This window comes from Flavobacterium sp. CLA17 (assembly GCF_013112255.2).
Taxonomy (GTDB): domain Bacteria; phylum Bacteroidota; class Bacteroidia; order Flavobacteriales; family Flavobacteriaceae; genus Flavobacterium; species Flavobacterium circumlabens.
Genome location: NZ_CP068294.1, coordinates 2,018,499 through 2,076,169 on the forward strand (window position 1 = coordinate 2,018,499; position 57,671 = coordinate 2,076,169).

A 57,671-nucleotide genomic window follows, 5' to 3' on the forward strand; every position below is an offset into this window, starting at 1 on the left:
CGTTCTCAAAGATTAAAATCCGGCAATGTAAATATCTTAACAATGTAAATATCTTAACAATGTTGTCGCACAGGACCATCGTTTTATCAAGTGGCGTATAAAAAACGGATTAGGCTTTAAAAGTTTTGAATCTGCAAAGAGAACTCTAAGCGGAATTGAAGTTGTGCATATGCTTAGAAAGAATCAGATGATTAGACCAGGGATATCTATGTTTAAATCATTCTGTAAATTGGCGAGGTAATTTTTAAATTACTTAAATTCTTATATTTGACTCTGACAGATGCGACAGAACCAGTGGACTTAAGGTTGCTTTTAAAATAAAAAACTGGCTCAATTCTTAAATTGAAGCCAGTTTTTCATCTTGTAAAAGACTAATTACTAGTTACAGAATAACTATTACAAGTAAAGTTTACCCCATTTCCGTTTGTACCGTAACAGGATGAGATCTCAAATCCATATTGTATGTCTCCAACAGTAACATTACCAAACCATCCCTTGTTTTTTACCCAATTATAGATTGCTTTTGCATCTATTGTACCGCTATTGGTTTTTGTTGTGCGTAAAAACGAATAAACATTATTTGATCCTTTGTTTCCTCGGAATACATTCCACGTGTGACCACCAATACTTTGGTTTGTGTATACCGGAACAGAAGCACCGGTTGATGAATAATTATAAGAAATTGGTTTTACATTTCCCGAACCATCTGAATTTCCTGTATAATTCAACCACAGCATTATTTCATTAGCTTTATTGCTATCCCAAAGATCATAGGCTGATACCCAAGCACCTCCGCTAGGCGTAGTGGCGTTAAAACTAGTACTAAGCGTATTGATTGTATTCAATACTTTACCTACATATTTGGATGAATTTGGGTATGATTTGATACCCGCTGTATTAGGATGGTTTGCCCAAATACCCCAATTGCTATAATTATTTGCCCAAATGGATTGACTTCCTGCCCCAAAACCCCATATGTTGTTGTAAATGGTATAACCTCCATTTGACCAATTGGCATACTGATCAGATGATGACCATGCAGCTTTAACTTCTGATTCATTGTTTTGTTCACTTGTTTCGCAACTCATAAACACAAGACTTAATACTACAAATAAAATTGATTTTTTCATAAATTTTAATTTTAAAGGTTAATTAATTAGTTGTACTAATGTATTAATAATTGCATATTAATCTTGTTAATTATTAAAAAACCAATGTATTTTTCAATTATAATTATAAAAAATAGAATATAATTCGTTAAAATTCAAATATATTTTTTAGTTATGGTTTAATTGACCATATATAAAGTAAAAAACTGAGAATAATATAATTTGCAAAAGATAAAATAGAGTTATTCTCATAATAGTAAGAATAACTCTATTTTTTTTGCTTATTTGCAGCGAGGATAAATTGTTTGTCAATGTGTTGTTATACAGTTGTATAGCAACTTACAGAAGAAAATTGGTTTACTGTCCTAAATTTGCAACCCATATATTTCCTGACTTTGCTGCACCCATTTCTAAATAAGTATTACTCATTATAGCTTTGCAATGGTCTTCGCTATTTTTCCAGCCCATTACAACTTCAAAAGGAGTATTGTAATTGCGTGCAATAACTTCGCCTACATATTTACCGGTATAATAAAATGCAGCAGCTCTTTGTATAGGACTTGTACCTTCGGGGGATATATGTGAGAAAAAATTACGTACATTCATGTCATGAGCATAATTGATAGCTGTTTTAGTCAATATAGAGTTACTTACTAATGCAGGTACAGGGGGCATTTCATCGGCGCCACATTTACATCCCGTTGTTCTAAGTTTATTTATTTCAATCAAAACAGAATCGGTGACGTCTTTGTCATCAATTGGAGTATCGTTATCACTACTGCACGAGATGAATAATAATGCATTCAAAAGAATATAAGTAAAACACTTTGTAGACATAATAATCGATTATTTTTTTTAGCTATAAAGATATTTGATTTATAATTCATTCATATTAGATTTCAATGTATTCTAAAAATTTATTTATAGGAACTTTATATTGACTAATTGGATTATTGCTATTATAAAATATTTTTTATGATATTTAACACAAATAGCAGTTACTTTTTGATATCAAAATATTGGGTAATGTATCAGATGTGTTGGGGGGCAATTATTCTATTTAACATTTACAGTTAATCAACTATTTATAGTATTATAGCACTAAAAATTAAAACAACCTTCGAGGTTGTTTTTTTGTTTTATAACGTCTTAAATGGAAAAAAATGGGTTCAAACTAGACTTGGTGTTGCAGATGTGCTGGTGAAATTAGAAACATGATAAAATATGGAAAAACAAAGTCTGGAGCTCAGAGATATATTTGTAAGCTGTGCAGGAAAACAAGAGTTGAAAATAAAACCCATCTTAAATAAAAGGCCTTATGGTGATTTATAATTGAAAAAGTATATATTTGAAAATAAATAACGTGTAATACTTATCACATATATCTACCCAAATTTGGGTCGCTTTCTGTTGGTTTTGTGATACATATAAATAGATTGTGCCTTATTATAATACAACTTCGATAAATACAAAATGAAAAAAATAATATTCTTAGTTCTTACATTATTTATTACAAATTTTAACAATGCTCAAAACACAGTACTTGACAGTTTAGTTCAAAAAAATGGTTTTCCTTTCCAAATTGATAAAAATATTTCCTTTCAGGGAAAAGGATGGGATGTTTTGCTGGACGAAATAAAACAATCTAATTCTGTTTTGTTGGGAGAAATTCATTTTACAAACGAAATTCCTTATTTCACAAATGCTATTATCAATGAGGTTGATTTTGATAACTATTTTCTTGAGGTTGATCCTTATTCTGTAGATTTAATCGAAACAAAAATTAAATCGCTATCTACTGAACAGCTTAATTCTTTTGTTAAAGAATATTATACAAACTTTTCTTTTTTGCAGTATGAACCCGAATTTGCTTTGTTTAAGAATTTAGTTAAACGTAATACCAAAATATATGGTGTCGAACAAATGAGCGTTTCTGCAGATCAAATGATAATTTCAAATTTAAAAGAAACTTCGAAAAATAAAAAAGTGATTGAGATATATGACCAAATGCTTCATAATTCGAAACTAGTTACATCTAAAGAAGGTTTGGAAAAATACTACATGCTTTCTGAAGATTGTCTTCAAAAGTTAGATTTGTTGTTGAAGTTAAAACTTTCTGACAAAGAGCTAAAACAAATTGAAGCATTTAAGTTAAGTAGAGAGATTTATACTAAAAGAAGTCATCCCTTAAGGATTCAATTGATGAAAAACATCTTGCTAACCCAAATGCCCGATTGGAATAACAAAAAAAATCTTTTCAAATTTGGAGCGAACCATCTACCAAAAGGGGAAACCATATTAACAAAAACCGATTTATATGATATAGGCAGCTTAATTTCTAATATTGAAGAGGCAAATTTCAGGAAATCGTTACATATAATGATTATAGGAAAAGGAGAAGACGAAAATGACAACACTAGTTTTAAATCTTTTCTAAATATGGTAAATGATGAGCAATGGTACTGTTTTGACTTAAGACCTTTAAAGAAATCTATTTTACAAAATAAGCTAAAAGTAGATGATATATACTTATCGAGAGTTATAAAGGGTTATGATTATCTTATTTATATTCCTAAAGTAACTGAAAGTAAAGATATCTCGATAGAATAACAACGCACAACCGCCATTTGGCCCTTGCTGACGTGAGCTTTTCGGTCGTGAACGCAACAAGACGTTAACAAATTGGAGTAAAACAAAAAAAAGCCATATTTCTCTGAAGCTTTGTCTTAAAGCGGGAAGCATTCAAATATCTAACCATTTTTTTTGAAGATTATTATACGATTATTGCATTTGCATCCTAAAACTTAATATTGAAAAGTTCTACAATTTGTTTAAAAAATAGTATTATTCTTCAAATAGTTCTATGTCTTATTTCTTTATATTTTGAACGGCCAACTGGCAATAATTCACCATTTTTAAGCAGCATATTATATCTTCCACCAGCTTCTACAATTAATTTATCGGCTTCATGCCAGCAAAGAATATAGGATTTATGAATTCTTTGGAATGATGACGGAAGCAGTTTTTCTAATGATTCTAAGGATTTGTCATGAAGTTCAACGCGTCCGTCTGCTAAATGCAGTTCCGTATAAATTCCTGCTCCTTTAATAAATTTTATCTCTTTTATAGTAATGAGTTTAATCGTTTTTGCTTTTTTTACAGCTAAAAACTGAACATCGCCACTGGTTTGTTTTTCTGGTGACGTAAAACGTGTAAAAGCCTGCGAAAGCCTGTTTTCATCAAATGGTTTGGGTACAAAATCCAATACTCCGTAATGAAACGCCGTAATCGCTTTGTCCGTATAAGCGGAGATGATAATGGTTTGAAAAGATTTCGCGACCACACACTGCAGTATATAAAATCCGTCTTCGCCATTTAAATTCAAGTCGAGCAAAAGCAAATCAATAGAATTTGTTTGAATCACGCTTAATCCATTTTCTACCGAATCACAAAGCAAAATTTGGACTTCTTTATCAAAAAAATCCCGAGTCATTCGCTCGATTCGTTTGGCAATTCTGGCTTCGTCTTCAATAATTAGAATCTTCATTTTTTATCAAAAATTTCAATTGTTGTCAGCCAGCCCTCTTCTACAGCAACAGAATCAAATTGCCAGTTGTCTCCGTAACTTTCATTCAGTCTCGCTTTTATATATTTAAAACCAGTACCGCCATTTTTGTCTTTTTTTGTTTTTCTGTTTTTAGCGATCACTAAAAGCGAATATGATTTGATATTTTTTTCTTTGGTAAAACTCAGACAAAAACGGATACAGCCTTCTGTTGGAGGCAGACTGTGCGTTATTCCGTTTTCTACAATAGTGTGTAGAATTGCGGGCGGAATTTCTTCCTTTTCATCAATATCTTTTTCGTCCCAATCATAACAAATTTCTTTGCGAAAAGACATTACTTCCAAATGTTTTTGGCACAAACTGATTTCTTCTCTTATGGGAAAAAGTGTTTCCTCTGCGATAGAATTCATAATGTCAAATTCGTCTGCCAGCGCGCGAATAAAGACAACGCCTTGCTGTGGAGACTCTTCGACCCAATCAATTAAAGAAGTTAATGTATTGCGAAGAAAATGCGGCTGAATGTTTTTCTTAATCAGCTCTAACTGTAATCTTGACGAAAGCAACAACGATGTATTATGGGCTTCTTCAATAGCTTGAGCCCGAATAGTGTGCAGGTAAAGCATAGACAATACGATGATCGTAAAAGCGATAAACAATCCAAAATCAAAAAACAAAAAGTAATTGACTACTACACTTGCCATTAAGCCAGCCAGAACAATTAGACCGCCTTTTATTTTTCGAACTGCCGCATTGCCCGCAATAATTATGGAGAAAAGACACATCGCATAACTAAAATAAATTGCTGTCCTGTCATAATGCCCGTAATAAATAACGTAGATTACGATAAGGCACACAAACACAAGCAACAGAAACAAACGCTTTTTTTGGAAGTCAAACTGCAGCATAAAATATAAGGGAATCAGCATTGATACAAAAAAAGTAAGCCAGCCAACGATTTTCAATCGGGCATAATAATGGGTGTACGGAATGTCAATATAAAATTTGACATATTCTACAATCAGCAGAAAGAAAAAAAGCAGACAGATTATTCCGAAGAGCAAAACTGTAATTTCTTCGCGAGTACTGTTGATATAAAGAAAAAAATAGTAAATCGACGCAATAAGAAAAGCCCCAGCCATAAGGTTCATAAAAGACATTGTAATGAGCGGTGCACGATGCAAGCTCAAAAAACTTTCAAGTTTTATGTTAATGCCACGATGGGATTCCCGCCATTTCGATTGCGTTCCTATTACCGTGACAACGTGCTTGCCAATATAAGCAAGATTTTCAGGTATTTGATAGTAAGTCATTTCTGTTCCAGGTACTTCGACTTGACCGTTTTTTGCCATTTTTCCGTTGCTTCCTACTAAAATGCCATCCCAATACACATCAAAAGCACCGAAACCATTAACTTGCAAACCTAATGGCTCAGCAGTGTTTGCGCGTTTAAGCAGCATTGCGTCGATATGAACTTTAAATATCGAATTTTCAGACTTGCCGAGATAATTTTGTAGCTTATCATCATCGCTGTAATATGTTACATCCGATTTTACATAATCAGTATAATGCTCACATGATGTAAACAAAAGGAGTAAAAACGCGATAAAAAAGGTCAAACGGTGCATGAGATAAAGATAATATAATTATCGGATAGCCCAATGCATTTCAAAAGCTCTTAGAGCCGTTTGCATGTTTTAAAAGAAGGTGTTTTCTTTTATCACCTAATCTTGTACTGTAAAAAAAAACCTAACATGAAAACCCTTATAAATTGTATTTTAATTTTATTTTTTCATCTTTTTAGCCATGCACAGCAAACCAGCGTTGCCGGCAAAGTAAAGGATAAGGAAACCAAAGAAGTATTGCCGTATGTGACGGTTTCAGTACAAGACAGTAAAATGAAAACCGTAATAATTGGCGTTACCGACGATCAGGGCATTTTTAATTTAGAAGGACTGCCAATGGGTAAAATGACGATCTCTTTTAGCTTTATAGGATATCAAAATTATGCGCAGCCGTTAGAAATCATTTCGGTTAAACAGAAAATAGAATTGGGAATAATTGGTTTATCTACAGATGCTGTAGAATTAAACGCCGTAGAAATTAGCGGACAAAAACCAAACATCAGCTTAAAGCTGGATAAAAAAGTTTTTGAAGTTGGCAAAGATGTACTCTCGCAAAATGGTTCTGCAAATGATGTTTTAAATGGCGTTCCGTCTGTTGCGGTCAGCCCAACGGGATCGGTAAGTCTTCGTGGTAACAGCAGTGTATTGGTATTGATTAACGGTCGTCAATCAGGTTTAACCCAAAATAACGCGCTTGATCAAATCACAGCTGATCAAATTGAAAGAATAGAAGTAATTGCAAATCCTTCATCGAGATATGATGCTTCGGGTTCGGCAGGAATTATTAATATTATCTTGAAAAAAAACAAAAAAAGCGGTTTTAGCGGTCAGGTACGACTGGTTGCCGGTTCCCCAAATGACAGCCGTCTTAATCCGAGCATCAATTATAAATCCGATAAGATCAATATATTTTCTAATTTCAGCATCCGATCTTCTGATTATGTTGGACTTTATACTACCAATCAAGCTACTGCGAATAACGGTACAACAAGTTACTTAAACCATGTACAAAACGAAAATCGCCACGATGATGGTAAATTAATTTACATTGGCGCCGATTATTTTATTGATGAGCATCGCACCATTACAGCTGCTTTTCTGAAAAATGCCACAAAAGACAATGATAAAACGCAGTTGTTATACGATTACAGCAATGCTTCTCTTGCAAAAGACAGCATTTTGAACCGAGAAGGAAAATCATTAGAAAAAAGAGATTATAATCAATTTGAGTTTAATTATACGCAAACCTTTAAACAGCCGGTCAAAAAATGGACGATTGATGTTCAGTATGATTGGTGGAACAGCGATAAAGATTGGAATCTTGCCACACAACGTTTATATCCAACTGTTATAAACTATGCAGGAATTAGAACGAGCTCCATTGGCAACAGCAAAGATTTACTGGTTCAAAGTGATTTTACACAGCCCATTGACAGTGTTTCAGTTTTTGAATTTGGCGTAAAAACAGAAATCCGAAAAGTTTCCAGTATTTTTTTAGCCGAACAGCAGCAAGGTGATACTTTGAACATCTACCAAAATATTGATAACGACATGAATTATGATGAAACGATTGCCAGCGCTTATGCTCAATACAGTAATAAGAAGGGCCGATTTAATTATATGTTGGGACTCCGCAATGAGTTTACCAAAATCGAAATTACCGATATAAAAAACACCTATAATGATGATAAAAAATACAACAGAGTTTTTCCTACCGCAAATTTGAGTTATAAGTTTGAAGCTTCGACTTTACAATTCAATTACAGCAAACGCATCAATCGCCCGTCTTTGTATGCCTTATATCCTTTTAACGAACTGACCGATATAAATTCTCAATATATTGGCAATCCAGATCTTAATCCGTCGTTTACAGATGTTTTTGAATTGGCCTTTCTTAAAACATGGAAAACCTTTACGCTGAATCCCTCTGTTTATTACCAGTGGGAAAGCGGTTATATTCAGGATTTTACTTATCGTGAAAATGATATATTTTATACAACGCCTATTAATATTCAGCATGAAATACGAAGCGGGGCAGAGCTTTCAACATTATGCAATCCGATAAAATGGCTGCAGATCAATCTGGAAATTAATTTCTATCATTTCACTCAAAAAGGAAATTATCAGGATGAAAATTTAGATTACAAAGGCCAAACTCTTACAGGACGTTTGAGTACTCAAATAAAATTGCCGGCTAAATTTAGTTTTCAAGGCCGTTATAACTTTCGCGGGGCACAGCAAAATGCACAGACAAAAAACGATGCCTTGCAGTCTCTTGATTTTGGTTTGAGCAAAATGTTACTAAAAGATAAAGCTACACTTGTGTTTGATGTCACTAATGCTTTTAACCTGCGCCAAAATAAAAGTACTACAACCGGCACAGATTATTATATTGCTGAAAACAGTATTCCCAACGCGGCGCGTTACCGTTTAAGTTTTGTTTATTGTTTTAATTTGACCGATCCAAAAGCAATCAGACAGGGGAATAGTGCTAATCGAAATTAATTTATTACTTGACGTTTATAATTTTCTTAGTTAGTAAAAGTAAATTTAAAGACTCTAAATGAGATTTACATATAATGTTTTTTTGAATTCTTAAGCGGGAACAGGACTCGAACCTCTAAAAAAAAACACTAAAAATAGACAAGGAGCTCTAAAAGTTTCGAACCTAAACTTCTTATAACCTTATTTTGCTGTGGTTTTACTTTTTCAAAATGCAATGTGCCACGATTCTGCCACAAATCTTAGACTGGTGAAATATTTTTAGAAAACCGCCTTAAATTGTTGTGGCAAAAATGGTATCCACTCCAAGACAAAAGTGCCACGATTCTGCCATAGAAATTTTGGGCATTTTTATAAAGATTGAAAAATGTAATAAAAGTAAAAAACCTGCGAATCCTAGGATTTGCAGGTTTTACCCAGTTTTTCTCGGGTTTTTGAAAAGATTGAAAAAGTGACCTTTTTACTTCTTTTACCCTTTTTGTGGGGAGAGCAGGATTCGAACTTTATGTGTTGAGATCCCGTCTTTGTTACGTTTTTATAAATGTCTTGAAGCTAATGCACCGATTCTGCACCCAAATTCAATTTTACTATTTCAATATTAAATCATTCACAAAAATTAAGATACTAACTAATTAACAGACAGTAGTATTATTCTTTTTTTGTATTACAAATATATCAAAAATATTGAATATTTAGGTTTAAGAGATTGAAGCATTATGGTTCTGTCGCATTTGTGAATAGGTTTTATCTTTGGAATTTTAAAACTAAAAAAAAGTGAATACCAAAGGTCATAGCTATCCAAAATCTATTATTCTTCAGGCAGTGTATTTTAAATTAAGATTTCCCCTTAGTTACCGGGATGTTGAAGAGATCATGAAAATGCGAGGAGTTCATGTTGATCATGCTACTATTCAGCGCTGGGTTTATAAGTTTACACCTGTCATTGAGTCGGAGATGAAGAAGAGAAAGGTTAGAGTGGGGACAAGCTGGAGATTGGATGAGACCTATATCAAAGTAAAAGGTGTTTGGTGTTATTTATATATGGCAGTAGATAAATCAGGCAATACGGTTGACTTTCTTTTGACCAGAAAAAGACAAAGAATGAGCGCTCAGTCTTTTCTAATTAAAGCAATTAGTAATAACTGCCGGCCAAGAGTAATAAACATTGATAAAAGCGGTTCTAATACCGCAGCAATTAAAGTTTATAACAGGCGTTCTTTCTCAAAGATTAAAATTCGGCAGTGTAAATATCTCAACAATATTGTCGAACAGGACCATCGGTTCATCAAGTGGCGCATCCAAAACGGATTAGGTTTTAAAAGTTTTGAATCGGCCAAACGGACGTTAAGCGGAATTGAAGTTGTGCATATGCTGAGAAAGAATCAAATGGTTGGATCAGGGATATCTATGTTTAAATCATTCTGTAAATTGGCGGGCTAACTGTTAAATTACTTAAATTCTTATATTTGATTCTGACAGATGCGACAGAACCCGCTAACGTCAGTTTGTCTCAAAACCTCCATTTTTTATTATTTTGAACGTAAATATAGCTGATTTAAACTACAAAAATAACTTCCTGTAAAAACTCAATCTGTTGATTGTTTTGAACGAGTACCCTTTTACTTGTATAAACTAAATCAAAGCGTTTGCAATGTGGCTTTTTAGATACTTACTACTTAATAAAACGTATTAAGAACCTTTTTTTATTAGCCCGCATTACAAACGCTACAATTATCTTTTAAATATTATGTAGGCACTCGTTGCATACGAGCACCAGAGGGAATAAAAAAATCACTAACCGAATACTCCGTTGATCTGCGATAACACCCAACTGAAACCTCCGCCTGCCAAATTCACATAACAGGTTTGTCCACTGAATGCAATAATAGTTCTACCCGCCGGAGCAGTCACCTGAAAATTTTGTGTATCAACTACATTGGGATTAATGGTGGCGGGATAACTTGTGCCGTTGATGGTGATTTGAACTACCACATTTTGTCCGTACCAGTAGCCTGTTACGTAACTGAAAGCGGTGAGGCCATTTGTGAGATTGATCGGATTATTCCCATTGCCGCCATCACCACCGTGTTGTAATAGTTGTACCACATACGAGCCGTCGCTGCTGGCATTGGTACATTGGATGGCATCCACAACATCTCCGCTACGGATAACGATACTTTGGATAAGAGTAGGAGTAGTTTGCGCATTCAAGATGGCTCCATCGTCGAACACAACCACATCCGGTTGGCCGGTCAGGTATGGCCGCATCAATAGTTGCTGACTTTGCTCGAAAGGCCAGTTGGAAGAATCAAGCCGCCAACTCATCATAGTTTGGTAGGGGTATTGCTTACTCTGGTACTGAATCCCAGCAGCGTATTGCTGAGAAGCATAAAGCGCAGTGACGCCACTTTCTAAATAAGCACCGAATCCCAATAGATCGGCATTGATGCCGTGTGCAATAAATACGCTAGGATCGCTAACCCAGTAACTTTGCAAATTGAACACATCCACATTGGCATTCACAGCATCCGCATTCAGGTTGTTGACATTACCGGACTGGTTAGAACTCGCCGAAATGGCCAGATAATAGGTATCCCCGAAAGCCTTACCCAATGCGTTGAGCCATTGGCCACATTGCTTATGGGAGAGTTGGCTCGTGGGCTGTTCCCAATCAATGTCGAAACCATTGAGGTCATTGTTAGCCAGAAAGTTGGCAACATTGGTCGCAAAAGTGGTCAGCAGGGCGGGGTTGTTGATGATCGTTTGGAGATCGTTGGTGATTTCTTGGGTATAGGCCAGTAAAGCAAATATGGTGATGTCCGGGTTTTGTGCACGGGCATCTAAAACCTGTTGTGCAAGATATGTGTTACTGGTTTGCAGGGTGGGACTGCTAGGGTTACTCATATCCACTCCAAACCAGCCGATGCTCAGGTAATCAAGGGTGCTGTATATCCCGTTGAGCTTAATAGAACTAAAATTGCTGTTGGGTGAGCTGTAGGTCGCGTTTGCTGGATGTAGCTCATTAGTCAGCCACGCACCGATGGCGCCGGTAAAGTTTTTTTTGCTTTTCATGTGATTAGAATTTTAGAGTTTTCTACCTAGTTTTTAATTTCTTTATTAAAAATACCAACTAATAGGCTTTTATAATGCAAAAAATGTAATGAGTACGATTTTCTAATGTATGAGTAAGCATAATCTTGGAATAAGAGGTTCTGTCGCATTTGGGAATAACTTTATCTTTATAATTTAAAACTCATCAAAAAATGAATACTAAAGGTCATTGTTATCCAAAATATATCATTCTTCAGGCAGTGTATTTTAAATTAAGATTTACACTGAGTTATCGTGATGTTGAAGAAATAATGAAAATTATAGGAGTGCTTGTGGATCATGCTACTATTCAGCGTTGGGTTTATAAATTTACACCTTTGCTTGAGTCAGAGATGAAGAAGAGAAAAGGCAGAGTAGCGGCAAGCTGGAGATTAGATGAGAACTATATCAAAGTAAAAGGAATTTGGTGTTATTTATATAGAGCAGTATATAAATTTGGCAATACAGTAGACTTTCTTTTAACGAGAAAAAGACAGCGGATGAGCGCTCAGTCTTTTCTAATTAAAGCAATTGGTAGTAATTACCAGCCAAGACTAATAAACATTGATAAAAGCGGTTCTAATACTGCAGCAATTAAAGTTTATAACAGTCGTTCTTTCTCAAAGATTAAAATTCGACAGTGTAAATATCTCAGCAATATTGTCAAACAGGACCATCGTTTTATCAAGTTGCGTATACAAAACGGATTAGGCTTTAAAAGTTTTGAATCGGCCAGACGAACATTGAACGGGATTGAAGTTGTACACATGCTCAGAAAGAATCAGATGGTTAGGCCAGGGATAACTATGTTTAAATCATACTGTAAATTGGCGGGCTAACTTTTAAATTACTTAATTCTTATATTTGATTCTGACAGATGCGACAGAAGTAGGGTTCGTTATTGTAATCCATTTTTTTAAAATATAAGTTTTGCTCTGATAAATGCATAAATTATATTTTTTAATTGTTACGTTTTTGAATGTTCTTTTTATTTAAAAAATAAAAATGTATACTTGTTGTCTATTTAACCATAAGTTAAGATGAAATATTTTCGATAGTCAATTGAGAATATTTTTGATCTAAGAATTTACTTAAACCATAATTTAAATGATTACTAAAATGAAGAAAAACTATTTTTTACTTTTTTTATTGCTTCTGGCTTCCTTATCAGGAAAAACACAAAATGTATGGAAGAATGTTCAGATAGGAGGAGGGGGTTTTGTATCTGGAATTATTACCAGTAAAAATGATGCAGATTTAAAATATGCCAGAACTGATGTTGGCGGTGCTTACAGATGGGATGCTGCTAATAAAAAATGGATCTCTTTGCTGGATTGGCTAAGTATAGATCAGGTTGGTTATTTTGGCGTTGAATCTTTGGCAATAGATCCACAAAATAATAATGTGGTCTACTTATTGGTTGGAACCAGTTATTTTAATAATGGAAAAACGGCTATTTTAAAATCCACAAATAAAGGAAATACATTTACTGAAATTGAAGTGACTTCTAAATTTAAAGCACATGGAAATGGTATGGGGCGTTCGAATGGTGAACGTTTAGCTGTTGATCCAAATAATTCGAATATTATTTATTGCGGAACCAGAAACAATGGTATTTTTCAAAGTATTGATGCCGGTTTGACTTGGAATAAGTTGTCAGGTTTTCCGGTTACGACAACTTCAAATGCAAATGGGGTATGCTTTGTTGTTTTGGATCCGGCTTCGGTTTCAGGAGGTAAAACACAAACTATTTATGCCGGGGTTTCACAAATTGGAGCTTCTAATCTATACAAAAGTCTTGATGGCGGAATTAGCTGGACTGCTGTTTCAGGAGCCACAACATCTTATATGCCGCAGCGTGCTGTTTTAGATTCAAATCGATCTTTATTGATTACTTATGCTGACCTGGAAGGACCCTGGAATGGAACCCAGGGAAAAATATCAAAATTAAGCAGTACAGGAATTTTTACAGACATTACGCCAGCTGGTATTACAAGGCCGTTTGGAGGTATTGATGTAGATCCGGCAAATCCACAACGATTAATCGCTTCAACGACAAATACTTGGTCGTTCCAATATACTACTCCTGGGGGGACAGCTGTATATGGGGACCATTTTTATGTAAGTACAGACGGAGGAACTAATTGGAGGGATTTAGTTGGTAATTCCGGATTTTCTTTTGAAAGTAATGGCTGTACATGGGTTACCGGTCAGTCAATACACTGGGCAACAGATTTTAAATTTAACCCGACAAATACATCTCAGGCAAGTATTGTTTCAGGAAACGGACTTTTTACTTGCGATGATATTAATGCAGTTAAAACTACCTGGAAATTTGATGCAATCGGTATTGAAGAATCAGTCCCTTTAGATTTAATAAGTATTCCATCTGGTCCATTAATGAGTGTAATTGGCGACTTTGACGGATTTAAACATACAGATGTAACTGTTTTTGCTCCGCAACATGCTCCGACTATGGGAACTTCAACTTCTATTTCGTATGCTGCAGGAAACACAAACAAAATTGTGAGGTTAGGGGAGTTTATGTATTATTCTGGAAATCAAGGTGCGGCATGGACCAAAACTACAGCGGCCTTAATGGGACAAAAAGGCAGGGCAGCCTTGTCTTATGATGGTAATACCATTTTGCATTGTCCTTCCGGTGCAACAAGTATATATCGTTCTGTTGATAACGGAACTACATGGACAACCTGTAACGGTATAAGTGTTAGTGATGCAATCCCGGTTTCTGATCAGGTAACCAATAATAAGTTTTATGTTTATGATCAACTAACAGGATTGATGATGATTAGTACTGATGGAGGGGTTAATTTTGTTTCTGCAGGTAATGCCGGTTCATGGGGTTCAAAATTAATTCGAACTGTTCTCGGTAATGCAGGACACATCTGGATTGCAATGAATGGTGGAGGTTTAAAACGTTCAATTGATGGCGGTCTGACTTTTGTTGTTCCTTCAGCAAGTGTAACAGCTGCTTCAGCTGTAGGCATTGGTAAAGCGGCTCCTGGAAAAACATATCCTTCTATATATATATGGGGAACAGTAAATGGAGTTACCGGTGTGTTTCGTTCTATTGATGAGGGCGTTACATGGCTTCGTGTAAATGATGATGCGTATGAGTTTGGCGGAACAGGAAATGGTAATTTTGTAATTGGTGATATGAATACTTTTGGCAGGGTTTATATGAGTACCGTAGGAAGAGGAATTGTTTACACCGACAGCGATGTAAATCTTGGGATTTCTGATAACGAATTTAAGAATGATACTCAGATATTCTCTGTAAAAGCGCATCCTAATCCAATGAAAGATTATGTGGTATTAGAATTGCCTGATTATACAAACGGAACTCTGGTTAATATTCAGGTTTATGATTTATTAGGGAAATTGATAAAGCAAGATATGTACACGGTTTCAAATAATACTGTGACATTGTTCTCTGATAATTTATCAAATCAACATGGTGTATTATTGGTAAAAGTAAAAACCAGAAACGGAGAATCAGGTATTGTAAAAATTATAAAATAAAAATACCTTTTTTGAATTGGTTGATAAAAAAACTAAGAGGTTGTCTGAAAAGACAACCTCTTAGTTTTTAAATATCATTTGATTTACAGAGCGTTTCTTGAAAAATGTAAATTTGGGCTAAAATGTTGTTTTATAAACTTGCCTAAGACTTCTACAAGATCAAAAATGAGATTAGAAATTGATAGTATTCGGTAGTGTTTCAAATTAGATATTTTTTACAAAACAACAATGTAACTAACTGGAAAATAATATAAACTTAATAGTTTTGAACACTAAAGAGACGGCTGACCAGATTTTCATCTGCGAATCTCTCCCGACTTCGTATCCGCAACAATGAGTTCTAAATAGCATCGATTAAAACAAGAAAACCTAATACTAGATATGATTCTGGTATTAGGTTTTATAAAAGAAAAAGCCATCGATTTGATGGCCTAATCATTTTTATCAATATTCCTAACCTCTTTCTAGCTTACCAGTATGGAAATCATCTTGGCTAAAATTACTATTTTAAATATCAAATAATTATTTCTTTTTAAGTGATAATAATAATTAGTCTTTAATGAATATGCGTCGATCCTGCGGAGCAGGATTAACGCATATTAATAACCAAAACTATTCATATTCTGTAGCAGTTTGAAAAAAAAAACCAAATCTTAAAATCTGGAGAAATGCAAACTATTGTGGATATTCTGGATAAAGTGAGCACCTAATTCTCGATAAAAGTGAGTAGTATAAATGAACTCAAAAAGGTGTCTAAAAAGTAGTTTATATAAATCCTCCGGTTACCGGAGATTTAAAAGTGCCTCATGAAGTTCAGGTTATTTTAAAGAACTCCTGCTATGATTGTCATTCTAATGAAACCAAGCTAAGCTGGTATGATAAGATAGCCCCGGCTTACTGGCTGGTTGCCCGGCACGTTGAGGACGGTAGAAGTGGATTGAATTTTTCTGAGTGGAATCAATTATCGCCGGCAGATCAAAAGGCAAAATTATGGGAATCTGTAAATCAGGTGCCCCTGAGCAGTTACACTCTGGCACATCCCAAAGCAAAGCTTTCCGGACATGATATTAAAGTGTTAAAGGATTATATCTGGAATCTTAGGGTAAATAATGTCCAAGCGGATAGCTCAAAGATAAAAGTATTGAAGAATCAGTCTGAGGAACTAAAAAAAGCAGAACCTGCCGTTACAGTTCCAAAAGCACTTAACGGAATCTCCTATATAGCTGATTATAAAAACTGGGCTGTAGTGAGTACAACCCAGCGTGTTGACAATGGAACGATGCGGATTATTTATGGAAATGATATTGCTGTAAAGGCCATCAAAAATAAGCAGATCAGCCCATGGCCTGATGGTTCTATTTTAGCTAAGGCCGCATACGATGAAATCGAAGATAGTGAGGGAAATATTTCTCAGGGGGCTTTTAAGCAAGTTGAGTTTATGATTAAAGATCATAAGAAATACAAGGAAACAAACGGCTGGGGATTCGCCCGGTTTAAAACTCCGCAGCTGGTACCTTATCGCAAAAGTGCAGATTTTACAATCGAATGCATGTGCTGCCATCAGCCAATGGAAAAAAACGATCATGTATTCACACTTCCAATTAGACAATAGATATGAAAACAATAATTTATTTTGCGGCACTTCTTTTTTTATTTATCCTTTTTTCCTGTTCAAAAAATTCAGGTGAGAACGGATTTAATAGAGAGGCATCCTTTCCCGAGGCACTAATGGATAAAGTTTCAGGCTTAAAAGTGATTAATTCTTCGATAAACAGAAAAAGACATACAACTTCTTTATTGTATGGAAATCAAAAAGCGGTTGAAAGGATAAAAACAAATAGTCTAAATATGCAGAAAGGTGAAAAATTTGTGTGGATTACCTGGAGTCAACAGCCGGATCCGAATTGGTTTGGAGCTTACATTCCTGGAATGCTGCTTTCTTTTGAAATTATCGAATCAAAAGAAACGATTGAATATCGAAAATTTACAGCAAACGGTATGCAGGTAAAGGAAGATGCCATTAATAATATGCGTCGTATTCAAGTGCTGATTAAACAAAAAATGAACGTAACTCCGTAAAAAAAACATTAAAATTAAGAGTTTATCTACTGTTAATGGATGTACTAAGAAAAAGAGAGATTGTTTTATTAAAAAACTAACTTTTAGTCTATTGATCCATTTTGTATATCCGAGGTTAACGCGATTAAGCTTCTTTAAAAAATGGATTGCAGCTTACCTCGGGAATATGTGGATATCACAAGTTTTTAATTTTATTCAATGTCTTCCAAATGAATACGACTATTGCAAAATTACTTTTAAAGTTGACTTTTTTCTACCATTTCCTTTTTAAACATTATCGCCCATTGTTTCATTTGGTCTAAAATCGGTTTTAATGTCAACCCTTCTTTTGTTAAACTATATTCGACAGTAATAGGAACAGTATTAAAGGTTTCTCTGTTAACTATACCAATTGCTTCTAAATCTTTTAATTCTTTAATTAGCATTTTTGGCGAAATTCCAATTACTTCTCTTTCTAATTCTTTAAATCTTTTTTTGCCAAAATATAAATTTGTTAGAATATGAAGCTTCCATTTTCCTCCCAAAACTTGTAATATGAACTGCAAATCGGTTACATCAACTACACAAGGTTCATTATTTTTCATTTATTTTTTTTTTTTTTATTTAAAGTGTTGATTTACAGTTAAGCTAACTTTTAGTAAATTAATATACTTAATTGTAACTACTTGTAAAAGTATAGTATTGTATTTACATTTACAACTGAATCATAAAAACAAAAAGGAAATGAAACGAAATGGAAATACAGTACTGATTACAGGTGGCGGCACTGGTATTGGTCTGTCAATGGCTGAAACTTTTTTAAATGAAGGAAATGAAGTAATCATTTGTGGCAGAACTCAGGTTACCCTTGATGAAGCTAAAAAACGATTTCCAAAACTTAACACAATTGCTGCGGATATTTCTGCTCAAACCGGTCGGGAAATAGTAGCGATGGAAATTGGTAATCGTTTTCCTAAACTAAATGTTCTTGTGAATAATGCTGGAATTTATAGCGTCACTGATATTATGCACCCTAACTATATAGGTACTTTGAAAACGGAGTTAGAAACAAATCTAGTAGCACCTATAGCTTTAATTAAGGAACTAATGCCAATTTTAGAGAAGCAGTCTGAAGCTACAATTGTAAATGTTACTAGTGGTTATGTTTTTATACCTTCGGCACAATCATCTGCTTATAGTGCAAGTAAAAGTGCACTAAGAGCTATTACACAAGGTTTACGATTTAATCTGAGAAAAACGAAAATTCGTTTAGTAGAAGTGGTACCACCTGCAGTTGATACTAAAATGAACAAAGGGAAAAATATTTCTTTAATGACTTCTGAACTTTTTGCTCAAAAAGTTTTTAAAGGATTGATCAATGGTCAAGATGAAATTATAGTGGGCGCATCAAAATTGGGCAAATTATTATCCAGATTAGCACCAAAATTGGGTTTTAATAAAATGAATACTGAGGAAGAAAAGCAAAGGAATAGTGTTGGAGTTAATTAAAACTCGCTCTAAATTCCAAAGGATTCATTTTCAGCCTTAATTTTGAAAATTCTGTGGATACTTAGAAGCCAACTGCAAAGCGATTTCGCTAACCGATAATTCGGTAGCAGATGTTTTTTTTCTTTTTCAATTACCATATTGTCAATGTGTTGTTATTGTTTTTTTCTGTAAAGATTTTTAAAACGTCACTTAAATGAATTATCATAATAAAAAAAGCCCAATAATATGAATCGAATAACAATTACCATTACAATACTACTCTTATTTACCATGCAGGTCTTTGCTCAGACTCAATTACCTGTTGCGACTAATTTTAGACAGAGTTATAAAAATCATGTCCGGGAAAAAAGCGGATTGCCCGGGAAAAATTATTGGCAGAATCGTGCAGATTATTCTATAAAGGTTGATTTTTCTCCTGCCACAAGAGAAGTTTCCGGACAGGTTGAAATTCAGTATACAAATAGCAGCCCAGATACGCTTTCTAAGATGGTCTTTAAACTCTTTCCTAACTTGTACAAAACAGAATCCGTTAGAGCCCAGATCATTTCCAAAGCTGATTTAGGAGATGGTATTTGTATAGAATCGATTATTCTGAATGGTCAAAAAGTAGAATCAAAGTTAATTGTCACTTCAGGAACAAATATGACAATAATAGGAGTGAAAATTTTGCCCAAGGATAAGATTAATGTTCAAATAAAGTATTCGTATATACTAAATCAGAATTCATTTATTCGAACAGGGCAGGTAGATAATGGAGCTTTTGTAGTTGCGTATTTTTTTCCAAGAATTGCAGTGTATGATGATATAGACGGTTGGAATGAGTATCCGTACATGGGATTTGATGAGTTCTATAACGACTATGGAGATTTTCATGTAGAAATTACCGTCCCAGGCGATTACCAGGTATGGTGTACTGGAAATTTGACAAACGCAGCTAATGTATTTAGCAATCACCATTTGCAGTTACTTCAGAAAGCCAGTAGTAGTGACGGTATTGTAAATATTATTACAGAGGAAGATATAGCGAAGAAAAATATCTGTAAACCCAATAAATATAATACCTGGATATTTGATGCGGTTGATGTTATAGATGTTTCTTTTTCGACAAGTAATCATTATGTATGGAAATCAGCAAGTGTCGTTGTTGATTCCATTAAAAATAGAAGGGTAAGAGTTGATGCCGTTTATAATCCTGAACACAAACAGTATGATCCGGTTATTGGGTATGCACGTGGTTCAGTATCTGCTATAAGTTACCTGTTCCCTAAAGTTCCATTTCCCTATCCACACATAACAATCTTTGATGGACTTGATGCAATGGAATATCCAATGATGGTAAATAACCTGCCTTTTGAAGATCCGCTACAAATAGTACAATTTACGGCCCATGAAATCTTTCATACCTTATTCCCTTTTTATGTAGGTACAAATGAAACCAAATATTCGTTTATGGATGAAGGGCTGGCTACTCTTTCTGAATTTACATTACAACCCTTAATTGCGCCGGAAATTCCTATGAGTTATGATATTAGTGAAGTAAATCAAAGTGCGGGCTCTGACTATGATAATCCTATCATAACACTCACACCACAATTGAATCGCAAATCAAGGTTTTCTAATAAAGATTTGAAACCAGCCATTGGATTCTATTATGTAAAAGAAATGTTAGGAGATGATAAATTTTCAGAAGCACTACGTTATTTTATTGACAATTGGAAAGGGAAGCATCCATCTCCCTACGATTTTTTTAATTGCATTAATACACAGTCAGGGACTGACCTAAACTGGTTTTGGAACGATTGGTTCTTTAACAAAATAGCTCCTGACCTGGCGATTGAAGCAGTAACAAAGAAAGGCAAAAGCTACATCATTGAGGTTAAAAAATTAGGAATTGGGATGGTTCCCATACATCTAAAGGTAATCTGCGAGGATGGTACTCAACAATCAATCAATAAAGATATTTCCTGTTGGTCTCAAGGAAATGATGGATATACAATAAAGTTACAGTCCAAAACTCCTGTAGATAAAATTATATTGGGGAGTAATTTTGATGTAGATATTGATGCAGGTAATAATGTCTGGGAATCGAAAAAACAATAAAATCCAATTAGAACAATTTTAAGGACACACAATTTCATGTGATGAAAAAATCGGCCACTTTTTTTATTTTTTACATTTCCTCTACTGGCGAGCGTCCCGCTCGTGAACGCAACGAAATCTTATGCTCACCCACAAATAGCATAAAACCAAAAAAGCTCCAGATTTTTCTGAAGCTTTTTGTCTTATTAGAGGGAACGGGACTCGAACCTTCGAAAAAACAACTAAATTAAAATGGGGTCTAAAAGTTTCGAACCTACACTTCTTAGACCCTAATTTTACTGAACTTCTAGTTCTTCAAAATAGAGAGCGCCACGATTTTGCCACAAAACTGAGATTGGTAAAAAAACTGTAAAAATTCGCCTTAGCTTTTTGTGGCAAAAAAGGTATCCACTCCAAATATCTTCGCGATTCTGCCACAAAACTTAAACTTGTGAAATATCTTTAAAAACCGCCTTAAGTTTTTGTGACAAATTAGAGGGCAATTCCATGGATATTATTTTTAAATTTTGTCTTCTTGAAACGATTTAAATTCGTGGTAATGTTTTTTTGTTATTTTTGTTTTTATGAAATACCACATTACATCTATTTTTTTTAAGTAATTAATTCATTTTTATCCTTAATTACCATTACTATTCCCGGAAATGAAAATTGTAAAAACAAATATAGCTTCATATACTAATACTTCTCTCTCTGTATTTTCACGTGAAGAGTCTTTTTTTCAGTCGCCTTTTCATTCACATCCGGAATTTGAGTTGGTTTATATTTTAGAAAGTCACGGAAAACGTATCATTGGAAACTCTGTAGAAGCATTTGAATCTGGAGATATGGTTTTTCTTGGAGACGATATTCCACATGTTTGGCTCAACGATGAGATTTTTTATAAAGGAATTAATAGCTTGAAAGCCAGAGCTATTGTGATTTATTTTAGCAGAGATCTTTTTGGGAATTCTTTTTATGAATTACCGGAAGCTCAGGAAGTCAAAAAGTTTTTTTCTCAGGCCATAAAAGGAGTATCCATCGCAGGACCGACAAATGTACTGGTGGCTAAAAAAATGAAAAAATTACTAAAGAAGAAAGGTTTTGAAGTTATCATGGGGCTGATCGAAATTTTGTTTCTTTTATCAAAAAGCAAAGATCTTAGATATATCAATGATAACTCTTATGTTTCTGTCAGTGATGATAATAAAAATGACCGACTTTCAGAGGTCTTTCAATATGTGAAATCAAATTATAAAGAAGAAATATCTCTTGATGAAATTTCTAAAATCGCCAATCTTACACCTACTTCTTTTTGTAGAATGTTCAAAGCAAAAACCAAAAAACCATTTGTAGAATATTTAAACGAAATCAGAGTGGCAAACGCATGTAAATATCTGATAGAAACTGATTTAGGTATTTCGGAAATTGCGTATCAATGTGGATATAAAACAGCTTCAAACTTCAATAAGCTATTCAAAAAATTAATTGGAACAACTCCTAAGGAATATCGAAAAAAAGCTTTAGTTTAGATTTTTAGACTACTCTTCTTTGCTGTTTAATTTTTCCTCCTGGATAATATTCGTACTAAATTCTATTTTTCAAAAATTAGAGACGTTTTCTCGGTGTTTATTTAATGAATTATTCTTAAATTTTGTGTTTATTTCGTGTTTTTTTAACGAATAAATTGTTAAGATAATAAATGCTTAATTAATGATAATTTTGAGCTAAAATTAAATTTTAGAATGCAATAATTTTATTTTTTTGAAATTGTATCAAAAACGCTGCTTCCGGAAATTTAAAACGTTTTAATAAATAACCTGTTTTTATTGATTTGGATATTAAAAGAGGTTCAATCTCCAAGCCAATGGTTTCAGGTTTCTAAGCCTTAAATAAAATAATATGGTAACGCAAAAATATTGTCTTGCATTAGATTTGAATGAAGATTCATCTTTAATAACCGAATACAAGAAATATCATGAAAAAATTTGGCCGGAAATCACAGAAAGTATTGTTAATTCAGGGATTGAAAACCTCGATATTTATTGTGTTGGCAACAGATTGTTTATGATTATTGAGGCCAATGAAACTTTTTCTTTTGAGAAAAAAGAAAAGAATGATGCGAATAATCCCGTGGTTCAGAAATGGGAAGAATTGATGTGGAAATATCAAAAAGCACTGCCTTGGGCAAAAGAAGGTGAAAAATGGATGCTGATGGAAAAAATATTTGACTTGCATGAGAATAGATAGCCACCAACATTTTTGGAAATATCACCCTGTAAAAGAGGCTTGGATCAATAAAGAAATGGAGGTAATCAAAAGAGATTTTTTACCTTCTGATTTAGAACCTTTATTGACAGACAATCAATTTGACGGCTGTGTAGCTGTTCAGGCAGATCAGAGTGAAGAAGAAACACATTTTCTTTTGGAATTGGCAAAAGATAATGATTTTATCAAAGGCGTTGTGGGCTGGATTGATTTATGTGCTGAAAATATTGAAGAGCGTTTAGAATATTTTTGCAAATATGAAAAACTAAAAGGATTCAGACATATAGTTCAGGCCGAAGTAGATATTAATTTCATGTTGTGGGAAAGTTTTCAAAATGGAATTTCAAAATTGGGAAAATACAATTTTACCTATGATATTTTGATTTTTCCAAAACATCTGGAAAATGCTATAAAATTGGTTGCTAAATTTCCCGAACAAAAATTTGTTATTGATCATTTGGCAAAACCAGATTTCAAAAATAAGGAATTCAGTGATTGGGAAACAGGAATTAAAGCGATTGCAAAATTTCCTAATGTAATGTGTAAAGTTTCAAGTTTAGTAACAGAAGCTGACTGGAAGAATTGGAGAGTAACAGACTTTATCTATTGCCTAAATGTGGTTACTGAGGTATTTGGAATGGATCGTTTAATGTTTGGAAGTGATTGGCCAGTAAGCTTACTTGCTGCATCTTATGCCGAATCATGTAACATTGCAGGGCACTATTTTTCGAAATTTTCGAAAGAGGAACAAGATAAAATCTGGAGAAAAAATGCAATTGATTTTTATCGTTTAGAATAAAATCACTTGAATTTTATAAATAAAAAAACTGTCGAACTTAATTTAGAGAACAAAATGAATCTTAATCTTAATGATAAAATAATTATCGTAACCGGTGGAGCAAAAGGAATAGGACTTGGGATCTGTAAAGTTTTGGCTGGTGAGGGAGCTATTCCTGTAATTATTGGAAGAGCGGATGCCGACAACCAAATTGCGGTTAAAGAAATAGAAGACGAAGGCGGAAAAGCATTGTCTTTCGTGGCTGAATTAACCCATCCGGAAGCTTGTAAAAGTGCCGTTGAGCAGGTAATTGCATTATGTGGGCGCATTGATGGCTTAATTAATAATGCCGGTGTAAATGATGGCGTAGGTTTAGAAAGTGGAGATTACGAAAAGTTTATGGCGTCGATTCATAAAAATCTGGTACACTATTATTTGATGGCGCAATACGCTTTGCCGGAATTGAAAAAAACAAAAGGAGCAATTGTAAATATAGGTTCAAAAATTGCCGATACAGGACAGGGAAAAACTTCAGCGTATGCGGCGTCAAATGGCGGGAGAAATGCATTAACCCGAGAGTGGGCCGTTGAATTATTAAAATATGGAATTCGGGTAAATTCGGTTATAGTGGCCGAATGCTATACGCCATTATATGATACCTGGATTAAAACACTTGAAAACCCAGAAGAAAAATTAAAAGAAATCACAGCTAAAATTCCGTTTGAAAACAGAATGACAACCGTAGAAGAAATTGCAAATATGACCGTTTTTTTATTGTCAAATAAATCAAGTCACACTACAGGCCAGTTAATTTATGTGGACGGAGGTTATACTCATTTAGACCGTTCCTTATAATCTTAGAGTTATAATCTTTATTTCTGCTAAAATCTTGTTCTGTCAGAAGAAAAACACCTGATAGAATTTATGTTATTGAAGTCCATCAATGAAACATGTAAATTGATTTTTGTGATAGCAAAAGACAGATCTTATTTAACAAAATAAATCTCTCATAATTGTCATAGGAAGATTTTTAGATAAAAAAAAGATAATTATCAATTAAACAATGGCAATATTGAATCAATTAGTATACGGCATGTATTGTATTTTTATATTGATAGAAATTCATTAATTTAATAAAAATGATATGGCATTAATAACTCAGTTGGACGTTGAAAATAAAGTGAGTTCTAAAGAGAGTGAAAAATTGTTGTTTCCTTTTATATTGGTAACCAGTTTGTTTTTTTTCTGGGGATTTGTACACAATTTAGATCCCATACTTATTCCGCATTTAAGAAAAGCATTTAATCTTACAGATTTAGAATCTTCTTTGATTGATTCGTCAGTCTTTATAGCCTATTTTGTCATGGCTTTGCCAGCGGGTTATATCATGAGAAAATATGGTTATAAATCGGGTATTATGATAGGATTGATTTTGTTTGGCATTGGCTCAATTTTGTTTGTACCAGCCGCCAATTCATTGCAGTATATTTATTTTTTAGGTGCTTTGTTTGTTATAGCCTGCGGACTTACTTTTCTGGAAACGGCTGCAAACCCTTATGTAACAATTTTAGGACCATCTGAAACAGCGACCAAAAGATTAAATTTTTCTCAATCATTTAATGGATTGGCTGCTTTTATTGCTCCTGCATATGTTGGACCGATGATCTTATCCGGAAAAAATTTAACTAAAGTCGAGATTGATGCAATGGCACCTGTAGAATTTCATGCTCATATTTTAGAAGAAGCGGCAAGCGTAAAAATGCCTTACCTTATTTTGGGATTGATTATTTTATCTGTAGCCGTAGTTTTTTATTTTACCAATATGCCAGATGTAAAAGATGAAAATAAAGAAGGGGCGGATGGAGCAAGTTTTGCCGGAGCATTGAAATCAATGCGTTTACGATGGGGAATTTTAGCACAATTTTTTTATGTGGGCGCACAGGTTTGTGTGGCTAGTTTTTTTATTAAAATGGCAACTACGTCAGCAGGTCTAGATGAAGCTACTGCTGCAAAATATTTAGGCTTTTTCGGCTTAACATTTATGTTAGGACGTTTTGCAGGAACATTTTTCATGCAATATATAAAGCCGGTAAAATTATTAATTATCTATTCGATCATCACTATTCTGCTATCAATAACAGCCATGGTCGGTACAGGAATGCTAGTGGTTTACACATTAATAGCGATTGCATTTTTTATGAGTATCATGTTTCCTACTATTTTTTCAATGGGAATTGATGGACTTGGACATAATACCAAAATCGGATCTTCATTGATAGTAATGTCAATAGTTGGAGGAGCTTTACTTCCTCCGGTTTTAGGATTCATTTCAGATGTTACAGGAAATATTCAAAATGGTTATGTAGTTCCGCTAATTTGTTTCTCAGTAATACTATTGTTTGCAGTTAACGGATATAAAACAAATAAAGCATAAATTCTATATTATAATGTTAGAAAACGAAGTTAAAAGGTTAGTGATAAAAATGCATCCGGAAGACAATGTTCTGGTAGCTTTAACAGATTTGGTAAAAGGAGAAAGTGTGACTTTTGAAGAACAGACTTATACCCTTCAAGACACAATTAAGGCAAAGCATAAATTTTACACGAGTGATTTAAGAGAAGGAGCTGAGATAATTATGTATGGTGTTTTGGTTGGAAAAGTGCAATGTGATGTCGTTAAAGGAAGTCTTATGACAACAGATAATCTCAAACACGCAGCAGAACCTTATGGATATCGTGATGTTAATTTTGCCTGGCAGGCACCGGATATTTCAAAGTATAAAGACAGGACTTTTAAAGGATATAAAAGAAATGATGGTCGTTTTGGTACTGCCAATTACTGGTTATTTGTACCAACAGTATTTTGCGAAAACCGAAATCTAGATGTAATTAAAGAAGCCTTGCATAACGAATTGGGATATTCTGTTAGTGATAAATACACACAATATACCCATCAATTATTGGAGGCTTATCAAAATGGAGAAAATATTGATTTAGTCAATATGCAGCTAACACCAAATAATAGTGCCAAGCGTGTCTTTAAAAACGTAGATGGAATAAAATTCCTGAATCATCAAGGAGGTTGCGGAGGAACGCGTCAGGATGCATCAACTTTAAGTGCTTTACTGGCTTCTTATGCAAATCATCCAAATGTGGCAGGTATAACACTGCTGAGTTTGGGATGCCAGCATTTACAAGTACAGGATTTTACAAATGATGTTAAAAAACAAAACCCGTCTTTTGATAAACCGCTCTTTATTTTTGAACAACAGCAATCCAAAAGTGAAGAACAATTGGTTGCAGATGCTATTAAAAAAACATTTGAAGGACTAATTGAAATAAACAAACAAGAAAGAGTTTTGGCTCCATTAAGCGAATTGTGTGTTGGCGTAAAATGTGGTGGGAGTGATGGCTTTAGCGGGGTTTCTGCAAATCCTGCCGTAGGATATACATCAGATTTATTAGTGGCTTTGGGGGCTAAGGTTTTATTAGCCGAGTTTCCTGAATTATGTGGAGCAGAGCAAAATTTGATCGACCGCTGTACAACAGAAACAGCAGCAAAAAAATTCATTGATTTGATGCAGTCATATGATGCTTTAGCACATAAAGTAGGTTCGGGTTTTCATATGAATCCGTCGCCTGGAAACATCAAAGACGGATTAATAACTGATGCAATAAAAAGTGCCGGAGCAGCAAAAAAAGGAGGAACAGCCCCGGTAGTTGATGTATTAGATTATACAGAACCGGCAACAAAAGCAGGTTTGAGTTTGGTTTGCACACCCGGAAATGATGTGGAAGCAACAACGGGTAAAGCGGCCTCCGGAGCAACATTAATTTTGTTTACAACGGGATTGGGAACTCCAACAGGTAATCCTGTTTGTCCTGTTATTAAGGTGGCTACAAATTCTATTTTGGCAAAAAAGATGAGTGATATTATTGATATTGATTGTGGGCCCATAATTAGTGGCGAAAAAACCATCGAAGAAATGGGTGAAGATATTTTGGAATATTGTATTAAAGCAGCCAGTGGCGAAATTATTCCCAAAGCAGTGTTATTAAACCAAGACGATTTTATTCCGTGGAAACGAGGAGTGTCTTTATAAAATTAAAAAATCTTTAAATTAAAAAAAATGTTTTCATTACAAAACAAAAAAGCAGTAGTTACAGGCGGTGGCAGTGGAATTGGAAAAGCTATTTCAGTTTTATTTGCTAAACAGGGAGCTGAAGTACATATTATTGAATTAACAGAAGAAAGTGCCAAATCTGCTGTTGATGAAATAAAAGCAAATGGCGGAAAAGTGTTTTCTCACGCTTGTAATGTCGCCAACCAGGAAGAAGTACTGCTAACATTCGAAAAGATAGGTAACATTCATATTTTAATCAATAACGCCGGGATAGCGCATGTTGGTAAAGTAGATACTACGCCGGCATTTGATTTTGATCGCGTGATGGATGTCAATGTAAAAGGAGTTTACAACTGTTTATTTGCTGCAATTCCGCAATTTCGACTTTCCAATGGCGGTGTAATTATCAATATGGCTTCAATTGCGGCTTGGGTCGGAATTCCTGATCGATTTGCGTATTCAACTGCAAAAGGTGCAGTTATGGCAATGACTTTATCTGTTGCAAAAGATTATATAAAAGAAAATATTCGCTGTAATTCTATTTCACCTGCAAGAGTTCATACGCCTTTTGTTGATGGTTTTATTTCGAAAAATTATGCTGGTAAAGAAACGGAAATGTTCGAAAAATTATCGCAGTCACAACCTATTGGACGAATGGGAAAACCAGATGAAATTGCAGCTTTGGCCTTATATTTATGCAGTGAAGAAGCTGGTTTTATAACCGGTTCCGATTATCCAATTGATGGAGGATTTATTAAATTAAATAATTAATTTACAAATGAAGATTGCCTTATTCATACCATGCTATATCGATCAGTTTTATCCCAATGTGGGCATTGCTACTCTGCAATTATTAGAAAAGCTGGGTTGTGATGTAAGTTTTCCGTTGCAGCAAACCTGTTGCGGTCAACCTATGGCTAATAGCGGTTTTGCTAGTATGAGTAAAAGTTGTGATCTGAATTTTATGAAAAATTTTTCAGGATTTAATTATATAGTTGCCCCTTCTGGAAGTTGTGTTTTGCATGTAAAGGAACATTTGCATAGTGACAAACATCCAGTCGAAGCATTCTTGCTACGGAATACTATTTATGAACTTACAGAGTTTTTGACCGATATTTTAAAGGTAGAAAACATTAATGCCTCTTTTCCTTATAAAGTAGGATGGCATAACAGTTGTCACGGACAAAGAGGATTAAATCTTTCGTCAATGACCGAAAGGATGCTGCCTGAATTTTCTAAACCAGAGCAATTGTTAAAGATGGTAAAAGGTATTGAATTGACAAAACCAAAAAGAAATGATGAATGTTGTGGTTTTGGTGGAACATTTTGTGTTTCTGAAGAAGCTGTAAGTGTTAAAATGGGAAAAGACAGAATAAAAGAACATGAAGATAACGACGTCGATTATATTACCGGAGGAGATACCAGTTGTCTGATGCATCTGGAAGGTATATTAAGAAGGAAGGGAAGTAAAGTAAAAACCATTCATATTGCTGAGATATTGAATAGTGTGTTATAAAAAAAGTCTTTAATTAAAGATTAAAAATTTAAAACTATGGCGGTAAAACACGCTGAATTAGCGGAAAAGTTTATAGCTGATGAGCCCAGAACCAATTGGCACGATGAAACCTTATGGTTTGTTCGTGAAAAGCGGGATAAGGCAGCTCATGGTTTACCGGAATGGGAGCAATTAAGAGAATGGGGTTCGCAGATTAAAAACAACACGCTTTCGAACCTATCCAATTATTTAAAAGAATTTGAAGAAAAAGCCACAGCAAATGGTATAAAAGTACATTGGGCTTCAGATGCCCAGGAACACAATGAGATAGTTCATAAAATTATTCAAAAACACGGTATTCAGAAGATTGTGAAGAGCAAAAGTATGTTAACTGAAGAATGTCAGTTGAATGAATTTTTGCAGCATCGAGGAATAGAAGTAGTTGATACTGATCTTGGTGAGCGTATTGTTCAATTTCGAAAAGAACCTCCAAGTCATATTGTTCTGCCTGCAATTCATTTAAAAAAGGAAGATGTAAGTGCTACTTTTCATGAACATTTGCAAACTGAAAAAGGAAATAATGATCCACAGTATTTAACTGAAGCAGCCAGACAACATTTGCGCAATAAGTTTGTAGAATCACAATTAGCAATTACCGGAGTCAATTTTGCCATTGCTGAGACTGGAGGTTTTGTTGTTTGTACCAATGAAGGCAATGCTGATATGGGAGCTCACACAGCACCTGTACACATTGCTTGCATGGGGTTTGAAAAATTGATTCCAAAAGCAGCGCATCTGTCTGTATTTTTGAGATTATTAGCCAGAAGCGCCACAGGTCAGCCTATTACGACCTACTCGAGTCATTTTAATAAACCGAGACCCAATCAGGAGATGCATCTGGTAATTGTAGATAATGGACGCAGTAAACAATTAGGAAGAGAAGATTTTAGAAATTCATTAAAATGTATTCGTTGTGCTGCTTGTTTCAATACTTGTCCGGTATATCGTAGAAGCGGCGGACACAGTTATCATACTGCTGTAGCTGGTCCAATTGGTTCTATATTAAATCCAAATTTGGATATGAAAGCTAATGCTGACTTGCCTTTTGCATCGACTTTATGTGGTAGTTGTACTAATGTGTGTCCTGTGAAAATTAATATTCATGAACAATTATGGAAATGGAGACAAGTGATTGTCGCTGAGGGATATGTGGAAACAAGTAAAAAAATAAGCATGTGGGGAATGAGTTTTGTATTCTCTAATCCTAAAATTTATCGTTTGATAGGAAAAACAGGAAGAGGCATCATGCATTTTTCCCCTTTTATGATAAATAATAAACTAAATGGTTGGTTTAAACAAAGAGAAATGCCCGAAGCTCCAAAAGATTCATTTCGTGATTGGTATTTAAAAAATGGAAAAAACTAGAATAAACATCAGACAGCAATAGCGTATGAGTGCAAGAGAAAATATATTGAAAGCCATAGCGATGAATCAACCTGAACAGGCTGAACTTCCTATTATTGATATTGCCTCCACGATTCGTTATGAAGATTCATTTACCCAGTTTAAAACGGTATTGGAAAGTATTGGTGGAAAAGTAGAATTAATTTCGGATATAGAAACACTGAAAGATCAGTTAATTTCTGATAGAAAAAACAAAAATTTCGTAATAAATACGATAGAAACACTGGGAGAAGTTGATGAAAAGGCAGCTTTTTTATCAGTATTTGAGTTAGAAAAAGTAGAAAAAGTGTATGTTAAAGGTACAGTAGGAGTGGCAGAAAATGGTGCCATATGGATTTATGAAAGCCAAATGATAAACAGACTTGTTCCTTTTATATGTCAGCATTTGATATTGGTGCTTGATAAAAAAAATATTGTAGACAATCTGCATCAGGCATACGAAAAAATTGATGTTTCAAAAGAAGGTTTTGGGGTATTTATAGCAGGACCTTCAAAAACGGCCGATATAGAGCAGTCTTTAGTAATAGGTGCCCACGGTGCAAGAAGTGCGACAATTTATGTAATTGAGTAATAAGTGAGGTGTTCTATTTGATGAAACACTATAGGTTTAGAATAAATTAGACGAAGTATAATATAATAAAAGAATAAAATGAAACTAATACGATTTGGAGAAGCCGGTAAAGAAAAACCAGGTATCTTAATAGGAGAAAAAAGATTTGATGTATCTTCAATAGTAACCGATTACAATGAGGCTTTTTTTGAAGAAAATGGATTAGAAAAATTAAAAAAAGCATTAGAAAGTAATCCTGTATTGCCACAAGTTGATGCTTCAATTCGTTTGGGGTCACCAATAACAAGACCTTCAAAAATAATATGCATTGGATTAAATTATGTAGATCATTGTTTAGAAACTAATGCGCCAATTCCTACAGAGCCTATTATCTTTTTTAAATCAACTACTTCTTTATGTGGACCAAATGATAATTTGATTATTCCTAAAAACAGCGAAAAAACGGATTGGGAAGTTGAATTGGCATTTGTTATTGGTAAAAAAGCAATTTATGTAGAAGAATCTGAAGCATTAGAGTATGTTGCTGGATATGCTTTGCTTAACGATTATAGTGAAAGAGCTTTTCAAATTGAGCGTGGCGGACAATGGGCAAAAGGGAAAGGGTGCGATACATTTGCGCCACTCGGACCCTTTTTGGCTACTAAAGATGAAGTGAAAGATGTTGATAATTTGTCAATGTGGCTTACTGTAAATGGTAAAAAATATCAGAACAGTAATACACTAAATTTAGTTTTCAAAATCCCATTTTTAGTACATTACTTAAGCCAGTTCATGACGTTGCTTCCCGGCGATATTGTGAGTACAGGCACGCCTCCTGGTGTTGGTTTAGGAATTAAACCTGACCCAATTTATATTAAAGCCGGAGATGTTATAGCGCTTGGAATTGAAGGTTTGGGAAGCAGCAGTCAAATTGCCGTAGCGTATACTAAGTAAAATTGAAATTTGATGGAGGCAGCAGAGGAAGTAAATATCATTCTACAAGAACCTCAATAAACAGTTTAAAAAAAAACGACTTGTTTGTAAATTAATCACAAACAAGTTGGTTGCTGCAGTAAAGATAATCTTATAACAGCTTTTTTGAATAAGTGTTTTTTTAATTATTGTGACCTTGTATTTATAGTTGCAAAAATTGGGCAATCAGAACATTCCATATTTTCAGAGTTTCTGTTAGGATTGTTAGCAATGATTAGAACAACAATACCAATGCCTGTAAGTGTTAAAATATAAAGCCGAACTTTTTTCATGGTTTTTATAATTCCAATATAATTAGATATTATATTGTTTGAAATCGAAAGCTGAAAATACATTTAAAACAATTCATATTCGTGATATGCGCTTTTCTAAGTATTTTGTTTTACAGCTCTTCATGTGCCTTTTTCATAATTTGTAACTGCTATTTTTTTCTTACTTAATAAAATTTTATAGCGTAATTAGTTTGCAAAAACAAGCACAGTTATGTATTTATATTAAAAAAAGCTTTTTTTTTTCTTAAATTTTAAAAATTGCACCTTATACTTGCAGTTATTCAGACTATTAGATCTGGAATGCAGGGGTAATTAAAAGAGATAACAGTGTAGTTCTGTTTTTTGATAAATATATCTTGCAGCCTGCAAACCTTATATCTTTTTGATGAACCCAAGTGGCGAAAAGTATTGTACCCAATAGAATTCATCGATGGATTTGGGTATGATTTTTTAGGATTTCTGCAGCTTTCATTAGCAGATAGGCATCCTGACAATAGATGGTTGGAAGATAGAAGTTCAGATTTTTGTAATAGATTTTACTTTAAAGATCTGACCGTTGAAGAAATTTTAAGCGTACCCACCAGTTTTGCATGATGTGCTACAGAGGCAACAGAACTCTTATATTTTATTATAAAAAAAAACAGACTCAATTCTTTAAGTTGAGTCTGTTTTAATAATTTCGTATAAATTAATTGCTCGTTACAGAGTAGCTGTTACAGGTATAATTTACTCCATTTCCGTTTGTACCATAACAAGATGAGATTTCAAACCCATATTGTATATCTCCAACAGTAACATTTCCAAACCACCCTTTATCTTTTATCCAGTTATAAATTGTTTTTTACTTCGTTGTTATAGCTAGATAGTGATCAGGTGAAGAAAAATAGTTTACTTTCCCAGATTGGCTACCCATATATTTCCGAATTTTCCGGCACCCATCTCAACATAAGTGGCGCTCATAATAGCTTTACAATGGTCTTCGCTATTTTTCCATACTATTAAAAAAAGGAACAAATAATACGACAATATGATTTGTTCTTTTAAGTGTTAAATGTTTTCTGTTAATAATGAACGGTCCAAGTGAACGTAGCCTCCATCACAAAAGAGGAACTGTCCGGTAGTATGTGAGGATCTTTCAGAAATGGTAAATAAGCAAGTATCAGCAATTTCATCAGGAGTTGTCATTCTGTTTTCCAAAGGAATTTTTTTGATAATAGATTTTAATTTTTTTTCACCATTTTCAAGTGTTTTAATCCAATTGTCGTAGGCAGGAGTCCAGCTTTCAGCTATGATAATAGCATTTACCCTTATGGAATGTTTGATTAAATCCACCGCCCATTCACGGGTTAAACCTAAAACACCACCTTTGGCAGCGGCGTAACCAGAGGTTCCTCCCTGACCTGTTAATCCTACTTTAGAACCAATATTTAAAATTGGGCCTTTGGAAGCTTTTAAATAAGGAAGGGCATGCTTAACCATTAAAAAGTAACTCACCATATTCAGCTTCAAAGAATTCATAAATTCTTCGTATGAAGCATCAAGCCCAACTCCGTCATTAACACCAACATTATTGATCAAAGCATCAATTCGACCGTATTTAGCCACGATTTTTGCGATTGCTTCTTCAATTTCCATAGGATTGGTCACATCGGTTTTACAAAACAAACCATCAATTCCTTGTTTTTGAATTTCTTCTATATAAGTAAATCCTCGATCGTTTCTATCAATTACTACCGGAATAGCTTCTTCGGCAGCCAAGTGTTGCAAGATAGTTTCTCCAATACTTCCTTTAAGTCCAGCCGCACCAGTGATTACGACTACTTTTCCTTTTAATCCCAAATCCATAATTTATAAAATTGTATTGCATTGCCACCCATAATAGCTTCTTGCTCTTTTGTGTTTAATTTTGCAATGAAATTGGTTACTAATTCTTTTGTTTTTGTATAATTTCCAGCAACCAAGCATACCGGCCAATCAGAACCAAAAAGGATTCGGTTTGCTCCAAAAGCGTCCAAAACCAATTGCATATAAGGTTCGATTTGTTCAGTAGTCCAATTATTGTAATCGGCTTCAGTGGTCATTCCTGAAAGTTTAGAATACACATTTGGGTATTCACCAATCGCTTTCATTAAAGCTGCCCAACCATCATAAAATCCTTCTTTTATATATGGTTTTGCAATATGATCAATGACAAATTTTTGATTTGGAAAACGCCTCACTAATTCCAAGGCTGCTCCTAATTGATGCGGAAAAATAAGAATGTCATAAGTGAAATTATATTTTTCTAAAGCGGCAATTCCGTTTAAAAAATCAGGGCGCAACATAAAATTATGATCGGCTTCGCCTTGAACCACATGTCTGAAACCTTTTAGTTTTGGAAATTGGCTGTATTGATTTAAAACAGTATCAATATCCGAGGCTCTCAAGTCAACCCAGCCTACAATTCCTTTAATGAAGTCGTTTTTTTGGGCTAAATCCAAAAGAAAATCTGTTTCGGCTAGTGTTTGATCGGCTTGTATAGCTACACAACCATCAATATCGTTAGTTTGGTAAACTAATTTTAAATCTTCGGGTAAGAAATTCTTGCGTATGACTTTCATATCATCTTCTATCCAAGCGTGTTTTTCTGCTTCGTATATCCAAAAATGCTGATGCGAATCTATTGTCATATTATTTTATTTTAAAATCGACAGTAGCTTTAATTACACCTGTTGCAGGATTTAACCAACTATCAAAATTAGCAATCATTTCAGTATAAGGAACATTATGACTAATGTAGGATTCTGTTGGAAATTGGTCTAAAATACTGATTACGTGTTCAAAATCTTCGGTAGTAGCATTTCGGCTGCACATTAAAGTCATCTCTTTGGCGTGAATAGCAGGATGAGAATAAGTCAATTCTCCTTTGGATAATCCAACAAGCACTAATCGACCACCGTGCGACATATAATTGGGACATGTTTCTAAAGCGCCTTTGTGTCCCGAAGCATCAAAAACAACAGTACATAAATCTCCATTGGTAATTTTGGTAATTTCTTCAACCGTATTTTCATCTGCTTTTACGGTATAATCTACACCAATTTTTTCTTTGGCATAAGCCAAACGCTGCTCATTCATATCAATGGCGATTACTTTGGCACCAGCAATTTGAGCTAACTTCATAATCCCAATCCCGATCGGACCACAACCTACTACAGCAACGATTTCTCCTAGAGTAATGGCAGCTCTGCGTATAGCATGTGCACCTATGGCTAGTGGCTCAACAATTGCTATTTGGTCGTTTGATAAATTATTAGCGGGTAAAAGGATAGAAGTAGGAACTGTAATTTGTTCTTGCATTCCTCCGTCAGTGTGAACGCCTAACACTTTAATATTTGTACAACAGTTGGTTTTTCCGTTTCTACAAGCAATACAAGTACCACAACTTACATAAGGCATTACCACAACGCTGTCTCCAGCTTTGATTCCTCTGGGATTTTCTCCAATTTCTAGTACAGTGGAAGCTAATTCATGTCCCAGAATTCTAGGGTAGCTAAAAAAAGCTTGGTTTCCGCCATAAGCGTGCAAATCGGTTCCGCAAATCCCTACTTTGTTAATTTGTAATAAGGTTTCATTTTCTTTTCTAACCGGTGCTTCTTTTTCTTTTAAAATAAACTCACCCGGTTTTTCGCAAACAATATATTTCATATATGTAAAAATTATTTATTCTGTTCCAACGTTTGAACAGTTTTAGAAATAAAAAACACAACTAAAAGGTATTGTGCTTTTTATTTAAAATCTTATATTTGTTCAATCGATTGAACAAATATAAAAACTAATTGGAGAATAAAAAAAAATACACAATAAAAGATATTGCTGAAGTATTGGGATTAACACCTTCGGCAGTTTCCAAAGCATTGAATAATCACCCCAGAATTAGTGAAAAGACTAAAATAGCGGTGAAAGAAATTGCTATGCAACTGGATTATCAACCTAATTATTTGTCGAGTGCTTTACGCAAAGGAAAGAGCAATTTAGTAGGCGTTATTATTCCTCGGGTAAATAGTCATTTTTTTTCATCGGTGGTAGAGAATATAGAAAAAGTACTCAATCTTAACGGCTACAATATTATCATGACACAGTCGAATGAATTGTACGCCAAGGAATGTCAGGAAATAGATACCTTATTGAAAATTCAAGTGGATGGGATTATTGCTTCTATGGCAAATGAAACCACGGATTTAGAATATTACCAAAAAATAAAATCCAAAGGCACAGAACTCGTTTTGTTTGATAGAGGAGAAGAGGAATTGAATGTGGATTATGTAGGGATTGATGATTATAAAAGTAGCCATATGGTTATTGATCATCTGGTTTCGCAAAATTGCAAACGCATTGCACATATTGCAGGTTTTAAGCATATTAGAATTTATAAGGAAAGGATTCGGGGCTATAAAGATGCACTTAAAAAATCAAATTTAGAAATTAGAGAAAACTGGATTATAGAGAGTAATTTGCGTGTTGAAGATGGACGCCGAATCATGCAACAATTGTTAGATTTTCCAGAAAGACCTGACGCAGTTTATGTGGCTGGAGATATTGCAGCACTGGGTGCTTTACAGGTACTTTTAGAAAATAAGATTAAAGTTCCGGAAGAAATTGCTTTGATTGGTTTTAGTGATGAACCATTTACTTCACTAACGCAACCTTCTATTTCTACAGTGAATCAACACAGTGACCAAATTGGGAAATTAGCCGCAGAGGCTTTTTTGGAACGAATGAATAATCCTAAGAAAAAAACGTTTAAACGAATTATTTTAGAACCAGAATTGATTATTAGACAATCTTCAAATAAAAATTTGAAACAGATATAGTAGGTAAAAGAACTAAATTTAGTTTAGATGAAAATACAATTATAAAAGTAATGAACAGACGTAATGCTTTAAAATTAGGTACAACCGCTCTGGCCGGACTCTACCTATCTCCTTTATTAGGACAAATCACTATTCTTAATGCCCCTGTTTTCAAGGGACCTTTTGAACCAACATGGGATTCGCTTGAAAAATATCAAGCGCCTGATTGGTTTCGTGATGCAAAATTTGGAATGTGGGCGCATTGGGGACCTCAATGTGAACCCGAAGCAGGTGATTGGTATGCAAGAGGAATGTATCAGGAAGATTCCTTGCAATATAAATATCATCTTGAAAAATACGGTCATCCTTCAAAATTTGGTTTTAAAGATGTAATCAATATTTGGAAAGCCGACAACTGGAATCCACAAGAGTTGGTCAATTTATATAAAGATTCCGGAGCCAAATATTTTATGGCAATGGCTAATCATCATGATAACCTGGATTTGTATGACAGCAAGTATCAACCCAATTGGAATTCGACTAAAATGGGGCCAAAAAAAGACATTATCGCCGGATGGGAAAAAGCCGCTCGCAAAGCTGGTCTTCCGTTTGCGGTGAGTGTTCATGCGGCGCATGCCTGGAGTTGGTTTGAAACTGCTCAACGTTCTGACCAAAAAGGATCTCTGGCCGGAGTGCCTTATGATGGAAAATTGACTAAAGCCGATGGAAAAGGAACCTGGTGGGAAGGTTTAGATCCTCAGGAATTATATGCTCAGAATCATCCATTGAGCGAAAAAAACTCAGATGATGGCGGAATACACAGTCAATGGAATTGGGGAAATGGAGTAGCAAAACCATCCGAAGCTTATATGGAGAAATTTCATGATAGAACCATTGATCTAATAGATAAGTACAATCCAGATTTGGTTTATTTTGATGATACAGCCTTACCTCTTTGGCCAATAAGTGATGCGGGTTTGAGAATTGCAGCACATTTGTACAATAAAAGCCTTAAAAAGAATAAAACCGTTCAAACGGTAGTGACAGGAAAGATACTGGATCCACAACAGCGCAAGGCTATGGTTTGGGACATCGAAAAAGGACAAAGCAATAGCATCGAACCACTACCTTGGCAAACGGATACTTGTATTGGAGATTGGCACTATAACAGAGGAGTTTATAATGAAAAACGTTATAAGACAGCAAAAACGGTTATTCATACTTTGATAGATGTAGTCAGTAAAAATGGTAATTTGATGCTCAATATCCCTGTAAGGGGAGATGGAAGTATCGACGACTTAGAAAGAGAAATTGTGAAAGAAATTGGTGTTTGTATGAAATTAAACAGCAAAAGTATTTACGGTACACGTCCGTGGAAAATATTTGGCGAAGGTCCTCAGCAAGAAAGTGCCGGAGCTTTAACAGCCCAAGGGTTTAACGAAGGAAAAGGAAAGCCTTTTACATCCGAAGACATTCGTTTTGTACAAAAAGATAAAGTTCTTTATGCTACCGTAATGGCATGGCCGGAAAATGGTACCGTAATTATTAAAAATTTAGGAAAAAATAGTCCGCATCATACAGAAAAAATAAGAGAAATAAAACTATTAAGTACAGGAGAAAATCTGAAGTTCAAACAGAATTTAGATACTCTTGAAGTATATTTTCCAAATCAAAAACCAGAAGCTTCTTATGCAAATGCTTTGGAAATTATCTAGTATGATTAAGGGTTACATATTATAAATCAAGAATTAATGAAACAAATAAAGATCTTATTTATCCTTCTTATGCCAATGTTTTGTACTGGGCAGGTAGTAAAGAGTTATAAAAAACACATTGATAAAGTAATTATAACCCTTGATAAAGGTCAGCTTTATTTGAGTCCCTTAAGCGATAACACGGTTAGAGTCCAGTATGTTTTGGAAATGGAAAGTAATTTGCCCGAGTTGGTTTTTACTTCAAAAATTAATGTACCCGATTTTAAGGTTTCTGAATCGAATTCAAAACTCGAAATTACTACATCAAAAATAAGTGTTATAGTAGATAAAAAGAATGGAGCATTATCGTATCGCAACTATAAGGGCGAGGTTTTTCTTAACGAAAAACAAGGAGGTCGTATTTTTAAGCCAAGTTCAGTACAAGGAGAATCATGCCATATTGTTGAACAAGGTTTTAGTTCTTCGTCTGATGAATATCTTTTTGGTACAGGTCAGTTTCAGGATGGATATTTGAATATTAAAGGATTGCCTAGGAGATTAACTCAGGTAAATACACAAATTGCTATTCCGTTTATTATGTCAAGCAAAGGTTATGGTTTGCTATGGCACAATTATGGACTTACGGATTTTAACCCTGCCGATTCTATTGTAAATTTAAAACCTGCAGGTACAAGCGGAGAAGCAATTACTGTTAATATTACTACCACCAACGGAAATCAAAAAGAAACTCGTCAAGATGGTGTATTTGTTGGGGATTTTACGGTTAAAGATAATGGTGAATATGCTATCCTGCTCGATGTGGGACAAAAAATGGCTAGAAAATGGCAATTGACAATTGATGGTAAAGAGGTTCTTAATTTTAAAAACCATTGGTTACCGCCAACAACTAGTACATTGGTTAAACTAACAGAAGGAAAACACAACATTATAGTTACAGGAGAAAAAAATGATCTCCCTGTAGTGTATTATCGTAAAATTGCAAATGAAACAGTCTTTAGATCTCCTGTGGCCGACATACTGGATTATGTTGTTTTTGCCGGAAATTCAGATGAGGTTATTTCAAGTTATCGTAATCTGACAGGACAGGCTCCCCTTATGCCAATATGGTCACTGGGTTATATTCATTGCCGTGAGCGCTTTACTACTCAAGATGATTTACTTGAGAATGCCAGAGCATTTAGAACGAAAAAATTGCCAATGGATTTAATTGTCCAAGATTGGCAATATTGGGGTAAATACGGTTGGAATTCGATGAAATTTGATGAAGAGATGTATCCTGATCCGTCGGCAATGGTAAGGGAATTACATCAAATGAATATGCGGTTGATGCTTTCTGTTTGGTCCAAAATAGATAAAGAAAGTGAACTGGGTAAAGAATTTGATAAGAAAAATTACTATATCCCAAATACTCAGTGGGTTGATTTTTTTAACCCTGATGCAGCAAATTATTATTGGAAGAATTTTAGCGAAAAGCTCTTAAAACCATATGAAATTGATGCTTGGTGGCAGGATGCTACTGAACCGGAAAATGATGATTTGGTAAATAGAAAAATAAATAACGGAACAATTCCCGGAGAGCAAATGCGAAATGTTTATCCAATGTATGTAACAAAAGCAGTTTATGAGGGTTCACGTAAAGATGCTCCGGATAAAAGAGTTTTTATTCTTACCAGAAGCGGATTCTCGGGGCAACAGCGTTACGCAGCAGCAGTTTGGACAGGAGATGTAGGCAATGATTGGGAAACCTTGCGTCGACAACTTACATCAGGATTAAATTATTCAATAACAGGATTGCCTTGGTGGACTTTTGATACAGGAGGATTTTTTCGCCCTGGAGAAAGTCAATACACAGATATTAAATTTCATGAACGGTTTTTAAGATGGTTTCAGTTTGCTACATTTTGCCCTATGCAAAGAGTACACGGATATCAAACGAATACCGAATTCTGGAGATACGGTGAAAAAGTAGAAGCAGAATCTTTAAGATATTTAAATTTTCGTTATCGTCTGCTTCCATATATTTATTCACAAGCGGCAGATATCACATTTAAAAACGGAACCTTGATGCGTCCATTGATAATGGATTTTGAAAATGATACAAAAGCGCTTCAGCAAAAGTATCAGTATATGTTTGGGTCTGCTTTTCTTGTAGCTCCTGTTGTTTCAGAAAGTGTTGAAAACTGGGATGTTTACTTGCCGGAAAACCAATCAGGATGGTTTAATTTTTGGACAGGGAAACATTATAATGGAGGACAAACAGTAAAAACGGATGCATCTCTTTCAACCATTCCTCTATATATAAAATCTGGATCTATCATTCCAATGGGTGAAAAAATGCAGTACACAAACGAAAAAACTGCTGAAAATCTGGAGATTAGAATATATTCAGGTGCTAATGGCAAGTTTGAGCTTTATGAGGATGAAGGAGTAAATTACAACTATGAGAAAGGAGCTTTTTCGATCATACCTTTTGAATGGAACGAGCAAAAACAAACACTGACAGTTGGAAAACGAAAAGGCGGAGCTTTTAATGGATTAATTAAAAACCGCGTATTTAATGTCATTTGGGTAGACGAGTCAAACGGTATTGGTATAGAAAAAGGGAAAACAAATATTTCGGTAAAATACAACGGTAATAGTATTGATGTTCAGAGAAATAAAAGTGACTACAAGAAGTAAATAGTATAGTTTTCGTAATTACACATACAGTTTGTCACCTATTAGGATGGATATTGATATGAAAATAAAAAGGAGAGAAAAAGTTAAGGCACCATTTGCTTGGATTGCAAATTTAGTGTAATTACCATTTTTTATCTTATTTTTGTTAAGCCGAAAACACTCGTTTTCATAAGTTGCAAACGGCTGTATGCACAAGAACGTAGGCAGTAGCAGTTACTGTAAACAACCAACTTCCAAATATTAATAAAACTAAAAAAATGATACCATACAGTCCTTATATGAGAGTAGAACCTACTTTATATTTCAGGCCAAATAGGGGTAGTGTTTCAAAGTTAGTAATATGAGATTTTAGATTTCTAATCTGTTGAAATAGAATAAAAATCATTAAAAAACAAAAAAAGATGAGCAGTGATGCTCATCTTTTTTTGTTTTAATATTGCCTTAAATGAGCTAAAATGAATAAAAATGCCACCTCGTGTTCCAGAGTTAGTGATGATATATTTTGTCTAAGATGTAAAGAAAAAAATATTGTTAAAAATGGGAGAACAAAAAACTATAAACAGCAGTACTATTGTAAAATCTGCTATTATCGTTTTATAGAAAATTATACTTATCGAGCTTATAAAGCAGATATAAATCAAAATATTATACAGTTAACCAAAGAAGGTTTAGGAATAAGAAGCACTGCAAGAATACTAAAAATATCAACGACAACATTATTAAAAAGGATCGTTTTTATTTCCCGAAATATAACCAAACCAATTATCAGCAAAGGCAAAACCTATGAAGTAGACAAACTGTTTACTTATATCCGACACAAGAAAAATTATATTTGGCTTGTGTATGCTTTGGAAAAGAATTCTAAAAATGTTGTGAGTTTTAATGTTGGTAAACGAACCAATAAAACATTAAGCCATGTTCTAGAAATTTTAAAACTACAGGTATCTGATTGATGAGAAACTACATTCGGTAAAACGTTTTGGGACAAACCATATTGAAAGGAAAAATTTGACACTCAGAACTCATCTTAAAAGATTAAACAGACGGACAATCTGTTTCAGTAAAAGTTTAGTTGTTTTTACTGCTGTTTTAAAGATTTATTTTTGGACTTGATTTTTTAAAAAGTTAATATCTTATTGAATAATTTACCCTAACGAGACTCGAGCCATTTTTCCTTGAAAATACAGGGCGTTTACAAAGATTGAAAAGTGTCCTAAAAGCAAAAAACCTGCGAATCCTAGGATTCGCAGGTTTTACCACGTTTTTTTCGGGTTTTTGAAAAGATTGAAAAAGTGACCTTTTTACTTCTTTTACCCTTCTTGTGGGGAGAGCAGGATTCGAACCTGCGAAGTTTACACAGCAGATTTACAGTCTGCCCTCGTTGGCCGCTTGAGTATCTCCCCGAAGCTTGTATTGATGCGCTTTGTTGTGCTAAGCGGTTGCAAATATATAAACGTTTTTGATGTTTACAAACTAAAATCACACTTAATTTTAAGTTATTTTCAAGATATTTTTTAATTGGTTGGTATTGAATAAAATAAAAAAATCTCCACCAGGGAGATTTTTTTATTTTATGCTGAATATTGGTATTATTTAGCTAAAAGCTCTAAGATTTTTGCTCTTAATTCAGGACCTCTTAAGTCTTGGGCAACTACTTTTCCTGTTGCATCAAGTATAAAAGTTGCGGGAATCGATTCAACATTGTATTGTTTAGCGATTGGTTCGTCCCAGTATTTTAAGTTGGAAATCTGTGTCCATGTTAAGCCATCTTTTGCGATAGCTTCTTTCCAGGCACCAGCTTCTTTGTCTAAAGAAACACCAACAATATTGAGTCCTTTTGCATGTAGCTCTTTATAAATAGCGACAACGTTCGGATTTTCTTTTCTGCACGGTCCACACCATGAAGCCCAGAAATCAACAATTGTTACTTTACCTAAACTCTGTTTAAGAGAAATTACTTTTCCTTCCGGATTAGGCGCAGAAAAATCTGATCTTCATTTAGCGTCACCAGCAGGAGGAGCTGTTGCACCAACTGCAGGCATTTTTGCTTGACCTATTTTTGTTTTGATTTCTTTACCAGGAGCAGTATTTTTTAATGACTCATCTAAAGAATTGTATAAAGCCTCCGCTTTTTTAGCATCAGTAGAAGGATCTCCCAACATACCCTGAATGATCAAAGCAGAAATAAATGATTTTGGGTGAGTTTCAGCGTAAGCTACATATTTCTTTTTAGAATCAGCTTGTACTTCAGTTTGAATAGTCATGTATTGTTTCATCAAACCGTTGATAGTTGCAGTATCCTGAGCTTGTTGAGCTGCTTGCATTTTCTGAGTATTGTTTTTCTGAAAATCAGCTAGTCTTTTTTGAGTTTTAGTAAGTTCGTCATTGAATTTTACATACTCATCGTTATTGTAAGTTCCGGAAATTTTAGATTTATGGATACTGTCTTTGTCAATAGCAATATTGATTTCTCCGGTTTCTAAGATAAAAGGGATTGGTCCGTTAGCACCCTGAAGGATTAACGTATGGAAAGCTGGTTCAGTTACTTTTCCTTTTATTTCAAATTTTCCGTTTTCAACTTTTACAGTATCAAGCGCTACTGCCATTTTTGTAGTAGGATCCTGACCTTGAAGAATGATAGTTTTTCCGTTTTCTATTCCTTTTGCAGTTCCTGTAATTAGGTACTCTCCGTCTTTAACTTTGCTGCATGAAATGATTGCTATAGAAGCAGTAAGTAAAAAAAATATTTTTTTCATTATAAAAAATTAATTAGTTAATTGATTTGTGCAACAAAAGTATCTAAAAATATAAAATATAAAGAATTTTGTTGCCTAAAATTTTGTTATAGTTTTTTTGTGCTTAATTAGCATGTTATCAGAGTATTTATCTGTGAAATTTAACTAAAAAATTTTAATAATAGTATAATTGTGGCGCTAAAAGCATAAAATTTTAATTTTAAAGCATAAAAAAAGCATCCTGTTGCCAGAATGCTTTTATAGATAATTTGGATATAAATCTATTCCTGATTTGTTTTTTTTCTCCACGTAAAAGAGTTGAGAATATGTCTTTTAGCAAATCTTCCGGGAGAATCTGCATTTACCATTTTTACATAAGTAGCTTTAGGAACACTGATGTATTCGTAAACGCTACCATTAGAGAAATCGATAATTAAACGACCATCAACAAATTTATAATCTGTAATTGAACAAGTCGAAATTGTTTCCGTGTATTCCGGTAAGTTAGCTTTAATCGTTTCAGGATTAATGCTTACCAAAAAGTGATAAGCCTCAATGATCGCTTTACTTTTTTCTTCCGCAGCTTTCAAACCAGCATCATCACCTTGAAATTTATCAGGATGTGATTCTTTCATCGCATTACGATAGATGGTTTTTAAATCTTTTAGTTCTGCAGTTTTTTCTACATTTAATAACTTACGGTATTCAACTATTTTTTTCATAAATAAAAGGTAACTTATTGTCTATTAGTTTGAAATGTGTATTTAATACTTCAAAACGACAAATTTTTTGCAAAGGTACACTTTTTTTTAACTTTTTAGTTTTGAAGGAAAAAATATTCGGAAATTTTATAGTCTCAGTCCCAGTCTTCAGTCTCAGTTTTAACATACAGGTAAGCCATGACCCACGGCTGCGACTGAAAACTGTGACTGCAAACTAAAAACTACTTCTGTTCCGGCTTATAATTGGCCTTATCGAAGTTTTTAGACTTTTTAGGATATTTGTCGTAGCTAATATCGCTTGGATTTTCAATAACAGATTTAATGGTGATCATATCGCCTACATTAAAATTGGAATGCGCTAATTTATAATCTAAAAGATATTCTCCACAAAAATAATTATTGTTTTCATCTTTCTCAATGATGCCGGTATAAACTCCTTTTTGCAACATTTTTTCGTGTGATCCTTTCGACATGACTTTTTTATTTTTAGAATTGAAGCTGCAAAGTTAATCAATATATCGTTTGGTTTGGGCAGTTTAAGACAATCTCAGTATATTTGCACATGCAAAAAAACTTTAAGCCACATCCGAATTCTTTCAAAAATACATTTTGTGTTTTTAATGAAGTTTCACCGGATGCTGTAACAGGTTTAAAAATCCAGTTCGAAAGTAAAGCCGGAAGCACCTATTATTATACCGAAAAAGGGATGTACAGAGTTTCGAATCATTGGGGAAGGCTAGCCAACAGTAAATGGCGTCTGGTCGCAATGGAACCGGAAACGCCATCGAAAACTAAAATTGGTTTTGCTGCCTGGAGTGAATTCTATCCGGACAATGCCGAAGATAAATTGTATTACATTGAAGCAGATTTTAATAAGAATACAGTAAATTATCAGCATAAAAAAAATCCGAAATACGATCAAAAAGCAATTCTGAGAACAAGTTTCGAAACCACAAAAAGAATCAAACAAATCAGGAATTTGCAGCAATTAACTTCTTGGGCGAAATATTTTGAGGAAGATATCGATATTTTGAGAGAGAAGATAATCACCGAATTGATTTTTACCGAAAAAACATTAGACGAAATTAAAAGAGAAATATAATGGGACGCAACAACGAAAGAAATATTAAAAAGCACAATGATAAGCTCCATAAAGCGCAAGACAAAGCCAAACAGGCTGTAATCTCACGAAAAGAAAAGCTAAAAGAAATTGTGAGAAAGTTTAACGAAGATAAAAAGGAAGAATAGAAAAAGTAGTTTCAAGTGAAAAGTAAAAAGGGAGAAGTGAAACCTGGAACTTGAAACCTGAAACAAAAAAACAAAGTAGATATGAATACAAAATTCGAAGACTTAAAAGTAAGTGTGCAGGAGATAATTGACCTGATTGCAGCGAAAAATGACAAAGAAGCCAATAATAAATTACTGGAAGTAAATGAAACTTTAGATGAACTGTTAGATCACGCTGAGGAAGACGAAGATTTAAGAGAAATCAGCAGGTATCAGGTTTTACTGAACCAGCTGCATGTAAAAATCAACGGTGAAGAAGAGGTTGATGGAGAGTAAAAAATGTTTTTGCGATACGGGCTTATCGTTTGATGCTTGTTGTGGATTGTATCTGGAGCAAAATCAAAAAGCGCCAACTGCATTAGCTTTAATGCGCTCCCGATATTCGGCTTATGCGACTCACAATGCCGATTATCTTCTGGAAACGACACATGTTTCAGAAAGACAATATTATTCAAAAACTGAGATCCTGAAATGGGCAACCAGTAACCAGTGGCAAAAATTAGAAATTTTAAGTTCGTCTGAAGATACGGTTGAATTTAAGGCTTATTTTTTAAATGCAGATCGACAACCTCAGACACATTACGAATTTTCGACTTTCAGATTCGAAAAGGAGGGTTGGTTTTATGTGGATGGAAAGTTTGAATAATTTATAATTTAGGAGTAATTTCCGTCTATTTCATGGTGTTTTTTTAACTAAAAATTAATAAATGTTTCTTTTTTCGTAATTCTAAAAAACCGTAATTTTAGAATTATGAAAAACGAATTTAAAAAAGGTTTTTACTTTAAGACTTACGAAGCACCGTTTCAGTCTCCGTTTGAAAAACTTTTTGGCATTTTCAAAGAGCTGATCACCCATACTTCGGGCGATTTTGATGAAGCCATAGACTGGCTCAGGGAGCTGGATATCGAGTATAAACTTACCGATGAAAACTACACAATCGATGATTTTATCGAAGATTTAAAAAAGAAAGGTTACATAAAAGACGAAGCCAAAGACGATGGTACGCCAGGATTTGGAATCACTGCTAAAACAGAACGTGCAATAAGGCAGCAGGCCTTAGATCAGATTTTTGGTAATTTGAAACGTTCCGGAAGTGGAAATCACAAAACCAAACATGCCGGAAACGGTGATGAGCATACAGGAGAGTTCCGTGAGTTTAATTTTGGAGACGGTTTAGAGCGTATTTCTTTAACAGAAAGCTTGAGAAACGCCCAAATCAACAATGGAGTGGAAAGCTTTATGCTTACCGAAAACGATTTGGTGGTAGAAGAAACGCAGTACAAAGCACAAATGAGTACGGTTCTGATGATCGATATCAGCCACAGTATGATTTTGTATGGCGAAGACCGAATCACCCCGGCCAAGAAAGTAGCCATGGCTTTAGCCGAATTAATCACGACACGTTATCCGAAAGATACATTGGACATTCTGGTTTTCGGAAACGATGCGTGGACAATTCCGATTAAAGACTTACCGTATTTGCAAGTGGGACCTTATCATACCAATACGGTTGCGGGACTTCAGCTTGCAATGGATATTTTACGCAGAAAGCGAAATACCAACAAACAAATTTTTATGATTACCGACGGGAAACCAAGCTGCGTTCGCGAACGGGATGGTTCGTATTACATGAACAGCAATGGTCTCGACGACTATATTGTAGATAAATGTTACACACAGGCGCAGCAAGCCCGAAAATTACACATTCCGATTACGACTTTTATGATTGCCAACGATCCTTATTTACAGCGTTTTGTCAATCATTTTACAGAAGCCAATCAGGGAAAGGCGTTTTATACCGGACTTAAAGGTTTGGGTGAAATGATTTTTGAAGATTACGAAACGAATAGGAAGAAGCGGGTTCGGTAGTTTTCAGTCTCAGTTTTCAGTTGTCATGCTGAGCGGAGTCGAAGCATTTTTAAATGGATAAAGGTTTAACGCAGAGGTGCACAGCAGTGCGTCTTATCAAAGTTAATTCGCAGCAGTTGCATTTGCACAAAAAAAATATAAATAACAAAATAGATATTTCAATAAAAATGGAAATAAACAATATAAATACATTAGGTCAGTTAAAAGCCTCAGGATATAAAAGTATAAGTATCAAAGACGAATTACGAAATAATCTTCGGGAGAAAATCAAATCCGGACAAGCTGTTTTTGAAGGGGTACATGGTTTCGAAAATACGGTAATCCCGGAATTGGAGAGAGCCATTTTATCACGCCACAATATCAATTTATTAGGACTTCGCGGACAGGCAAAAACGCGTCTGGCCCGAAAAATGATTGAATTGTTAGACGAGTATATTCCGTTTGTTTCGGGTTCTGAAATCAATGACGATCCTTTAAATCCGATTTCCCGTTTTGCAAAAGATCTAATTGCCGAAAAAGGAGATGAAACTCCAATTTTATGGTTGCACAGAAGTGAACGATTTTTCGAAAAACTGGCTACTCCGGATGTAACTGTGGCCGATTTAATTGGCGACGTTGATCCGATTAAAGCGGCAAATTTAAAATTATCGTATGCAGACGACCGCGTGATTCACTTCGGAATGATTCCAAGAGCCAATCGCTGTATTTTTGTCATTAACGAATTACCGGATTTACAAGCCAGAATTCAGGTGGCTTTGTTTAATATTTTGCAGGAAGGCGATATTCAGATCAGAGGTTTCAAATTGAGAATGCCGCTTGATATGCAGTTTGTTTTCACTGCAAATCCTGAAGATTACACCAACAGAGGAAGTATTGTTACTCCGTTGAAGGATAGAATTGGTTCTCAAATCTTAACGCATTATCCTGAAACTGTAAAAATTGCCAGAACAATTACTGAGCAGGAAGCCAAATTAGATCAAAATCAAAGCGAAACCGTCTATGTTCCAAGTCTGGCTAAAGATATATTAGAGCAAATAAGTTTTGAAGCGCGTGATAGCGAATATATTGACAATAAAAGTGGTGTCAGTGCCAGAATGAGTATTACGGCTTTCGAAAATTTAATTAGTACCGCAGAACGTCGTGCTTTGATAGCCGGAGCAGATAAAACCACCTTGCGTTTGTCAGATTTTATCGGAATCATTCCTGCTATTACCGGAAAAGTCGAATTGGTTTACGAAGGAGAGCAGGAGGGAGCAGCTTCCGTAGCTCAGACTCTGATAGGTTTGGCCGTCAGAACTTTGTTTTCGGAGCATTTTCCCAAAATTGAAAAATTAGAAAAACCCGGAGAAAAAACTCCTTATTCTGATTTGATCGAATGGTTCTTTGCAGAAAGTGGTTTCGAATTGTTAGACGATTGTTCCGACAAAGAATATCAGGATATCTTAGACGAAGTTATACCTTTAGATGTTTTATTGAAAAAATACCAGCCTCAACTGGATAAAAAAGATCAGTATTTCATGAAAGAATTTATTTTATGGGCACTGGTTGAATATAAAAAATTGAGCAAGGATCGTTTTGCAAAAGGACACCAGTTCAAAGATATGTATGGAAGTTACATCAGTAAGTTGTAAATACTTGTAATAGTGAAGAATTTCAAAACCCGACACGTTTTTAAAACCTGTCGGGTTTGTTTTTTAGACTTAGTAAATTATGTTTCAACAGTTTATTATTTCTAAAAATCCCTTTACCACTTTAAAATCAACTACCTTGTTCCGTTGGCTGTAATTGCAGTCTTTCCTAAAAATATAATGGAAGATAGTTTTGAAGATTTGATCGCTTCGTACATCGAAAATAAAGTAGGTATAGCGGAGCATTTTTTAACCCCTGAATTAGCAAATCATTTAAAACAAAATTTACTCGATTTAAATCAGAAAAATTTATTGTTAAGCGCCGGAATTGGAAACTCGGATAAACTGTCGTATGACGGTGCCATCAGAAGCGACTCGATTTACTGGCTGGATAAAAATCACAATAATGTTTTCGAAAATGAATTTTTTGCCAAAATTGATGCTTTTATACTATACCTTAATGAAAGCTGTTATACCGGAATTACAGGTTACGAGTTTCATTATGCCTTATACGAAAAAGGAGATTTTTACCTGAAACATTTGGATCAGTTCAAAAATAATCCCAGTCGTAAATATTCCATGATCAGTTATCTCAACAGCAATTGGCAGGAAGCCGATGGCGGAGAATTGCTGATTCATCAGGTGAATAATAATCAGAAGATTTCACCAACACAGGGTAAAACTGTTTTCTTTAAAAGTGACGAACTGGTACACGAAGTTTTAGTAACTCAAAATACGCGAATGAGCATTACAGGCTGGCTTAAGAGTGATTAATATTCTTTTTTTTGGAAGTTATAAAAGAGATAAACGTTATTTTTGCATTCAAAAAAGAACCTTATGTTATTTCTCGTTTTAAGTATTATTTGCAGTGTTGTGGTGGGCGTTATTTTTAAAATCACCAGAAAATACAATACAAATCCAACCCAGATTGTTGCTTTCAATTATGTGTTTGCACTGCTGCTTTGTTATTTTACTTTTAGTCCGGACCTTAAGGAAGTTACTGTTAATTCGCCCTGGACCATTTATATCGCCATTGGTGTTTTGCTGCCTGCTGTTTTTCTGTTTTTAGTAGCTTCTATAAAACATATGGGAATCGTAAAGACAGATGCGGCCCAAAGATTGTCGTTATTTATCCCTATTTTGGCTGCCTGGTTTATTTTTAAGGAAGAATTCAACAGTTATAAAGTAATTGGGCTTCTGACGGGTTTTCTGGCACTTTTATTCATCATAAAAAAACAAGCCGCAAATACTGGGAACAAATGGATGTATCCGGCAATTGTTTTGTTTGGTTTTGGCGTTATTGATATCCTTTTTAAGCAAATTGCTCTTTACACGACTTTACCTTATACTACTTCACTATTTGTAGTTTTTGCAATTGCATTGCTTGTTGCGGTATTTATTGCTGCTTATGGGTTTGTCATTAAAAAAGCCGGATTCGAATCTAAAAATATTCTTTTTGGAGCTTTGGTAGGCCTTTTTAATTTCGGAAATATTTTGTTTTATCTGAAAGCACATAAAGCATTCTCTGAGAATCCTTCGACTGTTTTTGCAGGAATGAATATGGGAGTTATCATGCTTGGCAGTGTGGTTGGTCTTCTTTTTTTTAAAGAAAAACTGTCCAAAATTAACTTCGTGGGAATCATTTTAGCTCTAATTTCCATTATTTTTATTGTTTTTTCACAATTGAAGTAATTTTTTTACTTGTATAAAGTCTTTATTTACAGGCTTTTTTGTAGTAGAATTCATTTTGTTTAAAATTAATTCTACTAATTCCATAGAATATATAAAGTAATTTATATAGATTTGCAATGACAATGAAAAACTATAACCAAAATAGCATTCCGTTTATGTGCAGCTTCACGATGTGTTGCATGATGAACGCTGTAATGAAATGGCCTTAATAGAAAATGGACTTGTTAGTTATTTTTTTTTTAGCCTTTCATGCACCATGAAAGGCTTTTTTTTTGAATTATTAAAAAATTATAAGATGCGATCAAATAGAAATACCAACATAATGATGCAGTGCTGTCTGATGAAAATACCATGTTGTATCCGTTGAAACAATTAGAAAAGCTGAACAAAAATAAACAACCCCAATTTAAAAGATATATAAAATGAGTGCAGAAATAATAAAACAGAATCTCTTTCAATCTATGATTGATCGCTTTAATATCGCCGCTGATATTCTTAATTTAGAGGAATCCATCAGGCAGAAATTGCAGCGTCCGGAAAAGCAAATCGTTGTGAATTTCGCTATAACCTTAGACAATGGAACAATTCAAAATTTTGAAGGATACCGCGTCATTCACAATACGGCACTTGGACCGTCAAAAGGCGGAATTCGTTACGATACAGGTGTTAATCTGGATGAAGTCAAAGCACTGGCTGCCTGGATGACCTGGAAATCTGCTGTAACAGGAATTCCTTTTGGAGGTGCAAAGGGCGGAATCATTTGTGATCCGAGAACCCTTTCCAAAACAGAATTGGAAAAAATAACCAGAGCCTATACCAAAGCATTAGCTGATATCTTCGGACCTGAAAAAGATGTTCCTGCTCCCGATATGGGAACCGGACCTGACGAAATGGGCTGGCTCATGGATGAATTTTCATTGGTACACGGCAAAACGATTCATGCCGTAGTGACCGGAAAACACCTGAATTCCGGAGGTTCTTTGGGAAGAGTAGAAGCAACAGGGCGTGGTGTAAGCATCATCAGTATTCTGGCGCTTCAAAAGCTAAAAATCAGACCTGCAAGAGCTACGGCTGCGATTCAGGGTTTTGGGAATGTTGGTTTGCATTCGGCTTTGTTTTTATTCGAAAAAGGATTGAAAATTGTCGCCGTAAGTGATGTTTCTGAAGCTTTTTATAATCCGGACGGACTCAATATCCCGGAACTGATATTGTACTACAATCTGAATAATAAATCAATAAAAGGATACCCGAATTCAGTTGCAATCAAACATGAGGATTTATTGTTATTGGATGTTGATGTCCTGATTCCTGCCGCGAAAGAAGACGTTATTACAGGAAAAAATGCCAACGCTATTCGTGCTAAAATTATTGTAGAAGGAGCAAACGGTCCCGTTTCTTCTGATGCGGACAAAATACTGCATGATAATAATGTTCTGGTTGTTCCTGATATCCTGGCCAATGCCGGCGGAGTTACTGTTTCCTATTTTGAATGGCTTCAGAATTCACTTTTGGAATCATGGAGAATTCACCAGATCAACAAGCGTCTGGAAGATATATTGGAAAAAGGTTTTGATACCGTTTTTAGAGTTGCAGCAAAATATGATGTAACGCCTCGTATTGCGGCTTATATTATTGCATTGAAAAAAGTGGCTGAAACGCAGTCTGTAAAAGAAGTGGCGGCAGATAGTCCAAAGTATAAACAGAATTAAAAATTTACTCTAAAATTAGATCTGAATAATTTTCATCAATTGATACTTTTCTGTGAATGGGATGGTATCAATTGATGAAAATATCTTCTTCCTGACATATTTATAATACAACAAAGTAATTTTTAAAAATGGAACATATTAATTTTCTTGCTTTCGCAATGCCTGCCTTTTTTCTTTTTTTCTTTATTGAATTTAAGATCGCGCAACGAAAAAAAAGACCGGAAATTTTTAATTACGAAAGCTCTGTTTCGAATATTAGTATTGGTATTGCCGAAAGATTAATTAACCTGTTTATAGCGGCGAGTTTCTATCAGTCCTACTATTTCATTTATAATAATTATCGGATTTTTGATATTCCATCGAATGTTTTTGTCTGGTCTGCCTTAATTCTCGCAACCGATTTTGTCTGGTATTGGTACCACAGGTTAGGACATGAAGTCAATTTTTTCTGGGCAGCTCATATTGTGCATCATCATAGTGAAGAATTTAATTTTACCGCTGCAGCGAGAATTACCACTTTTCAGGCTGTTATCCGGACTGGATTTTGGTGTGTTCTTCCGTTTGTAGGGTTTCATCCAACAATGGTCATAACAATGCTGATTGTTCATGGCGCTTATTCTTTTTTTACGCATACACAGCTTATCGGAAAAATAAAGTGGCTGGAATATGTTTTTGTAACGCCTTCTGTTCACGGAATCCATCATGCGTCGGACGAGAAGTATCTGGATAAAAACTATGGGGATATGTTTACTTTCTGGGACCGACTTTTCGGGACTTTCCAGACGGAAGAGGAAAAACCAAAATACGGATTGACGCATCCGTTGAAAAGCTACAGTTTCTTATGGCAGCATTTTCACTATTACTTTGAAATTTATGAATTAATGAAACGCTCCACAGGTTTCAAAGAAAAATGGAAAGCAGTTTTTGGAAGCCCCGCACATATGGATCAGGACATTCGGCCCCTACTGGAAAAACGGTTTTTACAGGATAAAACCAATCCGAATCAGCGACTTCGATTTAAAAATTATCTTTATATCCAGTTGGGAATTTCGACTTTTTTGCTAACGGTTTTTACCTATTATTTTGAATTTTTAAATGGTTTTGATAAGGTTTTTGTGCTGTCGATTATATTGATCACGCTAATTAATTGTGGTGCTTTACTGGAACAGCGAAAATGGATTTATTATCTCGAATATGCCCGAATTTACCTGATCGCGGTCTATTTCCTGTACGAAGAAAATTTAATCACCTTTTTCTTTATCCCACTAGGAATTATGATTTTCGCTGAACAATTATTCTCCTTGGGTAAACGGTATCAGAATGTGGTACTTCAGTTGGAATCTTCGGACTGAATAGAAGTGAGAAGTGAGGTGTGAAAAGTATAGAAAAAAGCGGTATCTGAAAGGGTGTCGTTTTTTTTTTTTGCCACTGATTTAAGGATTTTAAAAGATTTTTTAATTTATGTGAATCTGTGCAATCTGTGGCTTTATTTTTTGCCACTCCCTATAGCTATCGGGATAAAGAATTCAAAAGATTTTTTTAATCTGTGTGAATCTGTGCAATCTGTGGCATTAAATCATATCGTTTTAATCGCCATGATTTTCTCTTCAAAAGTATCTTTAAAATCGGATTTGCTTTTGATTCTTGTTTTGTACGTATAGATTGTAGCTACGGAAAGTTCCAGAAATTCGGCCATTTGGCTGCTGTCCTGAATTCCCAGTCGATACAACGCGAAAATTCGAAGCTCGGTGTTTAAGAGCTCGCCTTTTTTTACAATGCATTTATGGTCATTCGGAAATAAATGATTGAAATCGGTCACAAAGGTGGGGAATAACTTCAGGAAGATTTCATCAAACTGATGAAATAAATTCTCGCGTTCTTCCTTTACATTATAGCGTTTTAAACTCGCAATGACTTCATCTGTTTTCTTTGTAATGATCTTATGAAGCGTACTTTTCTGAATATGATCTATTTTATTAATAAATGCCGATGTTGCTTTGATAAAATAGGTAATGTATTCTTCCTTAATAGCATTGGCCTCGCTCAGGCTGATGTTCATCTCCTGCAGCTGACTATATGAAGAAGCCATTATTTTTCTCGCCTTGTTTCTTTCTTTTAATTGCTTGAAAATAATGATCGAAAACAAAATGATAATCACGGTCAGTATCGTTAACAGAATAATAATTCTTTCCAGTTTATCATTTTTTTCTTTTACATTATTCAGTTGTGCTTTTTCGATGATTGGCAAAATAGACGAAATCTCAATTTTGCGGTGTCTGGCGTTATAAAAAGTCGCATCATCCATAGCAATATTGATGTATTCGTTGGCTTTGTCCAGATACCCCATTTTAAAGAGTTCATTAGCCAGATTTCGCAACGCGACGGTTTCTTTGGTCGCATTTTTTACATCAGCAATGGCAGCAAGTGCGAGGTAATAAATCGCTTTTTTGGTGTATCCTCTTTCGGAGTAAATGTAACCCAGGCTTGAAGTTGCAATTCCGTAATAATCGGGAGGCAGATCGTAATTATTAATCCAATAGCTGAAGGCAAATTCGGCACCACGCCAATCCTGCTGCTTCAGTCTTTTCAGGCTTTCGGCGGCCCAATATTCGTTGGTGTTCGTTCCGATTAATTCTAATGCCTTTTTCAGAAAATGATTTCCTTGTTGTACATAGTGAATGTTAAAACGCTGATCACGGTTATAATCGGCTAAATCGTAATAAGCACGTGCTTTTATATTGTAATACTCAAATTTATTTTGTGAGTCCAGTTTTTTGTCGTCAACGACATTCAAAGTATCAATAGCTTCTTTAAATAAACCGGAGGAAAGGAGTACGAAACCTTCTTTAATTCGGCTTTTGGCCAGGTATTTGGAATCTTTCAGCACAATCGCCTTAATCTTTGCTTCTTCTAAATAATAATAAGCGGAATCATATTTAAAAGATTTGTATTCTTCAAACAACGACATATAGCAATTATAAAGTGCCGTGTTGTTCTGGCTCAGTGTAAATTTGGATACATTTTTTTTTAGTGCTTCTATCTTCTGATATTTCTTTTTGAGATATACTTCCTTTTTAAGGAGCACTTTATCTAATTCTTCCAGAACAGGATCTGTCTCTTTCGCAGTGAGAGAAAAACCTGCAATGAAAAAATACAGAATTAATATTCTTTGCATAGTCATGTTTTGGTTTAGGATAAAAATAGTTTTTTGGTTGATGTGAGTTAATTCGTTTTTAATTCAACATAAGCCTGAGAGGTCAGACCTGATAACTTTTAGAATTTAGCAAATTGAGACGTAACACATTTAAAAACAAGGGTTAGTTTATTTAAAAACGGGCTCTAAATGTTAAAAGTAGTTTAATAATTTGCAATTATACAATAAAAAGCAATTATATATATGCATAGTGAAAAAAATATACACTTTAATTTTGATATTGTCATTTGTACCATTAATCAAATGCCATTTTTTATCTAAACAATGTCTTGATTTTTGCTCTTATAAAAATATTTTAAATAATTGATTATTAGATAGTTGTTTTGTTTTTTGTTTGGTTTTTATCTTGATTTTTCTCAGATGTTTTTTTTAAGATTTATTTAACGTATAGCTTCGCTCTGTCCTTTACGGATAAAAAAACTAACAATCAAACCACAAATTTATGAGATGTAAAAGTATTTATTGGTTGGCTGTTGTGATGAGTTTAACAGCCATTGGCTGTGATAACACTGACGACGGAAGCCACGTTGATCCCATTACCATTTATGAAAAAGTAAACGGCAACTGGGG

The 57,671-nt window shown here is 34.6% G+C and carries 52 protein-coding genes and 1 tRNA gene (2 of these 53 cut by a window edge); 38 read left to right on the forward strand and 15 right to left on the reverse strand.

The window, feature by feature from the left end; genetic code table 11:
* Positions 1-101, forward strand: partial view of a DDE-type integrase/transposase/recombinase gene (locus HAV12_RS23055; RefSeq protein WP_197984779.1) — the end only. 262 nt of this gene lie to the left of the window's left edge; 101 of the gene's 363 nt are visible here — the last part of the coding sequence; the start codon falls outside the window, past its left edge; it ends in the stop codon at positions 99-101.
* Positions 98-241 carry a hypothetical protein gene (locus HAV12_RS23060; RefSeq protein ID WP_370528496.1) on the forward strand — a complete coding sequence of 48 codons (144 nt, stop codon included), beginning with the start codon at positions 98-100 and terminating at the stop codon, positions 239-241. The genes HAV12_RS23055 and HAV12_RS23060 overlap by 4 nt, the downstream gene beginning before the upstream one ends.
* Before the next feature lie 130 nt (positions 242-371).
* On the opposite strand, the gene HAV12_RS08735 is transcribed toward HAV12_RS23060, so the two are convergent.
* Both HAV12_RS08735 and HAV12_RS08740 read right to left on the reverse strand, forming a co-directional pair.
* Complete coding sequence (locus tag HAV12_RS08735; RefSeq protein WP_171569305.1) at positions 372-1,130, reverse strand: glycosyl hydrolase; 759 nt, start codon at positions 1,128-1,130, stop codon at positions 372-374.
* A gap of 336 nt (positions 1,131-1,466) precedes the next feature.
* The gene (locus HAV12_RS08740) at positions 1,467-1,946 is read right to left on the reverse strand and encodes a CAP domain-containing protein (protein WP_171569306.1); all 480 of its coding nucleotides are present in this window, start codon (positions 1,944-1,946) and stop codon (positions 1,467-1,469) included.
* A 636-nt stretch (positions 1,947-2,582) separates the two neighbouring features.
* Here HAV12_RS08740 and HAV12_RS08745 point away from each other — a divergent pair.
* A complete protein-coding gene (locus tag HAV12_RS08745; RefSeq protein WP_171569307.1) occupies positions 2,583-3,719 on the forward strand; it encodes a hypothetical protein in 1,137 nt (378 codons plus the stop codon).
* Positions 3,720-3,960: 241 nt separating this feature from the next.
* Here HAV12_RS08745 and HAV12_RS08750 read toward each other — a convergent pair whose 3' ends face one another.
* On the reverse strand, positions 3,961-4,656 hold the full coding sequence (locus HAV12_RS08750) for a LytTR family DNA-binding domain-containing protein (RefSeq protein WP_171569308.1): 696 nt from the start codon (positions 4,654-4,656) through the stop codon (positions 3,961-3,963).
* Positions 4,653-6,260, reverse strand: coding sequence for a histidine kinase (locus HAV12_RS08755; RefSeq protein WP_240345253.1), 1,608 nt, complete (start codon positions 6,258-6,260; stop codon positions 4,653-4,655). The genes HAV12_RS08750 and HAV12_RS08755 overlap by 4 nt, the downstream gene beginning before the upstream one ends.
* 165 nt (positions 6,261-6,425) lie before the next feature.
* Between HAV12_RS08755 and HAV12_RS08760 the strand changes: the two genes are divergently transcribed.
* Complete coding sequence (locus HAV12_RS08760; RefSeq protein WP_171569309.1) at positions 6,426-8,801, forward strand: outer membrane beta-barrel protein; 2,376 nt, start codon at positions 6,426-6,428, stop codon at positions 8,799-8,801.
* 771 nt (positions 8,802-9,572) lie between these two features.
* Entirely contained in the window at positions 9,573-10,238 is a 666-nt protein-coding gene (locus HAV12_RS08765) for an IS6 family transposase (protein WP_171569310.1), read from the forward strand.
* 354 nt (positions 10,239-10,592) lie between these two features.
* Here HAV12_RS08765 and HAV12_RS08770 read toward each other — a convergent pair whose 3' ends face one another.
* A complete protein-coding gene (locus tag HAV12_RS08770) occupies positions 10,593-11,870 on the reverse strand; it encodes a glycosyl hydrolase family 18 protein (protein WP_171569311.1) in 1,278 nt (425 codons plus the stop codon).
* A 191-nt stretch (positions 11,871-12,061) separates the two neighbouring features.
* On the opposite strand from HAV12_RS08770, the gene HAV12_RS08775 reads away from it, so the two are divergent.
* The 4 genes from HAV12_RS08775 (at position 12,062) to HAV12_RS08790 (ending at position 17,510) form a co-directional block, all read left to right on the forward strand.
* On the forward strand, positions 12,062-12,727 hold the full coding sequence (locus HAV12_RS08775) for an IS6 family transposase (protein ID WP_171569312.1): 666 nt from the start codon (positions 12,062-12,064) through the stop codon (positions 12,725-12,727).
* 280 nt (positions 12,728-13,007) lie between these two features.
* Positions 13,008-15,431, forward strand: a complete 2,424-nt coding sequence (locus HAV12_RS08780) for a T9SS type A sorting domain-containing protein (RefSeq protein WP_171569313.1) — start codon at positions 13,008-13,010, stop codon at positions 15,429-15,431.
* Positions 15,432-16,230: 799 nt separating this feature from the next.
* Complete coding sequence (locus HAV12_RS08785; protein ID WP_171569314.1) at positions 16,231-17,043, forward strand: cytochrome P460 family protein; 813 nt, start codon at positions 16,231-16,233, stop codon at positions 17,041-17,043.
* Between the two features lie 2 nt (positions 17,044-17,045).
* Positions 17,046-17,510, forward strand: a complete 465-nt coding sequence (locus HAV12_RS08790; protein WP_171569315.1) for a hypothetical protein — start codon at positions 17,046-17,048, stop codon at positions 17,508-17,510.
* Positions 17,511-17,746: 236 nt separating this feature from the next.
* Here the strand turns inward: HAV12_RS08790 and HAV12_RS08795 are convergent, their stop codons facing one another.
* A complete protein-coding gene (locus tag HAV12_RS08795; RefSeq protein ID WP_171569316.1) occupies positions 17,747-18,094 on the reverse strand; it encodes a helix-turn-helix domain-containing protein in 348 nt (115 codons plus the stop codon).
* A 139-nt stretch (positions 18,095-18,233) separates the two neighbouring features.
* Here HAV12_RS08795 and HAV12_RS08800 point away from each other — a divergent pair, with 139 nt between their 5' ends.
* The 13 genes from HAV12_RS08800 (at position 18,234) to HAV12_RS08860 (ending at position 32,707) form a co-directional block, all read left to right on the forward strand.
* On the forward strand, positions 18,234-18,998 hold the full coding sequence (locus HAV12_RS08800; RefSeq protein ID WP_171569317.1) for an SDR family NAD(P)-dependent oxidoreductase: 765 nt from the start codon (positions 18,234-18,236) through the stop codon (positions 18,996-18,998).
* A 225-nt stretch (positions 18,999-19,223) separates the two neighbouring features.
* Positions 19,224-21,098: a M1 family metallopeptidase gene (locus HAV12_RS08805; RefSeq protein ID WP_171569318.1), complete on the forward strand. Its 1,875-nt coding sequence runs from the start codon at positions 19,224-19,226 to the stop codon at positions 21,096-21,098.
* A gap of 641 nt (positions 21,099-21,739) precedes the next feature.
* Positions 21,740-22,606: an AraC family transcriptional regulator gene (locus HAV12_RS08810; protein WP_171569319.1), complete on the forward strand. Its 867-nt coding sequence runs from the start codon at positions 21,740-21,742 to the stop codon at positions 22,604-22,606.
* A gap of 370 nt (positions 22,607-22,976) precedes the next feature.
* Positions 22,977-23,324 carry an L-rhamnose mutarotase gene (locus tag HAV12_RS08815; protein WP_171569320.1) on the forward strand — a complete coding sequence of 116 codons (348 nt, stop codon included), beginning with the start codon at positions 22,977-22,979 and terminating at the stop codon, positions 23,322-23,324.
* Complete coding sequence (locus tag HAV12_RS08820; protein WP_171569321.1) at positions 23,311-24,141, forward strand: amidohydrolase; 831 nt, start codon at positions 23,311-23,313, stop codon at positions 24,139-24,141. Before HAV12_RS08815 ends, HAV12_RS08820 begins: the two co-directional genes overlap by 14 nt.
* A gap of 54 nt (positions 24,142-24,195) precedes the next feature.
* Complete coding sequence (locus tag HAV12_RS08825) at positions 24,196-24,975, forward strand: SDR family oxidoreductase (protein WP_171571652.1); 780 nt, start codon at positions 24,196-24,198, stop codon at positions 24,973-24,975.
* Positions 24,976-25,264: 289 nt separating this feature from the next.
* Positions 25,265-26,554 carry an L-fucose:H+ symporter permease gene (gene fucP / locus HAV12_RS08830; protein WP_171569322.1) on the forward strand — a complete coding sequence of 430 codons (1,290 nt, stop codon included), beginning with the start codon at positions 25,265-25,267 and terminating at the stop codon, positions 26,552-26,554.
* A 13-nt stretch (positions 26,555-26,567) separates the two neighbouring features.
* Entirely contained in the window at positions 26,568-28,223 is a 1,656-nt protein-coding gene (locus tag HAV12_RS08835; protein ID WP_171569323.1) for a UxaA family hydrolase, read from the forward strand.
* Positions 28,224-28,250: 27 nt separating this feature from the next.
* The gene (locus HAV12_RS08840; RefSeq protein WP_171569324.1) at positions 28,251-29,015 is read left to right on the forward strand and encodes an SDR family NAD(P)-dependent oxidoreductase; all 765 of its coding nucleotides are present in this window, start codon (positions 28,251-28,253) and stop codon (positions 29,013-29,015) included.
* Between the two features lie 7 nt (positions 29,016-29,022).
* Positions 29,023-29,760, forward strand: coding sequence for a (Fe-S)-binding protein (locus HAV12_RS08845; protein ID WP_171569325.1), 738 nt, complete (start codon positions 29,023-29,025; stop codon positions 29,758-29,760).
* 36 nt (positions 29,761-29,796) lie between these two features.
* Positions 29,797-31,164 (forward strand): lactate utilization protein B, encoded by a 1,368-nt coding sequence (locus HAV12_RS08850; protein WP_171569326.1) that lies wholly within the window; start codon positions 29,797-29,799, stop codon positions 31,162-31,164.
* Positions 31,165-31,189: 25 nt separating this feature from the next.
* A complete protein-coding gene (locus tag HAV12_RS08855; protein ID WP_171569327.1) occupies positions 31,190-31,774 on the forward strand; it encodes an LUD domain-containing protein in 585 nt (194 codons plus the stop codon).
* Positions 31,775-31,852: 78 nt separating this feature from the next.
* Positions 31,853-32,707, forward strand: coding sequence for a fumarylacetoacetate hydrolase family protein (locus HAV12_RS08860; RefSeq protein WP_171569328.1), 855 nt, complete (start codon positions 31,853-31,855; stop codon positions 32,705-32,707).
* A gap of 1,358 nt (positions 32,708-34,065) precedes the next feature.
* Here the strand turns inward: HAV12_RS08860 and HAV12_RS08865 are convergent.
* The 3 genes from HAV12_RS08865 to HAV12_RS08875 are packed head-to-tail and all read right to left on the reverse strand — an operon-like array spanning position 34,066 to position 36,705.
* Complete coding sequence (locus HAV12_RS08865; protein WP_171569329.1) at positions 34,066-34,863, reverse strand: SDR family oxidoreductase; 798 nt, start codon at positions 34,861-34,863, stop codon at positions 34,066-34,068.
* Positions 34,848-35,687 carry an amidohydrolase gene (locus HAV12_RS08870; protein WP_171569330.1) on the reverse strand — a complete coding sequence of 280 codons (840 nt, stop codon included), beginning with the start codon at positions 35,685-35,687 and terminating at the stop codon, positions 34,848-34,850. The genes HAV12_RS08865 and HAV12_RS08870 overlap by 16 nt, the downstream gene beginning before the upstream one ends.
* A 1-nt stretch (position 35,688) precedes the next feature.
* Positions 35,689-36,705: a zinc-binding alcohol dehydrogenase family protein gene (locus HAV12_RS08875; RefSeq protein WP_171569331.1), complete on the reverse strand. Its 1,017-nt coding sequence runs from the start codon at positions 36,703-36,705 to the stop codon at positions 35,689-35,691.
* A 131-nt stretch (positions 36,706-36,836) separates the two neighbouring features.
* On the opposite strand from HAV12_RS08875, the gene HAV12_RS08880 reads away from it, so the two are divergent.
* The 5 genes from HAV12_RS08880 (at position 36,837) to HAV12_RS22985 (ending at position 43,357) form a co-directional block, all read left to right on the forward strand.
* Entirely contained in the window at positions 36,837-37,871 is a 1,035-nt protein-coding gene (locus tag HAV12_RS08880) for a LacI family DNA-binding transcriptional regulator (protein ID WP_171569332.1), read from the forward strand.
* A 50-nt stretch (positions 37,872-37,921) separates the two neighbouring features.
* Complete coding sequence (locus tag HAV12_RS08885) at positions 37,922-39,565, forward strand: alpha-L-fucosidase (protein ID WP_171569333.1); 1,644 nt, start codon at positions 37,922-37,924, stop codon at positions 39,563-39,565.
* A 36-nt stretch (positions 39,566-39,601) separates the two neighbouring features.
* Positions 39,602-42,244: a TIM-barrel domain-containing protein gene (locus tag HAV12_RS08890; RefSeq protein WP_171569334.1), complete on the forward strand. Its 2,643-nt coding sequence runs from the start codon at positions 39,602-39,604 to the stop codon at positions 42,242-42,244.
* Positions 42,245-42,699: 455 nt separating this feature from the next.
* Positions 42,700-43,197, forward strand: coding sequence for an IS1 family transposase (locus HAV12_RS08895; RefSeq protein WP_255539566.1), 498 nt, complete (start codon positions 42,700-42,702; stop codon positions 43,195-43,197).
* Between the two features lie 40 nt (positions 43,198-43,237).
* On the forward strand, positions 43,238-43,357 hold the full coding sequence (locus HAV12_RS22985) for an IS1 family transposase (protein ID WP_255539589.1): 120 nt from the start codon (positions 43,238-43,240) through the stop codon (positions 43,355-43,357).
* Positions 43,358-43,566: 209 nt separating this feature from the next.
* On the opposite strand, the gene HAV12_RS08900 is transcribed toward HAV12_RS22985, so the two are convergent.
* The 5 genes from HAV12_RS08900 to HAV12_RS08920 form a co-directional block, all read right to left on the reverse strand.
* Positions 43,567-43,647, reverse strand: a tRNA-Tyr gene (locus HAV12_RS08900).
* A 186-nt stretch (positions 43,648-43,833) separates the two neighbouring features.
* Positions 43,834-44,199 (reverse strand): TlpA disulfide reductase family protein, encoded by a 366-nt coding sequence (locus HAV12_RS08905; RefSeq protein ID WP_171571653.1) that lies wholly within the window; start codon positions 44,197-44,199, stop codon positions 43,834-43,836.
* Between the two features lie 39 nt (positions 44,200-44,238).
* Positions 44,239-45,000, reverse strand: a complete 762-nt coding sequence (locus HAV12_RS08910) for a DUF4369 domain-containing protein (RefSeq protein WP_171569335.1) — start codon at positions 44,998-45,000, stop codon at positions 44,239-44,241.
* 260 nt (positions 45,001-45,260) lie between these two features.
* Positions 45,261-45,701, reverse strand: coding sequence for a KTSC domain-containing protein (locus HAV12_RS08915; RefSeq protein WP_132036946.1), 441 nt, complete (start codon positions 45,699-45,701; stop codon positions 45,261-45,263).
* A 221-nt stretch (positions 45,702-45,922) separates the two neighbouring features.
* Positions 45,923-46,174 carry a hypothetical protein gene (locus HAV12_RS08920; protein ID WP_127336708.1) on the reverse strand — a complete coding sequence of 84 codons (252 nt, stop codon included), beginning with the start codon at positions 46,172-46,174 and terminating at the stop codon, positions 45,923-45,925.
* 89 nt (positions 46,175-46,263) lie between these two features.
* On the opposite strand from HAV12_RS08920, the gene HAV12_RS08925 reads away from it, so the two are divergent.
* The 10 genes from HAV12_RS08925 to HAV12_RS08970 all read left to right on the forward strand — a co-directional run bounded on the left by HAV12_RS08925 (position 46,264) and on the right by HAV12_RS08970 (position 55,239).
* Positions 46,264-46,803 (forward strand): hypothetical protein, encoded by a 540-nt coding sequence (locus HAV12_RS08925; protein ID WP_171569336.1) that lies wholly within the window; start codon positions 46,264-46,266, stop codon positions 46,801-46,803.
* Positions 46,803-46,949, forward strand: a complete 147-nt coding sequence (locus HAV12_RS08930) for a hypothetical protein (protein WP_164502534.1) — start codon at positions 46,803-46,805, stop codon at positions 46,947-46,949. Before HAV12_RS08925 ends, HAV12_RS08930 begins: the two co-directional genes overlap by 1 nt.
* An 81-nt stretch (positions 46,950-47,030) precedes the next feature.
* Positions 47,031-47,264 (forward strand): hypothetical protein, encoded by a 234-nt coding sequence (locus HAV12_RS08935; RefSeq protein WP_132036948.1) that lies wholly within the window; start codon positions 47,031-47,033, stop codon positions 47,262-47,264.
* Positions 47,254-47,634, forward strand: a complete 381-nt coding sequence (locus HAV12_RS08940; RefSeq protein ID WP_171569337.1) for a YchJ family protein — start codon at positions 47,254-47,256, stop codon at positions 47,632-47,634. The genes HAV12_RS08935 and HAV12_RS08940 overlap by 11 nt, the downstream gene beginning before the upstream one ends.
* Before the next feature lie 105 nt (positions 47,635-47,739).
* Positions 47,740-48,858 (forward strand): VWA domain-containing protein, encoded by a 1,119-nt coding sequence (locus HAV12_RS08945; protein WP_132036950.1) that lies wholly within the window; start codon positions 47,740-47,742, stop codon positions 48,856-48,858.
* A 167-nt stretch (positions 48,859-49,025) separates the two neighbouring features.
* Complete coding sequence (locus HAV12_RS08950; RefSeq protein ID WP_171569338.1) at positions 49,026-50,489, forward strand: magnesium chelatase; 1,464 nt, start codon at positions 49,026-49,028, stop codon at positions 50,487-50,489.
* A gap of 177 nt (positions 50,490-50,666) precedes the next feature.
* Positions 50,667-51,260, forward strand: coding sequence for a 2OG-Fe(II) oxygenase family protein (locus tag HAV12_RS08955; RefSeq protein WP_132036951.1), 594 nt, complete (start codon positions 50,667-50,669; stop codon positions 51,258-51,260).
* A 63-nt stretch (positions 51,261-51,323) separates the two neighbouring features.
* The gene (locus HAV12_RS08960) at positions 51,324-52,178 is read left to right on the forward strand and encodes a DMT family transporter (RefSeq protein ID WP_171569339.1); all 855 of its coding nucleotides are present in this window, start codon (positions 51,324-51,326) and stop codon (positions 52,176-52,178) included.
* A 422-nt stretch (positions 52,179-52,600) separates the two neighbouring features.
* On the forward strand, positions 52,601-53,887 hold the full coding sequence (locus tag HAV12_RS08965) for a Glu/Leu/Phe/Val dehydrogenase (RefSeq protein WP_171569340.1): 1,287 nt from the start codon (positions 52,601-52,603) through the stop codon (positions 53,885-53,887).
* A gap of 128 nt (positions 53,888-54,015) precedes the next feature.
* Entirely contained in the window at positions 54,016-55,239 is a 1,224-nt protein-coding gene (locus HAV12_RS08970) for a sterol desaturase family protein (RefSeq protein WP_171569341.1), read from the forward strand.
* Positions 55,240-55,463: 224 nt separating this feature from the next.
* On the opposite strand, the gene HAV12_RS08975 is transcribed toward HAV12_RS08970, so the two are convergent.
* Entirely contained in the window at positions 55,464-57,062 is a 1,599-nt protein-coding gene (locus HAV12_RS08975; RefSeq protein ID WP_171569342.1) for a DUF6377 domain-containing protein, read from the reverse strand.
* A 481-nt stretch (positions 57,063-57,543) separates the two neighbouring features.
* Between HAV12_RS08975 and HAV12_RS08980 the strand changes: the two genes are divergently transcribed.
* Positions 57,544-57,671, forward strand: partial view of a DUF5004 domain-containing protein gene (locus tag HAV12_RS08980; RefSeq protein ID WP_171569343.1) — the 5' end (the start) only. Its footprint extends 394 nt past the window's final position; 128 of the gene's 522 nt are visible here — the first part of the coding sequence; the start codon lies at positions 57,544-57,546; its stop codon lies beyond the right edge, outside the window.

Coding starts and splice junctions, on each gene's coding strand:
- HAV12_RS08950 (WP_171569338.1), top strand. CDS start 49,026: ATGGAAATAAACAATATAAATACATTAGGTCAGTTAAAAGCCTCAGGA.
- HAV12_RS08750 (WP_171569308.1), bottom strand. CDS start 4,656: ATGAAGATTCTAATTATTGAAGACGAAGCCAGAATTGCCAAACGAATC.
- HAV12_RS08835 (WP_171569323.1), top strand. CDS start 26,568: ATGTTAGAAAACGAAGTTAAAAGGTTAGTGATAAAAATGCATCCGGAA.
- HAV12_RS08770 (WP_171569311.1), bottom strand. CDS start 11,870: ATGAAAAGCAAAAAAAACTTTACCGGCGCCATCGGTGCGTGGCTGACT.
- HAV12_RS08925 (WP_171569336.1), top strand. CDS start 46,264: ATGCAAAAAAACTTTAAGCCACATCCGAATTCTTTCAAAAATACATTT.
- HAV12_RS08875 (WP_171569331.1), bottom strand. CDS start 36,705: ATGAAATATATTGTTTGCGAAAAACCGGGTGAGTTTATTTTAAAAGAA.
- HAV12_RS08890 (WP_171569334.1), top strand. CDS start 39,602: ATGAAACAAATAAAGATCTTATTTATCCTTCTTATGCCAATGTTTTGT.
- HAV12_RS08795 (WP_171569316.1), bottom strand. CDS start 18,094: ATGAAAAATAATGAACCTTGTGTAGTTGATGTAACCGATTTGCAGTTC.
- HAV12_RS08895 (WP_255539566.1), top strand. CDS start 42,700: ATGAATAAAAATGCCACCTCGTGTTCCAGAGTTAGTGATGATATATTT.
- HAV12_RS08820 (WP_171569321.1), top strand. CDS start 23,311: ATGAGAATAGATAGCCACCAACATTTTTGGAAATATCACCCTGTAAAA.
- HAV12_RS08790 (WP_171569315.1), top strand. CDS start 17,046: ATGAAAACAATAATTTATTTTGCGGCACTTCTTTTTTTATTTATCCTT.
- HAV12_RS08955 (WP_132036951.1), top strand. CDS start 50,667: ATGGAAGATAGTTTTGAAGATTTGATCGCTTCGTACATCGAAAATAAA.
- fucP (WP_171569322.1), top strand. CDS start 25,265: ATGGCATTAATAACTCAGTTGGACGTTGAAAATAAAGTGAGTTCTAAA.
- HAV12_RS08840 (WP_171569324.1), top strand. CDS start 28,251: ATGTTTTCATTACAAAACAAAAAAGCAGTAGTTACAGGCGGTGGCAGT.
- HAV12_RS08860 (WP_171569328.1), top strand. CDS start 31,853: ATGAAACTAATACGATTTGGAGAAGCCGGTAAAGAAAAACCAGGTATC.
- HAV12_RS08735 (WP_171569305.1), bottom strand. CDS start 1,130: ATGAAAAAATCAATTTTATTTGTAGTATTAAGTCTTGTGTTTATGAGT.
- HAV12_RS08870 (WP_171569330.1), bottom strand. CDS start 35,687: ATGACAATAGATTCGCATCAGCATTTTTGGATATACGAAGCAGAAAAA.
- HAV12_RS08850 (WP_171569326.1), top strand. CDS start 29,797: ATGGCGGTAAAACACGCTGAATTAGCGGAAAAGTTTATAGCTGATGAG.
- HAV12_RS08915 (WP_132036946.1), bottom strand. CDS start 45,701: ATGAAAAAAATAGTTGAATACCGTAAGTTATTAAATGTAGAAAAAACT.
- HAV12_RS08970 (WP_171569341.1), top strand. CDS start 54,016: ATGGAACATATTAATTTTCTTGCTTTCGCAATGCCTGCCTTTTTTCTT.
- HAV12_RS08800 (WP_171569317.1), top strand. CDS start 18,234: ATGAAACGAAATGGAAATACAGTACTGATTACAGGTGGCGGCACTGGT.
- HAV12_RS08960 (WP_171569339.1), top strand. CDS start 51,324: ATGTTATTTCTCGTTTTAAGTATTATTTGCAGTGTTGTGGTGGGCGTT.
- HAV12_RS08855 (WP_171569327.1), top strand. CDS start 31,190: ATGAGTGCAAGAGAAAATATATTGAAAGCCATAGCGATGAATCAACCT.
- HAV12_RS08965 (WP_171569340.1), top strand. CDS start 52,601: ATGAGTGCAGAAATAATAAAACAGAATCTCTTTCAATCTATGATTGAT.
- HAV12_RS08865 (WP_171569329.1), bottom strand. CDS start 34,863: ATGGATTTGGGATTAAAAGGAAAAGTAGTCGTAATCACTGGTGCGGCT.
- HAV12_RS08845 (WP_171569325.1), top strand. CDS start 29,023: ATGAAGATTGCCTTATTCATACCATGCTATATCGATCAGTTTTATCCC.
- HAV12_RS08760 (WP_171569309.1), top strand. CDS start 6,426: ATGAAAACCCTTATAAATTGTATTTTAATTTTATTTTTTCATCTTTTT.
- HAV12_RS08935 (WP_132036948.1), top strand. CDS start 47,031: ATGAATACAAAATTCGAAGACTTAAAAGTAAGTGTGCAGGAGATAATT.
- HAV12_RS08775 (WP_171569312.1), top strand. CDS start 12,062: ATGAATACTAAAGGTCATTGTTATCCAAAATATATCATTCTTCAGGCA.
- HAV12_RS08810 (WP_171569319.1), top strand. CDS start 21,740: ATGAAAATTGTAAAAACAAATATAGCTTCATATACTAATACTTCTCTC.
- HAV12_RS08740 (WP_171569306.1), bottom strand. CDS start 1,946: ATGTCTACAAAGTGTTTTACTTATATTCTTTTGAATGCATTATTATTC.
- HAV12_RS08945 (WP_132036950.1), top strand. CDS start 47,740: ATGAAAAACGAATTTAAAAAAGGTTTTTACTTTAAGACTTACGAAGCA.
- HAV12_RS08920 (WP_127336708.1), bottom strand. CDS start 46,174: ATGTCGAAAGGATCACACGAAAAAATGTTGCAAAAAGGAGTTTATACC.
- HAV12_RS08805 (WP_171569318.1), top strand. CDS start 19,224: ATGAATCGAATAACAATTACCATTACAATACTACTCTTATTTACCATG.
- HAV12_RS08815 (WP_171569320.1), top strand. CDS start 22,977: ATGGTAACGCAAAAATATTGTCTTGCATTAGATTTGAATGAAGATTCA.
- HAV12_RS08910 (WP_171569335.1), bottom strand. CDS start 45,000: ATGAAAAAAATATTTTTTTTACTTACTGCTTCTATAGCAATCATTTCA.
- HAV12_RS08975 (WP_171569342.1), bottom strand. CDS start 57,062: ATGCAAAGAATATTAATTCTGTATTTTTTCATTGCAGGTTTTTCTCTC.
- HAV12_RS08825 (WP_171571652.1), top strand. CDS start 24,196: ATGAATCTTAATCTTAATGATAAAATAATTATCGTAACCGGTGGAGCA.
- HAV12_RS08780 (WP_171569313.1), top strand. CDS start 13,008: ATGAAGAAAAACTATTTTTTACTTTTTTTATTGCTTCTGGCTTCCTTA.
- HAV12_RS08940 (WP_171569337.1), top strand. CDS start 47,254: ATGGAGAGTAAAAAATGTTTTTGCGATACGGGCTTATCGTTTGATGCT.
- HAV12_RS08930 (WP_164502534.1), top strand. CDS start 46,803: ATGGGACGCAACAACGAAAGAAATATTAAAAAGCACAATGATAAGCTC.
- HAV12_RS08885 (WP_171569333.1), top strand. CDS start 37,922: ATGAACAGACGTAATGCTTTAAAATTAGGTACAACCGCTCTGGCCGGA.
- HAV12_RS08745 (WP_171569307.1), top strand. CDS start 2,583: ATGAAAAAAATAATATTCTTAGTTCTTACATTATTTATTACAAATTTT.